The 57,671-nt window shown below is 38.3% G+C and carries 65 protein-coding genes and 2 pseudogenes (1 of these 67 running past the window's edge); 56 read left to right on the top strand and 11 right to left on the bottom strand.

Annotated features, from left to right (window positions below; all coding sequences use genetic code 11):
* The 11 genes and pseudogenes from QYB95_RS12655 to QYB95_RS12605 form a co-directional block, all read left to right on the top strand.
* Positions 1–1,337, top strand: partial view of a hypothetical protein gene (locus tag QYB95_RS12655; RefSeq protein WP_301138692.1) — the 3' portion only. 127 nt of this gene lie to the left of the window's left edge; the window shows 1,337 of its 1,464 coding nt (coding positions 128–1,464); the start codon falls outside the window, past its left edge; the stop codon is at positions 1,335–1,337.
* Between the two features lie 212 nt (positions 1,338–1,549).
* Positions 1,550–1,642, top strand: a pseudogene (locus QYB95_RS12650) (hypothetical protein); the annotation flags it as partial.
* Between the two features lie 81 nt (positions 1,643–1,723).
* The gene (locus tag QYB95_RS12645; RefSeq protein WP_301138691.1) at positions 1,724–2,539 is read left to right on the top strand and encodes an undecaprenyl-diphosphate phosphatase; all 816 of its coding nucleotides are present in this window, start codon (positions 1,724–1,726) and stop codon (positions 2,537–2,539) included.
* A 120-nt stretch (positions 2,540–2,659) separates the two neighbouring features.
* Entirely contained in the window at positions 2,660–3,193 is a 534-nt protein-coding gene (locus QYB95_RS12640) for an RNA polymerase sigma factor (protein ID WP_301138690.1), read from the top strand.
* The gene (locus QYB95_RS12635) at positions 3,180–4,823 is read left to right on the top strand and encodes a DUF4179 domain-containing protein (protein ID WP_301138689.1); all 1,644 of its coding nucleotides are present in this window, start codon (positions 3,180–3,182) and stop codon (positions 4,821–4,823) included. The genes QYB95_RS12640 and QYB95_RS12635 overlap by 14 nt, the downstream gene beginning before the upstream one ends.
* A gap of 172 nt (positions 4,824–4,995) precedes the next feature.
* Positions 4,996–6,084, top strand: coding sequence for an NAD(P)-dependent alcohol dehydrogenase (locus QYB95_RS12630; RefSeq protein ID WP_301138688.1), 1,089 nt, complete (start codon positions 4,996–4,998; stop codon positions 6,082–6,084).
* A gap of 103 nt (positions 6,085–6,187) precedes the next feature.
* Positions 6,188–7,210 (top strand): DUF3231 family protein, encoded by a 1,023-nt coding sequence (locus tag QYB95_RS12625; RefSeq protein ID WP_301138687.1) that lies wholly within the window; start codon positions 6,188–6,190, stop codon positions 7,208–7,210.
* A 6-nt stretch (positions 7,211–7,216) separates the two neighbouring features.
* On the top strand, positions 7,217–7,696 hold the full coding sequence (locus QYB95_RS12620) for a hypothetical protein (protein WP_301138686.1): 480 nt from the start codon (positions 7,217–7,219) through the stop codon (positions 7,694–7,696).
* Positions 7,697–7,862: 166 nt separating this feature from the next.
* Positions 7,863–8,324: a GNAT family N-acetyltransferase gene (locus QYB95_RS12615; RefSeq protein WP_301138685.1), complete on the top strand. Its 462-nt coding sequence runs from the start codon at positions 7,863–7,865 to the stop codon at positions 8,322–8,324.
* A 725-nt stretch (positions 8,325–9,049) separates the two neighbouring features.
* Entirely contained in the window at positions 9,050–9,223 is a 174-nt protein-coding gene (locus tag QYB95_RS12610) for a hypothetical protein (protein ID WP_301138684.1), read from the top strand.
* Positions 9,224–9,229: 6 nt separating this feature from the next.
* A complete protein-coding gene (locus QYB95_RS12605) occupies positions 9,230–9,499 on the top strand; it encodes a DMP19 family protein (RefSeq protein WP_301138790.1) in 270 nt (89 codons plus the stop codon).
* A 91-nt stretch (positions 9,500–9,590) separates the two neighbouring features.
* Here the strand turns inward: QYB95_RS12605 and QYB95_RS12600 are convergent, their stop codons facing one another.
* Entirely contained in the window at positions 9,591–10,517 is a 927-nt protein-coding gene (locus QYB95_RS12600) for a DMT family transporter (protein ID WP_301138683.1), read from the bottom strand.
* A gap of 121 nt (positions 10,518–10,638) precedes the next feature.
* Here QYB95_RS12600 and QYB95_RS12595 point away from each other — a divergent pair, with 121 nt between their 5' ends.
* Positions 10,639–11,514: an AraC family transcriptional regulator gene (locus QYB95_RS12595; protein ID WP_301138789.1), complete on the top strand. Its 876-nt coding sequence runs from the start codon at positions 10,639–10,641 to the stop codon at positions 11,512–11,514.
* 388 nt (positions 11,515–11,902) lie between these two features.
* Complete coding sequence (locus QYB95_RS12590) at positions 11,903–13,210, top strand: Nramp family divalent metal transporter (protein ID WP_301138682.1); 1,308 nt, start codon at positions 11,903–11,905, stop codon at positions 13,208–13,210.
* A gap of 167 nt (positions 13,211–13,377) precedes the next feature.
* Here QYB95_RS12590 and QYB95_RS12585 read toward each other — a convergent pair whose 3' ends face one another.
* A complete protein-coding gene (locus QYB95_RS12585) occupies positions 13,378–14,625 on the bottom strand; it encodes an erythromycin esterase family protein (RefSeq protein ID WP_301138681.1) in 1,248 nt (415 codons plus the stop codon).
* 139 nt (positions 14,626–14,764) lie between these two features.
* Between QYB95_RS12585 and QYB95_RS12580 the strand changes: the two genes are divergently transcribed.
* The 3 genes from QYB95_RS12580 (at position 14,765) to uvsE (ending at position 16,707) form a co-directional block, all read left to right on the top strand.
* Positions 14,765–15,085: a hypothetical protein gene (locus QYB95_RS12580; RefSeq protein ID WP_301138680.1), complete on the top strand. Its 321-nt coding sequence runs from the start codon at positions 14,765–14,767 to the stop codon at positions 15,083–15,085.
* 77 nt (positions 15,086–15,162) lie between these two features.
* On the top strand, positions 15,163–15,606 hold the full coding sequence (locus QYB95_RS12575; RefSeq protein ID WP_301138679.1) for an SRPBCC family protein: 444 nt from the start codon (positions 15,163–15,165) through the stop codon (positions 15,604–15,606).
* A 135-nt stretch (positions 15,607–15,741) separates the two neighbouring features.
* On the top strand, positions 15,742–16,707 hold the full coding sequence (gene uvsE / locus QYB95_RS12570) for a UV DNA damage repair endonuclease UvsE (protein ID WP_301138678.1): 966 nt from the start codon (positions 15,742–15,744) through the stop codon (positions 16,705–16,707).
* Positions 16,708–16,754: 47 nt separating this feature from the next.
* Here the strand turns inward: uvsE and QYB95_RS12565 are convergent, their stop codons facing one another.
* Positions 16,755–17,420 (bottom strand): phospholipid phosphatase, encoded by a 666-nt coding sequence (locus QYB95_RS12565; protein WP_301138677.1) that lies wholly within the window; start codon positions 17,418–17,420, stop codon positions 16,755–16,757.
* 218 nt (positions 17,421–17,638) lie between these two features.
* On the opposite strand from QYB95_RS12565, the gene QYB95_RS12560 reads away from it, so the two are divergent.
* The 6 genes from QYB95_RS12560 to QYB95_RS12535 all read left to right on the top strand — a co-directional run bounded on the left by QYB95_RS12560 (position 17,639) and on the right by QYB95_RS12535 (position 23,046).
* The gene (locus QYB95_RS12560) at positions 17,639–18,538 is read left to right on the top strand and encodes a PhzF family phenazine biosynthesis isomerase (protein ID WP_301138676.1); all 900 of its coding nucleotides are present in this window, start codon (positions 17,639–17,641) and stop codon (positions 18,536–18,538) included.
* A gap of 25 nt (positions 18,539–18,563) precedes the next feature.
* Positions 18,564–19,043 (top strand): NUDIX hydrolase, encoded by a 480-nt coding sequence (locus QYB95_RS12555; protein WP_301138675.1) that lies wholly within the window; start codon positions 18,564–18,566, stop codon positions 19,041–19,043.
* Between the two features lie 129 nt (positions 19,044–19,172).
* Positions 19,173–19,523 carry a YdcF family protein gene (locus QYB95_RS12550; protein WP_301138674.1) on the top strand — a complete coding sequence of 117 codons (351 nt, stop codon included), beginning with the start codon at positions 19,173–19,175 and terminating at the stop codon, positions 19,521–19,523.
* Positions 19,524–19,528: 5 nt separating this feature from the next.
* Positions 19,529–20,017 carry a DinB family protein gene (locus QYB95_RS12545; protein ID WP_301138673.1) on the top strand — a complete coding sequence of 163 codons (489 nt, stop codon included), beginning with the start codon at positions 19,529–19,531 and terminating at the stop codon, positions 20,015–20,017.
* A gap of 159 nt (positions 20,018–20,176) precedes the next feature.
* The gene (locus tag QYB95_RS12540) at positions 20,177–21,037 is read left to right on the top strand and encodes an aminoglycoside phosphotransferase family protein (RefSeq protein ID WP_301138672.1); all 861 of its coding nucleotides are present in this window, start codon (positions 20,177–20,179) and stop codon (positions 21,035–21,037) included.
* 245 nt (positions 21,038–21,282) lie between these two features.
* Positions 21,283–23,046 (top strand): methyl-accepting chemotaxis protein, encoded by a 1,764-nt coding sequence (locus QYB95_RS12535; protein ID WP_301138671.1) that lies wholly within the window; start codon positions 21,283–21,285, stop codon positions 23,044–23,046.
* A gap of 196 nt (positions 23,047–23,242) precedes the next feature.
* Here QYB95_RS12535 and madM read toward each other — a convergent pair whose 3' ends face one another.
* On the bottom strand, positions 23,243–24,004 hold the full coding sequence (madM, locus tag QYB95_RS12530) for a malonate transporter subunit MadM (RefSeq protein WP_301138670.1): 762 nt from the start codon (positions 24,002–24,004) through the stop codon (positions 23,243–23,245).
* On the bottom strand, positions 23,997–24,401 hold the full coding sequence (madL, locus tag QYB95_RS12525; protein ID WP_301138669.1) for a malonate transporter subunit MadL: 405 nt from the start codon (positions 24,399–24,401) through the stop codon (positions 23,997–23,999). Before madL ends, madM begins: the two co-directional genes overlap by 8 nt.
* Before the next feature lie 234 nt (positions 24,402–24,635).
* On the opposite strand from madL, the gene QYB95_RS12520 reads away from it, so the two are divergent.
* From QYB95_RS12520 to QYB95_RS12480, 9 genes are all read left to right on the top strand, one after another.
* A complete protein-coding gene (locus QYB95_RS12520) occupies positions 24,636–25,289 on the top strand; it encodes a GntR family transcriptional regulator (protein WP_301138668.1) in 654 nt (217 codons plus the stop codon).
* Between the two features lie 15 nt (positions 25,290–25,304).
* On the top strand, positions 25,305–26,225 hold the full coding sequence (mdcH, locus tag QYB95_RS12515) for a malonate decarboxylase subunit epsilon (protein WP_301138667.1): 921 nt from the start codon (positions 25,305–25,307) through the stop codon (positions 26,223–26,225).
* A gap of 15 nt (positions 26,226–26,240) precedes the next feature.
* Positions 26,241–27,899 carry a malonate decarboxylase subunit alpha gene (mdcA, locus tag QYB95_RS12510; RefSeq protein WP_301138666.1) on the top strand — a complete coding sequence of 553 codons (1,659 nt, stop codon included), beginning with the start codon at positions 26,241–26,243 and terminating at the stop codon, positions 27,897–27,899.
* A gap of 19 nt (positions 27,900–27,918) precedes the next feature.
* Entirely contained in the window at positions 27,919–28,764 is an 846-nt protein-coding gene (locus tag QYB95_RS12505; RefSeq protein WP_301138665.1) for a triphosphoribosyl-dephospho-CoA synthase, read from the top strand.
* 18 nt (positions 28,765–28,782) lie between these two features.
* On the top strand, positions 28,783–29,091 hold the full coding sequence (locus QYB95_RS12500; protein ID WP_301138664.1) for a malonate decarboxylase subunit delta: 309 nt from the start codon (positions 28,783–28,785) through the stop codon (positions 29,089–29,091).
* Positions 29,072–30,757 carry a biotin-independent malonate decarboxylase subunit beta gene (gene mdcD / locus QYB95_RS12495; RefSeq protein WP_301138663.1) on the top strand — a complete coding sequence of 562 codons (1,686 nt, stop codon included), beginning with the start codon at positions 29,072–29,074 and terminating at the stop codon, positions 30,755–30,757. The genes QYB95_RS12500 and mdcD overlap by 20 nt, the downstream gene beginning before the upstream one ends.
* Positions 30,748–31,380, top strand: a complete 633-nt coding sequence (locus tag QYB95_RS12490) for a malonate decarboxylase holo-ACP synthase (protein WP_301138662.1) — start codon at positions 30,748–30,750, stop codon at positions 31,378–31,380. Before mdcD ends, QYB95_RS12490 begins: the two co-directional genes overlap by 10 nt.
* Positions 31,381–31,515: 135 nt before the next feature.
* A complete protein-coding gene (locus tag QYB95_RS12485; RefSeq protein WP_301138661.1) occupies positions 31,516–31,968 on the top strand; it encodes a GNAT family N-acetyltransferase in 453 nt (150 codons plus the stop codon).
* A 106-nt stretch (positions 31,969–32,074) separates the two neighbouring features.
* Positions 32,075–32,407, top strand: coding sequence for a zinc ribbon domain-containing protein (locus QYB95_RS12480; protein WP_301138660.1), 333 nt, complete (start codon positions 32,075–32,077; stop codon positions 32,405–32,407).
* 68 nt (positions 32,408–32,475) lie between these two features.
* On the opposite strand, the gene QYB95_RS12475 is transcribed toward QYB95_RS12480, so the two are convergent.
* Positions 32,476–33,021, bottom strand: a complete 546-nt coding sequence (locus QYB95_RS12475; protein ID WP_301138659.1) for a helix-turn-helix domain-containing protein — start codon at positions 33,019–33,021, stop codon at positions 32,476–32,478.
* Positions 33,022–33,192: 171 nt separating this feature from the next.
* On the opposite strand from QYB95_RS12475, the gene QYB95_RS12470 reads away from it, so the two are divergent.
* The gene (locus QYB95_RS12470; protein ID WP_345783719.1) at positions 33,193–33,738 is read left to right on the top strand and encodes a LysE family translocator; all 546 of its coding nucleotides are present in this window, start codon (positions 33,193–33,195) and stop codon (positions 33,736–33,738) included.
* 96 nt (positions 33,739–33,834) lie between these two features.
* Here the strand turns inward: QYB95_RS12470 and QYB95_RS12465 are convergent, their stop codons facing one another.
* Complete coding sequence (locus QYB95_RS12465) at positions 33,835–34,638, bottom strand: murein transglycosylase (protein ID WP_301138658.1); 804 nt, start codon at positions 34,636–34,638, stop codon at positions 33,835–33,837.
* 484 nt (positions 34,639–35,122) lie between these two features.
* On the opposite strand from QYB95_RS12465, the gene QYB95_RS12460 reads away from it, so the two are divergent.
* The 8 genes from QYB95_RS12460 to QYB95_RS12425 all read left to right on the top strand — a co-directional run bounded on the left by QYB95_RS12460 (position 35,123) and on the right by QYB95_RS12425 (position 38,744).
* Positions 35,123–35,533 carry a DUF6188 family protein gene (locus QYB95_RS12460; protein ID WP_301138657.1) on the top strand — a complete coding sequence of 137 codons (411 nt, stop codon included), beginning with the start codon at positions 35,123–35,125 and terminating at the stop codon, positions 35,531–35,533.
* Positions 35,534–35,726: 193 nt separating this feature from the next.
* Positions 35,727–36,140, top strand: a complete 414-nt coding sequence (locus QYB95_RS12455; RefSeq protein WP_301138656.1) for an NUDIX hydrolase — start codon at positions 35,727–35,729, stop codon at positions 36,138–36,140.
* Between the two features lie 82 nt (positions 36,141–36,222).
* Positions 36,223–36,444, top strand: a complete 222-nt coding sequence (locus QYB95_RS12450; protein ID WP_301138655.1) for a hypothetical protein — start codon at positions 36,223–36,225, stop codon at positions 36,442–36,444.
* Positions 36,445–36,548: 104 nt separating this feature from the next.
* Complete coding sequence (locus tag QYB95_RS12445; protein WP_301138654.1) at positions 36,549–36,857, top strand: putative quinol monooxygenase; 309 nt, start codon at positions 36,549–36,551, stop codon at positions 36,855–36,857.
* A gap of 160 nt (positions 36,858–37,017) precedes the next feature.
* Entirely contained in the window at positions 37,018–37,473 is a 456-nt protein-coding gene (locus tag QYB95_RS12440) for a helix-turn-helix domain-containing protein (RefSeq protein WP_301138653.1), read from the top strand.
* 52 nt (positions 37,474–37,525) lie between these two features.
* Entirely contained in the window at positions 37,526–37,876 is a 351-nt protein-coding gene (locus QYB95_RS12435) for a hypothetical protein (RefSeq protein ID WP_301138652.1), read from the top strand.
* A gap of 77 nt (positions 37,877–37,953) precedes the next feature.
* Positions 37,954–38,331: a hypothetical protein gene (locus tag QYB95_RS12430; protein WP_301138651.1), complete on the top strand. Its 378-nt coding sequence runs from the start codon at positions 37,954–37,956 to the stop codon at positions 38,329–38,331.
* Between the two features lie 38 nt (positions 38,332–38,369).
* Positions 38,370–38,744 carry a YunG family protein gene (locus tag QYB95_RS12425; RefSeq protein ID WP_301138650.1) on the top strand — a complete coding sequence of 125 codons (375 nt, stop codon included), beginning with the start codon at positions 38,370–38,372 and terminating at the stop codon, positions 38,742–38,744.
* 7 nt (positions 38,745–38,751) lie between these two features.
* Here the strand turns inward: QYB95_RS12425 and QYB95_RS12420 are convergent, their stop codons facing one another.
* Entirely contained in the window at positions 38,752–39,063 is a 312-nt protein-coding gene (locus tag QYB95_RS12420) for a hypothetical protein (RefSeq protein ID WP_301138649.1), read from the bottom strand.
* Positions 39,064–39,183: 120 nt separating this feature from the next.
* Between QYB95_RS12420 and QYB95_RS12415 the strand changes: the two genes are divergently transcribed.
* From QYB95_RS12415 to QYB95_RS12405, 3 genes and pseudogenes are all read left to right on the top strand, one after another.
* The gene (locus QYB95_RS12415) at positions 39,184–39,417 is read left to right on the top strand and encodes a hypothetical protein (RefSeq protein WP_301138648.1); all 234 of its coding nucleotides are present in this window, start codon (positions 39,184–39,186) and stop codon (positions 39,415–39,417) included.
* A gap of 155 nt (positions 39,418–39,572) precedes the next feature.
* Entirely contained in the window at positions 39,573–40,064 is a 492-nt protein-coding gene (locus QYB95_RS12410) for a hypothetical protein (RefSeq protein WP_301138647.1), read from the top strand.
* Between the two features lie 172 nt (positions 40,065–40,236).
* Positions 40,237–40,745 (top strand): annotated as a pseudogene (locus tag QYB95_RS12405) (P-loop nucleotide/nucleoside kinase family protein).
* A 31-nt stretch (positions 40,746–40,776) separates the two neighbouring features.
* Here the strand turns inward: QYB95_RS12405 and QYB95_RS12400 are convergent.
* Together QYB95_RS12400 and QYB95_RS12395 are read right to left on the bottom strand one after the other, a co-directional pair.
* Positions 40,777–41,145, bottom strand: coding sequence for a hypothetical protein (locus tag QYB95_RS12400; RefSeq protein WP_301138646.1), 369 nt, complete (start codon positions 41,143–41,145; stop codon positions 40,777–40,779).
* A 143-nt stretch (positions 41,146–41,288) separates the two neighbouring features.
* Complete coding sequence (locus QYB95_RS12395) at positions 41,289–43,400, bottom strand: carbohydrate-binding domain-containing protein (protein WP_301138645.1); 2,112 nt, start codon at positions 43,398–43,400, stop codon at positions 41,289–41,291.
* A 166-nt stretch (positions 43,401–43,566) separates the two neighbouring features.
* Here QYB95_RS12395 and QYB95_RS12390 point away from each other — a divergent pair, with 166 nt between their 5' ends.
* The 8 genes from QYB95_RS12390 to QYB95_RS12355 all read left to right on the top strand — a co-directional run bounded on the left by QYB95_RS12390 (position 43,567) and on the right by QYB95_RS12355 (position 51,814).
* Positions 43,567–44,244, top strand: coding sequence for a response regulator transcription factor (locus QYB95_RS12390; RefSeq protein WP_301138644.1), 678 nt, complete (start codon positions 43,567–43,569; stop codon positions 44,242–44,244).
* A 1-nt stretch (position 44,245) separates the two neighbouring features.
* Positions 44,246–45,550, top strand: coding sequence for a sensor histidine kinase (locus QYB95_RS12385; protein WP_301138643.1), 1,305 nt, complete (start codon positions 44,246–44,248; stop codon positions 45,548–45,550).
* 683 nt (positions 45,551–46,233) lie between these two features.
* Positions 46,234–46,932 (top strand): polyphosphate polymerase domain-containing protein, encoded by a 699-nt coding sequence (locus QYB95_RS12380; RefSeq protein WP_301138642.1) that lies wholly within the window; start codon positions 46,234–46,236, stop codon positions 46,930–46,932.
* 27 nt (positions 46,933–46,959) lie between these two features.
* Positions 46,960–47,643 carry a DUF4956 domain-containing protein gene (locus QYB95_RS12375; protein WP_301138641.1) on the top strand — a complete coding sequence of 228 codons (684 nt, stop codon included), beginning with the start codon at positions 46,960–46,962 and terminating at the stop codon, positions 47,641–47,643.
* A 127-nt stretch (positions 47,644–47,770) separates the two neighbouring features.
* Complete coding sequence (locus QYB95_RS12370) at positions 47,771–48,241, top strand: NUDIX domain-containing protein (protein ID WP_301138640.1); 471 nt, start codon at positions 47,771–47,773, stop codon at positions 48,239–48,241.
* A 426-nt stretch (positions 48,242–48,667) separates the two neighbouring features.
* Positions 48,668–49,045, top strand: a complete 378-nt coding sequence (locus QYB95_RS12365) for an SLAP domain-containing protein (RefSeq protein WP_301138639.1) — start codon at positions 48,668–48,670, stop codon at positions 49,043–49,045.
* 112 nt (positions 49,046–49,157) lie between these two features.
* Positions 49,158–51,233, top strand: a complete 2,076-nt coding sequence (locus QYB95_RS12360; protein ID WP_301138638.1) for a sensor domain-containing protein — start codon at positions 49,158–49,160, stop codon at positions 51,231–51,233.
* A gap of 143 nt (positions 51,234–51,376) precedes the next feature.
* Positions 51,377–51,814, top strand: a complete 438-nt coding sequence (locus QYB95_RS12355; RefSeq protein WP_301138637.1) for an AraC family transcriptional regulator — start codon at positions 51,377–51,379, stop codon at positions 51,812–51,814.
* Between the two features lie 245 nt (positions 51,815–52,059).
* Here QYB95_RS12355 and QYB95_RS12350 read toward each other — a convergent pair whose 3' ends face one another.
* Positions 52,060–52,923 carry a gluzincin family metallopeptidase gene (locus QYB95_RS12350; RefSeq protein WP_301138636.1) on the bottom strand — a complete coding sequence of 288 codons (864 nt, stop codon included), beginning with the start codon at positions 52,921–52,923 and terminating at the stop codon, positions 52,060–52,062.
* A gap of 369 nt (positions 52,924–53,292) precedes the next feature.
* Here QYB95_RS12350 and QYB95_RS12345 point away from each other — a divergent pair, with 369 nt between their 5' ends.
* The 5 genes from QYB95_RS12345 to QYB95_RS12325 all read left to right on the top strand — a co-directional run bounded on the left by QYB95_RS12345 (position 53,293) and on the right by QYB95_RS12325 (position 57,484).
* A complete protein-coding gene (locus tag QYB95_RS12345; RefSeq protein ID WP_301138635.1) occupies positions 53,293–53,691 on the top strand; it encodes a hypothetical protein in 399 nt (132 codons plus the stop codon).
* Position 53,692: 1 nt separating this feature from the next.
* Entirely contained in the window at positions 53,693–54,373 is a 681-nt protein-coding gene (locus QYB95_RS12340) for a PspA/IM30 family protein (protein ID WP_301138634.1), read from the top strand.
* A gap of 216 nt (positions 54,374–54,589) precedes the next feature.
* Positions 54,590–55,264, top strand: coding sequence for a response regulator transcription factor (locus QYB95_RS12335; RefSeq protein WP_301138633.1), 675 nt, complete (start codon positions 54,590–54,592; stop codon positions 55,262–55,264).
* Positions 55,254–56,657, top strand: coding sequence for a sensor histidine kinase (locus QYB95_RS12330; RefSeq protein WP_301138632.1), 1,404 nt, complete (start codon positions 55,254–55,256; stop codon positions 56,655–56,657). The genes QYB95_RS12335 and QYB95_RS12330 overlap by 11 nt, the downstream gene beginning before the upstream one ends.
* Before the next feature lie 542 nt (positions 56,658–57,199).
* A complete protein-coding gene (locus QYB95_RS12325; RefSeq protein ID WP_301138631.1) occupies positions 57,200–57,484 on the top strand; it encodes a hypothetical protein in 285 nt (94 codons plus the stop codon).
* The last annotated feature ends 187 nt before the right edge of the window (positions 57,485–57,671 follow it).

The raw sequence follows: 57,671 nt of genomic DNA, 5'->3' as shown, positions 1-57,671 counted from the left end.
AAGAAAGTTTGCTAGTGGATGGTCGTATGATTGCAAGCAATAAACGGAAGTCCATTTGGTCCCATATATTCCCGTATTCAACTTTGTCGGGTAAATTTCAAACAAATGATGGTAAGCTCCATAAAGTGCATGTAAAAATAGGTGGATTTGTCCATTTGAATATTTCGGTGAAAGTCGATGGAAAGATTCTATTAAAGGAAGTAATAACACTTGAGTTTCTACCATGGGCAAACAAAGAAATGATCGTCCCATATCTTGAACAACAGATAAAAGATCATAACAAAATTATTAATACAGATTTACCTGATGATGCTTATCTAGTAGATGAAAATCATCCAAAGCTGGCTCCTGGCTTATCGGACCAGTTAGTTTCCGAAGGAGTGACACCCTTCTATACAAAAAAACTCCTCAAATTATTTATGGAGCAAGTCGAAAATCCAACAAACCAAACACGAAAAGCAACCTATGAGAAAATTAAAGATGAGAAAGCAATCAGTTATTTCCATGAACTGATAGAGCTATTCACACAGGAAGATAAGGATGAGCAGCAGGTAAAGCAAGAAGCGATTTGGTTACTTGAAAATGCAGCCCACCGGGAAGTCGTGAAATTCGCAGTCATTATTCTGGGATGCATGAACTGCGAAAGCATAAAGGATCGACTACAGGTGATAGCTTTACATGAAGAATTTACAGGAGTTGCTTTGTTTGCACTCAAAAACGGGACAAGCAATGCGAACGAGACAATTTGGCAAATTGCCAAGTCCGTAAACGGTTGGGGAAAGATTGAAGCAATTAACTTTTTAGAGCCAAATACGGAAGAGATTCAATTCTGGCTTTTAACTGAAGGTACAAAAAATAATGTGATGAATAGCAATTCTTCTCTTATTTGTGCTGAAAAGGGAAAGCTCGATATTATGCTGCATGAATCAGATATTTCAAAAGAGTTATTTATCGGCGCTGGGGAAATCATCTTAGGGCTACTAGGTAATGAGGCATATCAAGCAATTGATGACTATGAATATGCCGGCCAGGTGCTTATGCGTTATACCCATCATGCGAAAACACATTGTCGTGATCTGGAGCAATTTTATATATTGACACGTATAGCTGAGTACATGAACGAAAGTGAGGAGATATGGGAGGAACGATACGCTGCCAATTGGAAAAGTCATGAACGGCAATCAGTAAATGACACAATTGAAGTAATAGCGGGAAATCCAATTTGGGTACAACAAACATTGACATTACTCCAATCTGAAAGTACAAATTATACACAAGCATTAGCGGTTGCGCAGTATCTTGAATTGGACGTTGCAGAGTTGGTGAAGAAAAGCTAAATAACGAGGCAATCATTTAATCATCCCATAAATTGAAAAAGACGAAATTAGCATGAACGCAAAAAGTGAAAAAGAAATTCTACTGGAAAGTAGCGAGGAAGTTAAGTCATAAACGAGTGATGAATCTAATAAACTTACATACCAATGAAGAAATAATCGCAAAAAAGTAGTATAAGTGGACGAAATGGAGTAATCTATACAGCTATTTTGCAGCTAATACTTCCCATCATTACACATGGGCTATAAAAAATATGAAGCAATTGCAAAATCTTTATAAAAGAAGACGGGGTAAGGAGGATAATTAACCTAATCAAATCATTATATGGAAACATTTTCTATATGGTTTGCGTTTTGTGTAATAAAGGTGTACCTATAGGAGGAGTTGCATGGGAGAATTAGATTTTGTACTCATTATTAAAATGATACTTATTGGGTTAGTTCAAGGTTTTACAGAACCGATACCGGTATCGTCCAGTGGACACGTAATGATTGTCAGTGAAATTTTGGGACTCGGTGAACAAGGATTTATGTTCGCTATACTAACCAATACGGCGTCGCTGCTTGCGATTCTTTACATTTACAGAAAAGATATTATAAGGCTTGCCAGCAATTCCATTCAATATTTGAAAACAAAAAATCGCCGTTATCGGAGCGACTACCGTTTTGTTTGCTTTATCATCATTGGTACGATTCCTGCAGGGGTTCTTGGTGTTCTATTGAATGACTATATTGCAGAAAATGTCAGTATGACAATCATTGCCCTCATGTTATTTGTCACGGGGCTGGCCTTGTGGATAATTCGTAATATAAAAGGGGTGAAGGATGAACGTGATATCACGAGTAGGGATGCGTTCATTGTTGGGTTAGGACAGGCTGTTGCTTTAACGCCAGGAATTAGCCGTTCCGGTGCAACGATTATTTCGGCAATTGCCGTTGGAATGAAACAAGATACGGCACTTCGTTTTTCCTTTATGTTGTATATCCCGGTGAGTCTTGGGGGAGTTATATTAGGTTTTTCTGACTTTTTAAATGAACCTAATAAAGCAGATCTGGCAATCCCCTACTTAGCTGCATTTATCGCTACACTTTTTATGACCTATTTCGCAATGAAGTGGTTTATGGGCATTATGAAAACGGGCAAGCTCGTTTATTTTACATATTATTGTTTCATAGTAGGGACATTACTATTGATTTTCTTCTAACAGGGGCTCCTCTTCATAAGGGGAAGCCTTCTTTTTGTGTGGTTTCCGAAGTAAAAAGATGAACCTTTTCCAAAAGTCATTTGTTTATACAGTATAACGGAAAGAAAGGAGTGCGTTGGATTGACAGAAAGAGAGCTATTCAATTCTTATAACAAGGATGTATACCGAACTTGTTATTACATGCTGCGTAACGAACAAGATGCAGAAGATCTCTGTCATGACGTATTTGTCACCGTTTTCCGCCAGGATTGGAGAAGCGTTGAACATATACGGGCTTGGATACTGCGCATAACCATGAATCACTGCTTAAACCTACTTAAAAAGAATCAATCGAAGCAGAAAAAGCAAAACCAAGTCCAATTGTTCCATGAGCAGACGACAGGAACGGTTAAAACCGTAGATACTATTGTAATGGAAAGGGCGGTTGCCGAGGAGTGGGGAGAATTGCTGAAGCAGCTCCCAGATAAATTGATGGCCGTTATTACTCTTCGCTATATTGGTGAGCTAACTATTAAGGAAATTGCCGAAATCCTCAAGATTCCTGTAGGGACCGTGAAATCAAGAAATAACAAAGCCTTGAAAATCCTGCGAAAAAAACTCGAGCACAATCACAACATTTGGTTGAAGGGAGAGAATCAATATGGAACGCATTGAGGGAAAACTTAAAAAAGAGCTAAAGACATCAAATAAAGTACCTTATCCAGACTTTGATCGGATGTGGAGCAGTATCCAGCAAGATGAGCTGAAGGATACCAGCATGGAACCGATTGCGGTACGCTCACGGAATAGAAAGCGATTTGCTATGGTTGCAGGATTATCAGTAGCGTTGTTGGCTACACCGGTTTATGCAGCCCTGACTTACGATTGGTCAGATATTCTATCTCATAGACAGGGTATTGAGTCCGCATTAGAAAAAGGACTTGGACAAACGATTGAACAATCCATTACTAAGGACGGCATTACGTTAACCGTACATACGGCGTTTATCGATGATAATAGAACCTTCCTGCTCTACAGTTTGAAACCTGACTCATCATGGGATGGAAAGAATATAAGCTTTGATCGAATCGGACTGAAAGATGACGGGGGTAACTTCATCGAAGGTCATTATGTACAGCGCTGGAATGAAGACAGTGGTCTATTTCAAGGTTACTTTGAGACCGACTGGATTGCTGAAGGAACTACGGCCAATATTGAATTTTCAATGGAGGATATCCAGTTCATTGATGATGGGAAACAGTCCATCAACTATGACCCCAACAATTCTAAAAAGCAAGAATTCCAAATTCAAAAGGATGGGATTGGCAGCGTGACCTTGCAATCTTTTGAACAAGCCGAGGATCGTGTGTTGCTTCAATCGTCCGTTACATTTACGAATCCCGAAATGCAGAACAAAAGCTGGGTGCGCATCCACGCCATCAATGAAAGGAATGAACCGATTCGGGAAGCTGAAACTTCAAAATTCGGAGCTCCGGGAGCATCCGGAGAATACGTGAGCGAGCAAATATTCCAATCTGACACTTTACGTGCTGAAGGAACTCAATTCCAGCTTTTCTATGATCGTACACTAAAAACCGTTGAGGGAACTTGGGGCTTGGATTTAGCTCTATCTAAAAAGAAGTTGGAAAATGGTTCATTTAGGGAGGTTTTAAATATCCCATTTGAAGGTGGGGTTGAAGGAACAGAATTCCATGAAATGATCGTAACACCTACCCAGATTCGCCTAATCCTTACTAATGAAAAGTACATTCTTCTTCCATACATGGACTATCAACTAGACGTAGGTGGAACTATGTTAGACGGGGCCATATGGCATACCAAGCATCCCGATAAGATGGAGTTGCGCTTCGAAATGTCCGGACTGGACTGGGCTTCTCTTGCAGAACAACCCGTGAGCCTAATAGCTAAACACCGTGTTGATATATTTGAAGGCAACGACAATTCGATTCGTTTGACCGACATATCAAGTGAGCAACAAAGCATAACTACCAAAATAGCTGGGTATCCGGTCACATGGACTTATTATTTGAAGGATAATAATTTATATGTAGAATCCTTGAGCTCAGACCCGACGTTCGGAGGAGTCACTCAAACCTATTATCTGAATGGTAATGACAGGAATTATGGGAAGCCTGCGATGCTGGGATTAAGGGGCGATGGGAATAATAAAAATATGGACATATATGAAAACTTCGACAAGACAGAGCTCGATATTTACATTTATCAGTATACAACCAATCACCCTAATGATGAGATGCGCATTCCACTTAAGGCTGGGAAATAACCTTTTAAAAGTGATAAATGGAAGAGCATTTTAGCAATGTAGCAATAATTGCATATTCTTGCCTCCAATGAATCAAAATAATATTGATATTCACTTGATTGGGTCATAGCGATCCTCTGACGCTCAGAATGATAGTGGAATTCAATTAGCTACCACATTGGAGGATAGAAATTTGAAAATTAAAGCTGCAGTTACAAATGCACAAGGTGAGGATTTTATTGTTGAAGAAGTGGAATTGGCAGCACCTAAAGCAAATGAGGTGTTGGTGAAAATTGTGGCGACAGGTGTTTGCCACACGGATGCAGTTGCACGCGATGCAGCAATTGCACCACTGCCGGCGGTATTAGGGCATGAAGGGGCAGGGATTATAGAAGAAGTGGGTGGAGGTGTTACTCGTTTTGAAAAAGGCGACCACGTAGTATTATCATTTGCACATTGTGGTCATTGCGATCATTGTTTAACAGGTCACCCAACAGTTTGCGAAACATTTAATGACTTAAACTTTGGGGGTACACATAATGATTCCACCCACCGGTTGTCAAAAGATGGACAGCCACTTTCAACGTTCTTCGGTCAATCTTCCTTTGGCACATTTGCTGTTGCTCACGAACGCAATGTTGTAAAAGTTGATAAAGAAGTAGATTTAGCATTACTCGGTCCTTTAGGTTGTGGTATTCAAACAGGGGCGGGTACGGTTCTTAATAAACTCAAGCCAGAATTCGGATCAACGATTGCCATTTATGGTGCGGGTGCTGTTGGCTTAAGTGCTGTTATGGCGGCAAAAATTGTAGGCAGTAAAACAATTATTGCTGTTGATGTCCACGACTCACGCTTAGAGCTAGCGAAAGAACTAGGTGCAACACATACATTTAATGGAACAAAAGTAGATGTAGTAAAAGAAATTAAAGAATTAACAAGTGGCGGTACCAATTACGCAGTAGATACAACAGGGGTACCGCCTGTAGTTCGTCAATGTTTACAAGCTTTGCGACCACTGGGCGTCGCAGCAATCGTTGGTGTGACACCTGAAATGAATATAGATGTTCATAACGATATAATGGCTGAAGGCAAAACAATGGTAGGTGTCATCGAGGGAGATTCAGTACCTAATGTCTTTATTCCGCAATTAGTTGACTACTACAAAGCTGGTCAATTCCCATTTGATAAATTAGTAAAATTCTACGATTTCGACCAAATTAATGAAGCATTCTTGGCATCCAAAAATGGCGAGGCAATTAAACCGATTTTGCGTATTCAATAAAATCTCCACAATGTTCCAATATGTATAAGATTCAGTAATAAAAAACCGTTGTTTGCAAAGAATAGATTTATGCAGTAAAAATATTCTTTGGAGGGCAACCGTTATGTCTGAGCAACAAACAATGCTTACATCTAGTGAAATTGCGTCGATATGGACGAACTATATGAATGATAGTATGTCTAAGTGTGTGTTGAGCTATTTCTTAAATCATGTAGAAGATGAGGAAATTAAATCCATTATCCAATTTTCCTACAATCTATCCGCAACCCATATTGAAAAGTTAACAAGTATTTACAATGAGGAACAAATGCCGATGCCTTCGGGATTTACTGAGAATGATGTGAATATAAACGCCCCACGAATGTATACTGATACCTATATGTTAACCTATATAAACCATATGGCAAAAGTTGGAATGCTTGCATTTAGCGGATTTACTTCATTGAGCGCCAGGGATGATATAAGGAATTACTTCATTGAAGGTCTTAATGAATCCTCGAAGTTATTCGAGAGGAGTTCGAAAGTGCTTCTTGCAAAAGGCTTATTTGTAAGAGCGCCATATGTAGCCTATCCAACCAAAACAGATTATGTAGACAGTAAAAAATATCTAAGCGGGCTAAATCCCTTCAGTAATAAACGTCCTTTAAATATGGTTGAAATATCTTATCTATACATGAATATTCAAACAAATGCACTAGGAAGCAAAATTGCTCAAAGCTTTGCACAAGCATCACCTGTTGAGAAAATTCAAAAATGGTTTTTAAAGGGAAAAGAAATTTCACAGAAACATATTCAGATATTTACCAAAGCCCTGCTTGATAATGATATACAACCACCTGTTTCACCTGATGTTTGTATAACAGATTCTACGATTTCGCCCTTTTCGGATAAATTAATAATGTTCCATATGGCCTTGCTTGTTACAGCTGGAATAGGAAATTATGCAACGGCAGCAGCCGCAAGCCAAAGAAGTGACTTGATTCTTAACTACGAACGTTTATCCCTAGAAATTGCCCAATATGCAAAAGACGGTTCCGACATCCTGATTGAAAATGGATGGCTGGAACAACCGCCAGGAACAAAGGACAAGGATCTACTAACGAAGAAAAAAAATACTGTGGATTGATTCGAGATGGCAAAGGAAGGTCAAATTGAGAAAATCCTTTGGAGTATTGCTCTACCTGGCTTCGGGCAAATTCTGAATGGTCAATTTCTTAAGGGTGTATTGTTTGTTGGATTAGAAGTTTTAATCAATGTTCAAGCAAATCTAAACAAAGTGATTGTTTACAGCTTTCAGGGCAACATGAAGGGAGCTATTGAAAGTACCAATTATGATTGGCTCATGTTTTATCCATGTCTTTATATGTTCGCTATATGGGATGCCTATCGGGAAGTAAAGGGAGAGACAGGAACGGTTTCTTTTATGCCCTTTGTCTTTAGCGCCTATTTCGGAACAATCGGGGTAATCTATTCTTCAAATCTGGAGTTGTTCGGGGTTTTGTTTGGTCCTGTCTTTTTGCCGATATTATTTTTGATTTTAGGAATAGGCATCGGCTTACTTATAAAAATGATAGTTAGGAATATAAAAAAGAGGACTGACTGGCTTCGATAAGGATTTTGATGCTAAATATTATGCTTATAAAAGAAGCATTTTGGCAGAGTAAATGCTTTTGTAAATTTATTGTATAAAGAGGCATTTCCAACAAGGATTTGCTTTTTTTTTGTGGAAATTATTATAAATGAGCTCATTTTATAATTTGAACACAGGGAGGAATTCGATGAACATAAGGCTTGCCGAAGCAAAAGACGTTGAGCAATTAATCAAGATGCGCTGGGATTTTACCATTGAGCACGATGAGAGTAAAATCAACTGTTCCTATACTAAGTTTGCGTCGGAATTTCACTCATTTTTTGAAAAGGCTTTATCCAGTGGTCAATGGTTTGTTTGGGTAGTAGAAGAAGCTGGAAAGATTGTTTCCCATATATACATAGAATTAATACACAAAGTACCGCGGCCGGGTAGAGTTACACATCCATTTGTTTATATGACAAATGTCTATACAGTGCCGGAATATCGAAATATGGGCGTTGGAAGTAAACTGCTTAGCTTTATTAATAATTGGATTGAGGAAAACGAATATGAGTTTGTGATTGTATGGCCAAGTGATGAAGCGATTCCCTATTATCTTAAAAATGGCTATGTACATTGTAAGGAGCCGATGGAGTATTTCCCGAGTTAGATGAGGGGATTGGTTGGTCGTCGGGGGACAATTAGGAAGGCAAAGAAAAAACCCGGAAATTAATCCGGGTCTGATTACACATGATCCACGATTCAGTTAGATTTCCTTAGAGAAAACGTCCATCCGCACTCATCGGGTTAACCCTCCCAATTCATTGGATTTAAAGTGAAATCTCTAATAGTATGGGACAATTACTATGTTTTATACTTAGAAAAATTAAAAACCCGGAATTAATCCGGGTCTGATTACACTACATTTTGTTATCCATGACACGCTGCCTCGCTTTCGCATTGTACCTTAAGATGAACTCAAGATATTGCACAAGCTTATTCAGTTAGACGGTCCTTCAGAGAAAACGACCATTCGCACTCATCGGGTTAACCCTCCCAAGTCATTGGATTTGAAGTGAAATCTCTTATAGTATAGACGAATTTGCATATTTCATGCGCCAAAAAGAAAAAACCCGGAATAAATTCCGGGCCTGATTACACATGTATCCACGATTTAAGTCAGATTTCCTTAGAGAAAACGATCATCCGCACTCATCGGGTTAACCCTCCCAATTCATTGGAATCGAAGTGAAATCTCTTATAGTATAGACTGAATAAAATTTATCATACGTCATGTTAGAAATAATTTTTATGGGAAATTTAAAACTAAATCAACTATAAAATCGAAATCAAAACAGTGTTTTTCATGCGGACCGGAATTAGGAGGGCTTTACTATGATAAAACGTATGGTAACAAAGGAAATGTTAAATGAAAACCCGTATGAAAAGTGGAATCAATTTATTGATCTGCTTGCTATGGAGGAATACGGGGATTTAACTCAAATACAAAAGGTTGCACAACTTTGTTTTTGGTATGATTCCGAAGTCCAAAATGGAGGGCATTTATAATATTTTATTAACCGGGGGGCAAAATTGGTAAAGGAAAGTGTTAATGCTCTAAATAAAATAGGTGCAAATCAACAAGCCATTATTCTCACTAGGGCAGTCAACATCTTTAACACCATGCAGCTATCAAGTATTGACGATGTAGAGGATTATATTGAGGCGACGGAAGAGGGGAAATTCCTAAAACTGGATTTAGAATATTATGCACTGGAGCCAACAGTCAATGATTTCTTAGAGAAGTATCTGGAGCAACATGAAGCAGAATTTATTATTGAATAGAACTGACAATATTCTTAGTACATAATAAAAAACTCAAAAATTGGCGGTGACCCTAAAAGTTGATTATCGCCAATTTTTGAGGAACAGCGGCTCAACCTGTATTTGCAGAAGATTGTGGGGCACTATCTTTCTTCTTATACATAGCCAAGAATACAATCATAATAAGGATACAGAGTGCACCGATCCATTGGAATATCCCAAAAGGCTCTCTTAACCAAAAGACGGTTGTTAAGACCGCTGCCAATGGTTCTATGCTTCCCAAAAGACTTGATTCTTTAGGAGCCAGGCTTTGCAGACTTTCAATATAAAACCAAAAGGCAATCATCGTACCGAAAATAATAACAAACACTAAGTAAAAATAAGCTTCCCCTGTAAAACTATTCATGTCGATCTGCCATGGAGGGTGGATAAAGCTTAAAGCGAAGCCTCCGATAATCATAGCCCAACCAACGATGACGAGGGAATCAAATTGCTTTAATAAAGGGATTGCATATAACGTATAAAAAGCAAGGGCTACGCCTGATAAAACACCCCAAATAATAGCAAGCGGGGGTACTGAAAATTTGGAGATGGAGCCATTTGTCAATAAGAAAAAGCAACCAATCAAGGCCAATGAAACTGTCCATACATCTCCTCGAGTCAAAGAGCTTTGTTTACGGAGAATGGCGTAAATGATAATCATGACGGGAGCAAGATACTGCAAGAGTGTTGCAACGGCCGCATTTCCGTGTTTAATCGATGCCATATATGTATACTGGACTGCCAACATACCAAGTAAACCGAAAATGATTAAATGAATAGCTACTTTTCCTTCTTTCCATACTCCTAAAATTTGCGAACGATCCTTAAAGGCAAACTGAACTGCCAATAGTAAAACGCCCGCTATAAGTAATCGAGTTGTGACAAGCCAATCAACATCAACCCCGTATTGTTGAAAAAGTTTTTGTGCAACTGTGCCGCCGATCCCCCAAAACATGGCTCCTGTGATAACTAGAAGCATACCTTTGTTTCGATTCATCCTAAAACCGCCTTTAAATATGAAAATAGTATTATAATATCTTTAAGATAAATGAAGTGAATTAGAAATAATACGTAAATTGAATTGAAAAGTATAAGAATATTGAGGTGATACCGTGCAAATAAGGGATTTTATTGTTGACCGGAATTTAAAGGAACTAACGGAGCACCGTACAATTGTGCTGCCGGTTGCCTGTTATGTAACGACCATAAGCGAGAATATAAATGGCCATATCCCACTTCATTGGCATGATGAATTTCAATTTGTAGTCGTTTTAAAAGGGATCGCTAATTTTCAAATAAATGAAGAAACCATTTTAGTTCAAGAAGGAGAAGGCTTATTCATCAATAGTGGGCGCTTGCATAGGGCAAAAGACCAGAAAAGTACGGGGTGTGTCTACATTTGTCTAAATGTTTCTCCTCATTTCGTGGTATCACATGAACTTTATACGACTTTTGTGTCTCCCTATATTCAAGCAACGAATCTTCAATATTTGCATTTAGATTCCAGAAATTCCTGGGCGAATCGCATTTTGGCTGCCATTGCAAAGGTTGAACAGTTAATTAGCCAACGCCTTCCATACTATGAGCTTGACATCAGTATGGAAATTACATGTATATGGATGAATCTAATAAAAAATGGGCTTCAATTGGAGTTCAAAGAGAAGGAAACGATAAAAGATCTAAGGATGAAGCAAATGCTAAATTGGATTCATCAAAACTATACCGAAAAAATCCTTCTTGAAGATATTGCACAAGCTGGGCAATTAAGCCGTTCAGAATGCTGCCGTTACTTCAAACGATTCTTAAAAAAATCGCCATTAAACTACGTGACGGAATATCGGATTCAAAAAAGCCTAATATTACTGCAACAATCGCATCTTACTGTAACGGATGTCGCCTATCAAGTAGGTTTTAATAGTACGAGTTACTTCATCGATAAATTTCGTAAGTCGATGAATATGACACCATTGGCATATAAAAAAGTAAGAAATTGACCTGATCATCTAAGGAGTTTTAGTCCGGGAAGGAGTAAAGCTCTTTTTTGTTGAAATTATTTAAGTGGACCATTTAATACCAACCATTTTCCATTTTGATGGAAATATAGAGAAGGAATAATTTGGTTAATGAAATGAAAAGGTTTTACCAAAGCGGATACTTTTTAAAAAATTAAATCGGGGAGGTTACGAATTCTTAATCAGGGAGGAGAATTCCATGGATATGGAAAATGTTAGAGCAATTGCAAAAGATACCTGGATCCAATTTTAAATATTATAAAAATTCCGATAAAGGTATTGTCTCTATGCCACATACTTGTTATCCTTATATTACGTTTAATTTAATAGCGTACTTTAGTACGAAATGCGTACATTAAGGAGGGGTTAAATGGAAACGCATACAAATGAAAGGGTGGCGGCTACAACAGCAGATGCTGTGCCGGATTATTTACTATCACCGCCAGAAACAATGGGACAGAAACTTAAGCAGGTTGGTCCAGGTATTGTAGTAGCGGCAACTGGGGTGGGGACAGCTGACTTAATCACATCAATTGTAATTGGAACACAATTTGGAATGACCTTTATATGGGCAATCTTAGTCGGATCCATACTGAAATACTTCTTAAATGAAGGTGTAGGCAGATGGCATTTGGCTTCAGAACGTACGATGGTACAAGGGTGGCAGCAACTTGGTAAATGGGCAACTGGATATTTTGGTGTATATTCAATTCTTTGGGGATTTGTATACGGAGCAACGGCCGCATCGACATGTGCAATGGCCTTGTATGCAGTATTCCCGATTATCCCATTATGGGCATGGGCAGCAATTCATGCAGTTGCCGGATTTTTACTAGTGTGGTTTGGTAAGTACCATGTAGTTGAAAAAGTAATGACAGTGTTAATCGGTATTATGTTTATTACTATTATTGGGACGGCTTTATTGTTCTTGCCAAGCTTTGGAGAATTCATGAGTGGTTTTGTGCCCCGTGTGCCAGACGGTTCATTCATGCTGATGATGGGTTTAATCGGCGGAGTAGGAGGTACAATTACAATGGCCTCGTACGGTTATTGGCTGGCCGAGAAGAAATGGTCGGGTCCTAAATGGGTGTCGACTATGCGTCTGGATTCCAAAGTCGCTTATACTTTAACGGCTATTTTTACAATTGCCGGGCTAGTTATTGGCGCTCAATTCCTCTTCGGCACAGACGTTAATCTAAGAGGTGATCAGGGGCTTATAGATTTAGCCGGACTACTGGGCCAAGAGTTTGGGGAGCCGATGAAATGGGTATTTTTAGTTGCCTTTTGGTCAGCAGCCTTTTCATCATTACTAGGGGTGTGGAATGGTGTTCCTTATTTATTTGCGGACTTTGTGCAAACAATCCGCCAAAAGAAGGATGCCCCACGCAGGCAAGTGCAAGAGACAGATAAAGCATATCGTTTCTTTTTATTCTGGTTAACATTCCCGCCAATGATCCTTTACTTCTTCGGGAAACCAGTAGAACTCGTTATTATTTATGGTGCTCTTGGATCTCTATTTATGCCTTTCCTGGCAATTTCACTTTTAATATTGCTGAATTCCAAGAAAATTGAGCAGCCTTTACGGAATAAGACATTACCGAATGTTATCCTGGTCGCGTGTGTTGCAATGTTTGTATACCTGGGCGGTTCGGAACTTATTGATATTTTGTTCAAGTAAAAACAACTTTAGCTCATAAAATTACTATTAAATTAAAAGTAAGTGCCAATCCATCAAGGGTTGATACTTACTTTTATTTATTCTATTTGCATTATCGGAATGAGGATTCAAGTAAGTAGCTAATGCTCCTTTTCATTGCAGTAAGACAGGATGAATAAAGGCTTGATCTACTCCTTTAATGGCTTCAAAGCATTCGTATGATCAATGTAAATGAAGGCATCATATCTACTGCCAACCCTTGAAGGGACATAATTCCCGTAAGCCTCGAATGCGGGATTATATACAACACCTATAGCTCGGTGACCAATCCAGTCATTGAATATCTCACGGTTTTCTTCATTGAAAAGAAGGATTTTGTCTTCAGCACCGGCCGCATGAAGCTGTCCTTCCCATGTGCTGAGTTTGGAAGGCGGTACTTCAATCACTTCCATTGGATCTCCCCAGCTGTCTGCCGCAATTACTGTGCCTTCATACGTACCGAATCCTATTGCATAAGTATTATCCATGCCGTATTGCTCTCTCATTAGTTGTCCGACATTGAATAGCCCATCTTCCTTCATATCGGTTTGGGAAGCATCGCCAATATGTGTGTTATGTTCCCAGATGATGATTTTCGTATCCTCTCCATGGTACTTCATTATTTCATTAATCGCTTCGACCATGTGCGAGTCACGGGTATTCCATGATTTTGCATCCTGCATCATCGCCCGGTAATAGGCTTCTGCATTTTTGGCTACAAGAGCATTCATGATGACATTTAAGTCCTCTTCATGTTCATCTGAGTACTGTTCTTCATGGCTTCGCAAGGATGTCAACAAGCTGGATACTTCACTGATACATTCACCTGTAAAGTGAGCGGTGGATAGGGCATAATGTTCCGGCATCCTGTTGTATGGTTCGAAACAGGAAAAGGCCTTTTTTGCATGTTCCAAGTCAACTTTGTACTGAGGATTTTCTGACAAAAATTTAAGTACCTCATCAATGGATTCATAGAGACTGTAAAGGTCGATTCCATAAAACCCAACCTTTTCAGCCATTGAAGTATTTTTCTCCTTTAGCCACTCCGTAAACGCTTCGACTTCTTCATTTGCCCACATCCAGGTCGGCCAGCGATTAAACGATTTTACGAGAATCTCCTTTGCAGTGGTATCATCACTTTCGTAGCCTTTTACATACCGATTGATAGCCTGAACAGAAGGCCAATCTCCCTCAACGGCTATGACATTAAAGCCTTTTTGTTCTATGAGCCTTTTGGAGAACTCGGCACGGATTGTATAAAACTCGGATGTACCATGGGATGCTTCACCAATCATAACAATTCTGGCATTGCCAATAGCCTTGAGCATCTTGTCCAAACTTTGGTCGTTGAGTGGAAGGGCTTGCTCTTTAATAGCATTAATCAGTTTTCTTGTCATCTTTATGTCACTCCTTTCTAGCTTTAGCTTACCCAAGCCAGGCTTTTGGAAACACGGCCAAGGGCATTTTTACATGTAGGAAAAAAGTTATTTGAGCAAGGAAATGCTATAATTTGGATAGGGGTAAGGAGGTTTTTCGTTGAAACAAGCTATTGTTCCAGGTGCCTATTTTCTAATTGCCAGTATAATTACTTATTTTGTTGAGCTATTTTTATCCCTGTTAATTGGCGGCATTTTATTTACTGCAGCTGATACACCACCGGGAGATATTTCGGATTCAAGCAAATTATTTTACAGCGTAGGGTTACCTGTCGTTTATGGCTTTATCTTTTTTGGGCTATATTACTTAATAAATCGCATAGTTGAAAGCTTCAGTATCCGTACTCTGTGTACGGGGGTTTTATTCCATATAGCCATTGTCATTTATCTTATTTGGAATATCGTCCCGGATGCCTTTTAAACTGAAGGATCAATCCTTTTTGAAAAAACGAAAAATACTATAGAACCACTTATTTATTAAACGGGAGATGATTTGTCATGAATACAAAAATAACAACGAAACTTCAAATAAGTAAGTCAGCCAATGAAGTGTTTGAAGCCATAGTGAACCCAGAAAAAATCGGAAATTACTGGTTCTCATCGAGTTCCGACAGATGGGAACAAGGGAAGACGATTACTTTACGATATGATGAATACAATGCAGAAGGCACCATTCATGTATTGGAAATCCAACAGGCCAAGAAAATCGTCTTTTCATGGGGCGATGAATCGGGTGAAGGAACAATCGTGACCATTTCACTAAATGAGTTGGATTCTGAAAATACCGTTATAGAAGTAAATGAATCGGGACTGAATGAAACTGACCCAGAAGTAATGAACAAAATGCTCGGGCAAAAAGAAGGCTGGGTTTATACATTAACTTGTTTGAAGGCATATTTGGAAAATGGCATAAATAATTTAAGGGCTTCTTTGATCCATTAGTTAGCTAAATAGTACGAACAGCTTAGCGAATTTGCTAGGCTTTTTCCTTTTATTGCGTTCTGATTTCTGGACATATCCCGCGATATACATGGTTACTAACATCATTTCTCCACATACTAAATTTGAGGTGGAAAGATGACAATTATAAGACTAGGCTATGTTGCGATGAGCATGGAACTCAAGAATGCTTCGCCATCCCAAACCATGACTTTTGCCCAATTTCAAAAAATCGAAGATCGTGAAGCGGCAATCCGCAAATTGGAGCAGATTGCACTTAAAAATTTAGAAAATACGCACAGACTGCTGAAAAATAACTTTTTTAATGAAGTTCATTTCTATCGCCTGACTTCCAGACTAATACCACTGGCCAACCATGAAGCACTTCTTGATTGGAATTATATGAGGCCGCTTAAAGAAAAGCTGCAAGAAGTAGGGGAATATGCAACAAAAAATAACATGAGAATCGACTTCCATCCAGATCATTTTGTCGTTCTGAATTCTGACAAAAGGGAAGTATTCACTAGCTCGATAAAAAACTTGAAAATGCACTATTTGTTGCTCAAAGGTATGAATATTAATCCTGCACATCGTTGTGTGCTCCATGTAGGAGGAAAATACATGGAACCCGAGAAATCGTTGGAGAGTTTTATAGATAATTGGGGGGATGTTCCAGCAGGCATCCAAAAAATGATACTGCTTGAAAATGATGATAAATCCTTTACACTGGACGATACGCTCTATTTATGTGAAAAATTGGGGATTCCGCTTGTGTTTGACTATCATCACCATCTTGCCCACCATCAAAATGAACACTGGGAAGAGAATTGGGACCGTGTCCTAGGAACGTGGAGTGATTCCCCGCTGCCAATCAAAATGCATATTTCAAGTCCAAAAAGTGAAGCCGAATTCCGTCATCACGCCGATTATGTGGATGTGAATATGTTCTTTAAGTTTTTGAAGGAAATCAAAGGGACAATCCCGCAAATCGATTGTATGATTGAGGCCAAAAAGAAGGACGAAGCACTCTTTACTTTAATGAGTGAAATTAAAAAAAGAGAAGATGTTGAAGTGATTGATGGATCCTCATTCTATTTAAAATAGAACAAGGATAGAAAAGAGTCGTCCCAAATAGTAGAGACGACTCTTTTTTAATCAGTGGTCGATATTTCCGACAGTCTAACTTGGAACTGCTTCGTCAAAAGTAATGAAAGGATTAATAGAAATTCCAGTATATTCGTAAGTGGAAAGTTCTTAATCCAGATGCCTAATATACTGCCGCCTATCATTACAAGTGTCCCAATCAATAGCCAAGGGAAATGGAAATTTTTAAGTAAAATGATTCCCACAATGACAAGTACTACTGTAACCAAAATCACCATGATTGGACCAGCCGACTCAACACTTTCATAGCTTAGGAGGCCATTTTCCTTCCTGGTCCTCAAATTTAGTCCAATGGCCGAAGTAAAGAGTTCATAAAGAATTAACGCCAACGTTATCAAACCGAAGATGACTTTCCAGAATGTCTTCTTGGCCCAAGGTAAACCAAGTTTTGAACAAATACCAAAAGCAAACAGAACTAGTGTAGGCGTGAAAAGGGCATGTAACCAAAATCGCGCATAATTTAACCCTTCCAGTAGTTGTCCTTCACCGATAAATCTCCCTGCTGCAATGATGAAATTATCATAAATAAGTCCAATAATAACGAGCAAAAGCACATTGGTCAGATTCCACATATTCTTTTTTGACAGAATCAGCCCCCATACTAAAAGAACGACATATCCAAAAGCAAGAAGGAAGTAAATAAATGTATTCACGGAATCACTCCTTTCTCTATTGTTACCCGTTTTGATTCAAATACAACTGATGGTGGGAGAAATATCTATTTTTTGTCCGATTTAGATTGACAACTAGGTCTGTGAGGAGATATAAATTATTGAATATTCAATCAATATTCAATCAACAAGGTGTTTTTGTTTATCAACAATTAGAAATTAATGGTAAAATAATGAGAGATACCTAGGAGGATTAGGATATGAAATCGATAACAGTTTATCATTATGACGCTTTTAGCGGGGAACCGAATAAGGGGAATCCTGCAGGAGTAGTGTTGCCTGGAGAGGAATTGACGGATGTGGAAATGCAGGAAATTGCTTTCAAAGTTGGCTTTAATGAGACTGCTTTTGCAATTAATTCGGATGTTGCGGATATCAGAATACGGTATTTTACTCCGGGTCATGAAATGAATTTATGTGGTCATGGAACCATGGCTACTATCTATGCTCTGAAAAGTAAAGGCTTATTGGGAAACAAAACAGATATAACAATTGAAACAAAGGCGGGTATTCTTCCGGTTAAAATTAATACATCTGTTGATGATAAAATACTTATCACAATGAAACAGGCTTCTCCCGAGTTTAAGGAGTTTACAGGTTCGAGAGAGGCGTTGGCGAATTCAATCGGATTAAAAGAATCCGATCTTCATGCTCATTATCCGATACTTTATGGAAGTACAGGTACTTGGACCCTGCTGGTACCCATCAAACAACTTGATTCTTTTGAAAAAATGAAGCCTAATAATAAGATGTTTCCAGAAATCTTGAAGGAAATGCCCAAAGCTTCTGTTCATCCTTTTTGTATGGAAACGTATGACCCCAATGCGGATATGCATGCCCGACACTTCTCTTCACCATATTCAGGAACGATTGAGGATGCTGTAACGGGTACAGCCTCTGGCGTAATGGGCGCATTTTATGCAAAATACATAAAAAAAAATTTGATGGAACCGCTGGATCTTATAGTTGAGCAAGGTCATGAAATTAAGAAGGATGGTCGCGTTGTCGTACATGTCCAAAGAAGTGAAGCATCATTTGATATCCAGATAACAGGGAATGCAGTTTATGTTAAAGAGATGAATGTTCTATTGGAAGGGTAAAAAAACTTAATTGGTTGGGTGATTTATGGGCTATATCAGGGACTTAAGAAAGATGGTAGGAAGCCGTCCTCTTATTATGGCTGGAGCATGTGTCATTTTAATAGATGAGGAGTATAGGCTGCTATTACAGCTTCGTGAGGATAATAATTGCTGGGGATTAGCTGGTGGCTCAATGGATCTGGGGGAGTCTTTAGAGCAAGCAGCTCATAGGGAACTGTTTGAAGAAACCGGGCTAATTGCCAACAGCTTAACATTATTCAATATCTATTCTGGTGAGAAATTCTATTATAAATATCCTCACGGGGATGAGGTATATAATGTTGTAGCAGCTTACATATGCAAGGATTATCAAGGGCTACTAAGAAAAGAAGACGGGGAAGTTCAAGGATTGAAATTCTTCCATGTGAACGAACTTCCTTCCAATATAAGTCCACCAGACTTTCCGATTATAAAAGAATATATTGAGTTTGCTAACAAGGAACACTTAGGCAAGAAGAATTGGTGAATTGGATACTTTACTACTTTGGAAGTATGAAGAGTAGTTTTCGATGTAGATGAATAGTTAAAGAGGTTTGGTCCTGAAAAAGACGACACACTATACTTAAAGCAACTTCTAAAGCAAGGTGGGGATGAGTTGAAAAAAACTTGGTTCAGGTTTAGCTCCATCGTTATCGGCATTATACTTCTTTTTATGATTTATTCAGCAGTTAATATTTGGTCTTTTAGTAAGAGGATCGAATTAGTAAAGGCGGATGTAGCTGTGGTGCTTGGCGCTGCGGCTTGGGAAGATGAACCATCGCCTGTTTTGCGGGAAAGAGTCAATCATTCTATTTGGCTATATGAGAATGGATATGTAGATAAAATCTTCTTTACTGGTGGCAAGGGAAAGGGAGACAGGTTTGCCGAGTCAGAGGTAGCAAGGGATTATGCAATTAAAAAAAATGTGAACCCGGAGGATATCGTCAAGTCTGAACTTAGAGGATGACGAAGATGCAAATAAATGAAAAAGCACGACAAGAATTATTTAATGAGATTGACGGAATTTCAGCTGACAACTTGAATAAAAAACCCTCCGATGATCAGTGGTCAATAAAGCAGATCGTAGAACACTTATATTTAATGGAAGGTGCCATAGCGAAAACAATCCAAGGTAAATTAGAAAACGGCGAAGTGGTGAATGCTGAAATCAAGCCGATTGAAGCTGCTATAAACCGTGAAGTAAAGATAGATGCTCCGAAATATACGAAACCAAGCAATGATTTTGCCACATTGGAAGAGTTGAAAAAGAAGTTGAATATGACACATCAAAAACTGCTGAACATTGAGGAAGAAGCAGATAAGGAAGTATTGAAAGTAAAGGGATTCCCTCATCCGGTTTTTGGACAGATGAGCTTGAAACAATGGATTCCGTTTGTTGGCTACCATGAAATGCGTCATATATTGCAAATTAAAGAAGTTAAAGAAAAGCTGGGGTTATAATTTCTGCTAAAAGTAAAAATGGATTTGTTGCATGCGCTGCGACAAATTCTTTTTTATGTTTTAAATAGGTGGAATGTTGATTTTATACGAAATATTATGGGTTAGTTGGGATTAACTTTTCTTGTTGAATCACTAATAAGAGTCTTAGGGGGATGCTTGTTGTTAAATCGTGTCATCGAACAACTTGGGTTGCGGGTAGCATCTATGAATGAGGTAGAAGATTCACATAGTTCAACCGTTTATAAATGTACCTTACATAACGGTGAGAATATATTTTTAAAAATTCCTTATACAAAATTGAAGTATCAGCGAGAATTGGAAGCTTATGAAATTTTAAAAGGGCGTGTAGCCATTCCCGAAATGCTGGATTGTTGCTCTGGTGATGAAGAATGTCCGGGTGCTTTTGTATTGTCTGAGCTGAAAGGGAAACCGTTAACAACTGACGTTTCACCAACAGCCGCATTTCAAGTCGGGGTTCTTCAAGCAACAATGCATAGCATACAGCCGCCAAAGGGGAAAATATTATCCGGTATAGAAGATGAATTTCCATACTGGTCCCAATTTATAGAAAAACAATTTTATAGCTTTGCCGAGGATGTTAAAGAGGTAGTAGATGAACGTTTATATAATCAAGCTATTGAGAAATATGAAGCCATGAAACAACGCATACCTTCTCCAGATGGCCCAAGCTTTGTACATATGGATTTTCGACCGGCAAATATTATTATTAATGGGGATCGGGTTTCTGGCATGATTGATTTTGAAAGCGTCCGATTTGGTTCAACAGACATTGATTTTACTAAACTATACCGTGATTTTTTATGCCACAGCCCGACTTTATATGCAGCCTTTAAAAAAGGCTATCAAAGCATCAGGCCTTTAATCGATTTGGAAGTTGTCTTGCCTTTTTATCTTTTTACAGATGCCTTTAACAGTGTAGGTTGGTGCAAACGCCGTGGAATCGAGAAGAATGCTCTTTTTCTTGAAGAAAATCTTGCCAGATTAAAAGGTTTCCTATAGTTGAAAAGTCTTAGTAGATAAACTATAAAGCAAAGCGTTTCTACCTTCTGTAGAGGCGCTATTTTTATTTATTCTATTAAAATAGTAGGAGGTCTTTCGTCTCAAAAATACTATCAATTATTAATATAATCTATTGAATTTTTAGTCTAGTAGGAATATAATCGGGAAAAGAATAAGTTGGATTATTTTAGCATAAAAGGTTGGAAATAGAGAAAAATTATATTGAAATAGTGGGGATGTTATAGATGAAATCCAAGGGAAAAGGTTTTTTTGCTAGATCAATCAAACTAAAGCTATTAACTGTTTCTATATTGCTACTGACGATTCCATTAGTTATTCTGGGTATTTTCAGCTATCAGAAGAGTAGTGATAGCCTAAATGAACTTGGTCAGACGAATTTGAAAAATAGTGTTCAACACACAATCGAATTAATGACTGTGTTAAATGAACAAGTTGAAAATGGAGACATTTCATTAGATGAGGCAAAGGAAAAAGTAAAAATCTCCATCCTGGGGGAAATGCAGGAAGATAAAACAAGACCAATCAACAAAAATTTTGACCTGGGCGAAAACGGATATGTTTTTGTTTCTGATAGTGAAGGAAATATGGTTGCTCACCCCAATAGCGAGGGAACTAACCTTTGGGATAAAGAAGATATAAACGGTAAAACTTATGCACAGGAATTTATAGAAAAAGGATTAAGTGGCGGGGGATTTACATATTATTATTTTCCACTTCCCGGTGACCAAGAAATAATTGAGGAAAAAGTAACTTACTCAAAAGCTTTCCCCGAGTGGGGCTGGGTAGTAGTTGCAGGTTCTTATCTGGTCGATTATAACCAACCAGCCAATGAAATACTCCAATTAAACCTAATCATCATGGGGATTACACTTGTGATTGGGGTTTTGATCATATGGCTGTTTGCAAATCACGTTTCAAACCCTATCAAAAAAGTAACGGAACAGATGGAATATATTGCAGAAGGGGATTTAACACGCAATCCACTTGAAATCACATCCAAGGATGAGACAGGGCAGCTGGCTAGTGGCTTAAATAGCTTGCAAAGTAAGTTAAGTTCCATGATTCAAAACATTTCGCAAGCTTCTCAAATGATTACAGGTCATAGTGAGGAACTGACGCAATCGGCAAATGAGGTGAAAATAGGCGCGGAACAAGTGGCTAAAACGATGGAGGAAATTGCTTTTGGCACAGAGTCACAGGCAAGTCATGCATCCGATCTTTCTTCTGCTATGGGGACTTATGTAGAGAAGGTTGAGGAAGCCAATGAGAATGGCGAAAGAATCCATCAATCATCCTATGAAGTATTGCGATTGACAGAAGGCGGTTCTCAGCTAATGCTTCAATCGATTGAACAGATGGGGAATATAGACAGAATTGTCCATGACTCTGTTCTAAAGGTTCAACAATTGGATGTCCAATCAAATGAAATTTCTAAATTAGTAACGGTAATTAAAGAGGTAGCAGAACAAACGAACTTGCTTGCCTTGAATGCTGCGATTGAAGCAGCCCGTGCTGGAGAACAGGGGAGAGGCTTTGCGGTAGTTGCGGAAGAAGTGAGAAAACTTGCGGAACAGGTAGCGAATTCTGTTTCGGATATTACGCATATCGTTGGAAAAATTCAAACGGATTCTTCGGAGGTAGCGAATGCATTACAAAGCGGCTATACAGAGGTAGAAAAGGGGACCCATCAACTTAAAACAACGGGCGAGACATTCGAAAAAATCTCCGATTCTGTTAAAGTGATGGTTGATAATATCCAAACGGTTAGCGATAGTTTAACGATGATTAAATCGACAAGCCAGCAGATGAATTCCTCTATAGAGGAAATTGCATCCATTTCAGAAGAATCAGCAGCGGGCGTGGAACAAACCTCGGCCTCTACTCAACAAACAAGCAGCTCCATGGAAGAAGTAGCGGCAAGTTCAGAGGAGCTGGCAATCCTGGCCAAGGAACTAAATGATTTAATTCAACAATTCAAGCTTGCCTAGATAGGAATTAAGATTCCAAATTATGATAGGAGGGTACTATGGCTTAGCTATGGTATCCTTTTTATTACCTATAAAAACTATTTTCCCTCTATTGGAAAGGCATTGATAAAGGGGAGACAAGGCTGATTGAAAAGCATGTAATAAAATAAAAGTCGATTTGTTTTACAAACCGACTTTAAAGACAAATAGAGTTCTATTAAAAAATTAAATCTGTTACTAAGAACAAAACCGTCGGAGCCAGCAAACAGCCTAATCCTGTATAGAACGTTGCAGTAACGGCACCATAAGGAACTAATTTTGCATCGGTAGCAGCAAGACCTCCAGCTACACCGGATGTTGTTCCCATTAAACCGCCATAAACCATGGCAGTCATTGGATTATTTAAGCCAATATATTTTGCGATAAATGGTGTTCCAACCATCACTAATACAGACTTAACTAATCCTGCAGCAATACTTATTGCTATTACCTCTGAACTTGCCCCTAGCGCAGCACCCGTTACAGGTCCTACAATATATGTTGCAGTTCCAGCACCAATTGTGGCAATATCTACTGAATTTCTGTATCCAAACATGAAAGCGAATATAGCACCGATAGCAAATGACAGGACTACACCCAGGAATAGGGAAATTACTCCTCGGAAGCCGGCCTTTTTAATTTCATCGAAGTTTGCTCCGAAAGAAGTTGCTACAATGGCAAAATCACGCAGCATACTTCCGCCCAGAAAACCCATTCCTGCCATGAAACTAATGTCGGAAATTCCTTTTGTACCTTCTGTTACCACTCCACCGATATATGCTAAAACCAGCCCCAGTACAATCGCAATAGCAGAACCATGAATTCTGCCTTTTGTTAATTTGCCTGAAATAAAGTAAGCGATCCACATCGTTAGTCCGACAACCAAGAATGCTGTAACTAGTCCATTATCTACAAAAACGTTTTTAATCATATCAAGCATCCGCTTCACCCCTTATAGCTGCATTGGAATACGAAGATTCTTTTTCTTTTTGTTTCCCGCTTAGAAGAGGCACACATGCCCAGCTAATCACTACAACTGCGATTCCGGCAATTATTGCCAATGGACCGCCAGTTAAAGCACCCAATACGTTTTGGCTTGCTGCCATTGCGATAACAACCGGTATATACATCTGATTCCAAAAACTTAAACCGTCCAGAGAGGCTTTTGCTATTTTCCCAGACTTTACAAGCTTATCAACCACAATGATTAAAAGTAGCATAGCGACCCCTACGCCACCAACATTTGAATCTACTCCCATTACTGCCCCTATCAATTCCCCGACAACTGTGCCTACTAAAAAACACCCCGCTAGAATAGCAACCCCATAAATCACCATAAAACTCGACACCCCTTTATCAAGTATTAGTATAGTAGTGAACTGAAAGAATTTTCAGTCGACTGTATTCTGTGAACATCATAAAATATAAAAATATATAAATCAACTAAAAATTTTCCGTAAAGCAGAAAAAACGGTAAAAATCGATTGAAATTTAGAATTATCTGTTTTATTATTTATGTATACAGTCGACCGTTTTATTTGGTTGAATCAGTACTTAAGGATGTGGTTTGAATGGAATTTTTTTTAAACTATCCGTTAGATAATGCATTATCGAGAATTGTGGCAGAAAAAATTCTGGAGCAAATCTTAAATGGAGAGTTGAAGCCTGGAGATAAAATAGTTGAAGGCGCATATGCAGAAATGTTTAGCACTAGTCGTTCTCCGATTAGAGAAGCGATCTATATGCTTGCCACAGAAGGATTGATTGAAAGAATACCTAGAAAAGGCGCTTTTGTTAAAGGATATACTTTATCAGAAATTCAAGATTTATTGGATGTCAGAAATAATATCGAACTTCTTTCAGCAAAAAGAATAGATCAGCCACATAAAAAGAAAGATTTACTGGATGAACTGAAAAGTTTGTTAAAAGAGATGGAGAAATGTACAAATCAATCTCAATATGTGCAATTGAACTATGCTTTCCACTACACAATTATAAAATTCAGTGAAAGTTCTGTGTTGGAAGGGGTTTATAGCAAAATTAGTTTTCCGTTATTAAGAATTCAAGGCATCCACTTCTCGCAAACAGAAACGATTGAAAAATCGAAAGAGGAACACCGGAAAATCTATGAATATCTAAAACGAAACGAAATAGATGAATTTATTGAACTGCTGCGTCACCATACAGAAAACGTAATTTTCAATGTCAGTAAAACAGTTTTCTAGAAAGGAGAGATAACATTGAGAAGTGCTTTTCTCTTCCCAGGTCAAGGTTCTCAGTACGAAGGGATGCTACATAATCTACCTGATGAACCCGTTGTTAAAGAAGTTTTAGAAGAAAGCAGCGAAATTTTGAACACACAGATCGATTCACTGCATAGTAAAAAAGCGCTTTCAACAACAAAGGCGGTACAGCAATGTTTACTAATTGCTTCTGTAGCTACGTATAGAATATTTGAAAAGAATGGACTAATCCCGAATTACGTGGCTGGTCATTCTGTTGGCGCATTTGGGGCTGCAACTGCCTCTGGAGTGATTACATTTGAAGAGGCTTTGAAGTTAGTAACTTTACGTGGGGAACTAATGGAAAAGACATGTGGCGAAGGGTATGGAATGGCTGTTGTACTAGGTTTGGATGAATATCAGCTATCCGAAATAGTTAACAAGCATTTCCTTGACAGTGAACCAGTATATGTTTCGAATCGAAATGCTCCAACACAAGTCACACTATCGGGTTCCCTAACAGGTCTACAAAAAATAGTAGACTATGTGAAGGATCATGGAGCAACGTCCGCTCAGTTATTAAATGTATCCACACCTTCTCACTGTCCTTTATTCGATCATGTGAGCGAAGAGCTGTTGAAAGAGTTAAATAGACTTGATTTAAAGAGACCGAAAATTCCGATATCCAGTAATATTACTTCAAGGTTATTAATGCAAGCGGATGCAGTAAAGGAAGATTTGGCAAAAAGCATTTGTAATCCGGTACGCTGGCATGATGCAGTGAATTTGCTTTATGAATCCGGTACACAAATTTTTATCGAAATGCCGCCGGGTGATGTATTAAGTAAGTTGGCACAACAGGCATTCTCGGAAGTTCGAACAATGCCTATTTCTAAATATAGCATTGAGGATTGTTTCTATGTAATGTCAAATTCATAAATAGGGGTGTGTAAAATGGTTGTGAAAAAAGTGGAAGAAACAACTAAATCATGGACAACTAGAGTTGAAGCAAAAAAAGAAAGAGTGGACAGTGTAAAGGGATTGGTTGATGGTGTAATAATTCCGACCGACCGAATTGTAGAGGTACTTGAGCGATTGATCAAAACAGGAGATCGTGTTGTACTCGAAGGGAATAATCAAAAGCAAGCTTCTTTCCTATCCCAATCTTTGGTGCAAATCGACCCGAAAAAGGTTCATGATCTGCATATGATTATGTCCAGTATTTCAAGGCCGGAACACTTGGATGTTTTTGAATATGGCATCGCTAGAAAAATCGATTTTTCCTATGCTGGTCCACAAAGTCTTCGAATCTCACAGATGATTGAAGACGGGAAAATAGAACTCGGAGACTTGCATACGTATATAGAGCTTTATGGGCGATTATTTATAGATTTAATTCCTAATGTAGCATTAGTTGCTGCAGATAAAGCGGATAGCAGTGGGAATCTATATACTGGTCCGAACACTGAAGAAACACCGACATTAGTGGAAGCTGCAGCTTTCCGTGATGGCATCGTCATTGCTCAGGTAAATGAAATTGTCGATGAATTGCCTCGCGTAGACATTCCAAGTTCATGGGTAGATTTTATTGTTGTAGCAGATCAGCCGTATGAGCTTGAACCGTTGTTTACAAGAGATCCACGACATATTACAGATATTCAAATTCTGCAGGCAATGATGATCATTCGGGGCATCTACGAAAAACACGGTGTAAAATCACTGAACCATGGTATCGGCTTTAATACCGCTGCTGTTGAATTACTATTGCCTACGTATGGTGAATCTTTGGGACTTAAGGGGAAAATTTGTACAAACTGGGTACTGAATCCTCATCCAACACTAATCCCGGCTATCGAAGCGGGATGGGTAGAAAGTGTCTATGCCTTTGGTGGAGAGCTTGGAATGGAGAAGTATGTGGAAGCAAGAAGGGATATTTTCTTTACAGGAAAAGATGGCAGCATGCGTTCAAATCGTACATTGGCACAACTTGCTGGTCAGTATGCTGTTGACTTATTTATCGGATCAACTCTGCAAATGGATGGATTAGGAAACTCCTCTACGGTAACAAGAGGACGTGTAGCAGGGTATGGTGGAGCACCGAATATGGGACATAATCCAGGTGGACGCCGACATTCAACTGATGCATGGTTCGACTTGAAGACTTCGGATGATCCGTTGGCGCGTGGTCAGAAGCTGGTTGTACAAGTGGCAGAAACATTCCAGGAAGCAAATAAGCCGGTATTTGTAGAATCACTTGATGCAATCAGTGTGAAAGACCAGGCAAAATTAGCGGTCGCACCAGTTATGATTTACGGAGAAGATGTAACGCACATCGTAACAGAGGAAGGAATCGCTTATCTATATAAATCGGATAGTATGGCGGAAAGACGGGAAATGATTGCCTCTGTAGCAGGGATTACACCAATTGGCATGGAGCATAATCCAAAAACGACTGAACGTTTACGCGAAAAAGGAATGATTGCACTGCCGGAGGATTTGGGCATACGCCGTTCGGATGCGAAACGCTCTCTACTAGCTGCCAAAAATATAGATGAACTTGTTCAATGGTCGGGTGGTTTGTATACGCCGCCAGCAAAATTCCGTAGCTGGTAAGGAAAAGGAGGAAAGGGGATTGCAAGAAGCACACATTTTTTCATCTACTTTGGCAGATTTAGCAGTAGCCTCACTTATTGAAGAAGTATCCCTTACGCCTAAACCGGGATTGGTTGACCAGAAGGACCAAGGCTCCCATGAGGATTTGAACTATTCCATGATGGTGAAATCAGCAAACTGCCTCCATAACACCTTTTACGAAATGGCGAGGGTCGCCTACAGAGAAAAGCCATCCCAGTATCTTCGTGAAAAAATCGGTGAGATTGGACGTAGGGGAGAAAAGGCAATGTACCAAGTGACAAATGGTGTCAATACACATAAAGGAGCTATTTGGTCGCTTGGGTTATTAACAGCTGCAGCAGCAAGTCACAAAGAAGCGTGTGGTGAACTAGTACTCTGCTTTACTGCAGGGGAGATTGCAAAATTTGAAGATCGATTTATCCCTTCCCAAATAACAAATGGGATAAAAGCGATTAACAGATACGGCGTTAACGGTGCCAAAGTAGAAGCGCAATTGGCATTTCCGCATATTCGTGAGATTAGCTTGCCAATCTTCAAATCTTCCTTAAACAACTTTGGCTATGAAGTTGCGAAGCTTCGCTCATTCCTGGCACTGATGGCCAATTTGGATGACACCTGTTTACTGCATCGTGGTGGGATAGAAGGTCTGGATTATGCGAAACAGTATGCAGGCATAGTCCTGGAAAGCGGAGACTTAAATGAACTTCAAACAATGAATGAAGAATTTAAAAAACGGCGCTTATCACCTGGAGGAAGCGCGGATTTACTTGCAGCAACCATTTACTTATATAAAGTTTGCCAGATGACATTATCAGAAAAAATGCAATTTGCTACAATTCATTAATCAAGGGGGAGCGCTATTGTGGAAAAATTAATTTATTCATTTCCAGCATCAAAAACAGTAGAACAACCAGCTCATGTTGGTGTTGTAGGATCTGGAGATTTGGAAATTTTGGTTGAACCGACAGATGAGAACAAAACAGTAGTTGAAATTCGAACAGGTATAACTGGCTTCCAAGACACATGGAAAAAAGTAATCGAACGGTTTGTTAGTCAAAATGATGTTTCGGCACGAATCAGAATCAATGATTTTGGAGCAACACCCGGGGTTGTATCAATTCGATTAGCACAAGCAGTGGAGGTGAGCACAAATGGCACAAATCATAACTGAGAGTCTGGTAGAAAGCTTGGCACGCGAACGAGCATTTCAATTATTGGATAAGGGGAGCGCTTATGAAATTTTAAGTCCTTTTGATGGGTTGGAGTCCCCTCATCTAGTTGCACAAAACATTGTGCCGCAATTTGATGATGGCATGATTATTGTAAATGGTACCTTGAATGGACAACAAACTGTCATTATTTCCATCGAAGGGAACTTCCAAGGCGGCGGAATCGGTGAAGTTTCGGGCGCAAAATTAGCCGGTACACTCGAAAAACTGATTAGAGAATGTGAAAAAGGCAATAAAATCAACCCAATCATTATCTATGATACGGGCGGTGTACGTCTCCAGGAAGCGAACTATGGCTTGTTGTCAATTGCTGAGATTAGTGCAGCTATCGTAGCGTTACGCGAATTTGTTCCGGTAGTCGGGATTATTCCTGGTAAAGTAGGGTCATTTGGCGGAATGTCCTTAACTGCAGGATTATGCAGTGCGTTAATCATGACACGTGAGGGACGTTTAGGAATGAATGGACCGGAAGTTGTCCAGCAAGAAGCAGGCTTGCGTGAGCTTGATCCGCGAAATAAACAATTGATTTGGCAAATGATCGGCGGGGCAATGCGGTATGAATCAGGACTTGCAGATATCCTCGTTGAGGATGATATTCCGAATTATAAAGAAGCAATACTAAGCATTTGGAATGGAGAAATTCAACTAAAGCACCGTACAAAACAGGTTGATTATTACCTATCATTGTTCAAGTCATTAGATGTGCAAGAAAAAGTGACGCCACAACAAGCAAAAGAATATTTAAATACAAATCAAGTGAATGTGAATATAGATTTATCTGCTCCAACCGAAGCTGTAAATACTACAGGAAGTAAATGGTTTGAATTGCTAGCTAATGGCCAGCCTTCTATCAGTGAAGTTCCATCTGTATTGGTAGCAGATACAGTAATCTCGGGGGTAAAAGCCCGATTGATTGCTGTAGTTCCAAACCCTGAGAACATCTATTACCGTGCGCGTAACGGAGAAGTGGGCTTATTGGAAGGATGGACAATTGCAAAATATGTGCGCCAGGCAATTGAAGAGGATAAAAACTCAACTGAAAAACGTTTAATTATCCCAATCGTTGATGTACCTAGCCAAGCATTCGGTTATCACGAAGAGTTATTTGGCATCTACTTAGCTTGTTCAGCTGCTGTTGATGCCTATGCAACAGCAAGATTAAGCGGTCATCCGATTGTAGCTGCACTGGTGGGAAATGCCATTTCGGGTGCATTCCTGTCACATGGCATGCAGGCAAATCGATTAATCGCACTAAATGATGACGGAGTAAATGTCCATGTAATGTCGAAGAAATCAGCTGCACTTATTACGCAACGAACAATTGAAGAGCTTGATGAAGCTGCTAAAGAAGTACCTTCAATGGCCTATGATATTGGTTCATTTAAAAAACTTGGAGCACTTTTCAAATTACTTGAGGGTGTAAATGCGAAAGAACCAAATTCTGATGATAAGGATCAATTGGTTAATGCCATTTCCGAAGCTTATAACGACATTAAAAATGATAACAATCGAGACTTATCGTGCCGATTAAAATCAGATATCGCTCAATCTTCGGGTAGAAAGGCATCCATACAAGTTCGTGAAATGATTGAGCAACAATGGAGATAAAAGTTCATGATATCGTTCAATTTGCATCAATCAATGACATTGAAAACTCAATAGCCCCTCCGAACTGGGTGAAAGATGCACCAGCGGCTAAAAATTTTGGTGTCGTTAGAAGAATGCCAATCACGAACAAAACCGTCCCAATTGGGTTGCGGGGTCAAATGAGAGAACAGCGATACGGGGCATTTATTCACGAAAGTAATATTGTACGGGTGATATCACCAGTTTCTTTAGTGAATCGTATTGATGAGTTTAATGATCGTATTTATTACTCCGCATTAAGCAGTATGAAAAATGAATTTGAAAAGTACAATCTGGTATGGGGTCCAACTGGAAGTGTAGGTTTTGAAATTACTACTTCAATTCAGGTTACAACCCCCAATAGCGACATTGATATTTGCCTCTATCTAAATCAAGTAGACAATGGAGTATTAATGAATATAGGCAATTTCCTAGAGGGCTTGGATCGACGTATTGATGTACAAGTTGAAATTCCTGAGTTGGGTGCGTTTTTACTTAATGATTATCTGAAGCACTCGGAAACTGGCTTTATTGTAAAAACAAAGTTCGGTCCACATTTATGTACAATGGTTGACAACCAAATTAAGCTCGGAGTTAATAGTTGAATAGGGAATAGGATAGGAAAAGAAGTGCTCTTAGGGGCACCTCTTTTCTTTTTTATTTTAATGAAGGAGGTGGGATGCTAAATCAAAAAAACTGATAAAATGAACGAAATAGCAAATTATAAAGGGGGAACAATAATGAAAATAAGAAAACTGGATCAAAATGAAAAAGTCCCAATGGAGTTGCTGTTGTTAGCTGATCCTTTAAAAGAGATAGTTGAGGGATATATTGATAGGGGCGATTGTTTTGTAGCCGAAAGGGATCAACAAGTTGTTGGAGTTTATGTATTGCTGCCAACAAGGCCCAAAACAGTTGAGATAGTGAATATAGCAGTACATGAAGGGCTGCAAGGTAGAGGTGTAGGAAAATTGTTAATAAAGGATGCAATCCAAGTTGCCATGTCAAGAGGCTATAAAACCATTGAAATTGGTACCGGCAATTCAAGTATTGGTCAATTAGCTTTATATCAGAAATGTGGCTTTCGAATTGTTGGTATTGAATTTGATTTTTTTATCAAGCATTATAGCGAAGAAATTTTTGAGAATGGTCTACAGTGCAGAGACATGATTCGCTTAGCCAAGGACTTATAAGTCAACGTATAACGATTATGATACATACACAAATTAGAAACGAATAATTACAACGCAAAAACAGCATCCTAAGAAATAAATGCCAACGAGGATGACGAATTGAGTTATGGGAACACTTGAAATAATAATATTGCTTTTTTTTGCAGTTAGTATTATTTGGACCATAAAAACCAACAAATCTGCCAAAAATGAAACAAGTGCTGCAAGTGCAAAGGGCACAAGTGATTCAAGTGCACCAAGCAAAGAAAATGCAAAAAAGAAACAAAGTCAAAAACCCACTCAAGTTGCTGCAACAATGAGTGAGGATGGCGAAGAAAACATCGACTACATTAAATTAAGCAGTGATGACTATAAACGATGTAATCAGTGTGAAAAAGTAATAGGCGTTAAAGATAACTTTTGCAGTTATTGTGGGCTTCCTAATCCACAAACAAACTAGTATTTGCTTGATATGAATCCAGCTTGAAAATCTTTCGAGTTGGATTATTTTATTCGAAACTTTTAAACCTAAAAAGAAGGTGGTGTAACTGAAAAGAGAATACTGACTTGCTCATCGGTTGGGTTGTGCCACATATGTAAGGCTTGTGCGGGAATTTTTACACTATCACCAGTTTTTAAAGTATACTCGTCTCCTAAAAGCGATAATTGTATCGGTCCCTTTAGTATAAATGCTACTTCTTCTCCTTTATGTGACATTGGTGAGTCGGAAGAGGATGTCCCCGGTTTTAAATGCATGATGGCAGTTGCTAATTGGCTCGTAAAGTCAGGGGAAATCAGCTCATATTCCAAACCATCAATCGCGATCTGCTTACGTTGTTCACTTCTCACTACAAGCTCTCTTGTATCCACTTCGTCCATCAAAAATGTAAATACCGGAACATCCAACACCTTTGCGAGCGATTTTAAGGTCTGGATAGAAGGATTGGTATGGCCTTTTTCGATTTGACTTAGCATGGATGGGGTGATGTCCGCCTTCATCGCTAATTCTCTAAGCGAAAAACCAGAGTTTTTACGGTATTGTTCAATTTTTACTCCAACAAAGGATAGACTCATAATTAGCCCCCAATAAATTTGAAATTACAAAAATGAATTGTCTAAATATCTATTAAGTGTTAAATTTAATTTAACATATTAAGTGTAATTAAACAATTAATTGGGGTGGAAAAATGATTTCGTTTATTCTAATGACCTTATTTGTTGTGATGAGTCCAGGGGGACACAGCGTTGATTACAAAACAAACAATTTCTGGCGGCAAGAAAGATGGTTTGCAAATGGCCTTAGGGATTACGGCAGGATCACTTGGCCATACTCTAGCCGCCACGCTGGGTTTATCAGCTTTGGTTCTGCAATCGGCAGTCGCCTTTTCTATTTTGAAGTGGGTCGGGGCTATCTATTTAATCTATTTAGGCGTTCAATCACTGATATCTCGTAAAAGCCCTGACGATTTAACTGAAAATGATCGCAATACGAAAGGGTCGCCATTCAAAGAGGGCTTTCTATCAAACCTGCTTAACCCAAAGGTTGCAGTCTTTTTCATCACGTTCCTACCTCAATTTGTTAGTTCACAAGATAATGCAATGACTGAACTTCTGGTTATGGGAAGCATTTATTCGTTACTATCCGTTCTATGGTTTGTCTTCTATGTCTTCTGTTTGAACTATATTCGCGAGTGGCTAATGTCAGCAAATGTTCAAAACTATCTGGAAAAACTAACAGGTATTGTACTTATTGGTTTTGGGGTTAAACTACTCTTTACGCAAAAAAACTAAATAGAGAGTAGAGTTAAATTGTATCCTGTAAAAGGCAATTCAATGATTGCCTTTTACAGGTCTTTTTTCTGGAAATCGTGACAGCTAGTAAGCTGATTATAAGCTTCGCAAGTATTGTTCCAAGTCCTTGGCGGATTTTATATCTTCGAGCTTCTGTTTATCTCCTTCATATCTAGAATCATAAGAAAAGTTAAAAACATAGTCCCTGTTTTGGAGATGTTTATTTAAAAAGCTTGAGTAATCAAGGCTTTTGTCGTTTTCCGAGATTTCATTTTCAAGTTTTTCATTGAAGTAATCAATATTAATGGTGAAATACTCTAATTCTTGTTTCTTCAGGTACTGTATCAAATTGTAAGCTTTCTCTAATTGAAGTTTCATATTCTTGGAGGGTGTAAGAAGTACATTGGCAAATATGATATTGCCAATTCCTTCATGGTCTTCCTTAAGTATTTCCTTATAATTGTTCGAGATATTGTATTTCACATATGCCTTAGGTGGAAAAGAGACATTGACCATAAATGAATACTTTTCTGCAGACCCATACAATTCTTTGTAAACTGGACCAAAGAGTTTGTTGAGCTCCTCCCGCCATTTCATGTCTAGGTAGTTGTCGGAAACCGGCTCCATATCTTCATCAACTGTTATCCGAACAGTAAGTTTTGGGTTTTTTGAAGGATGAGAATCGATTCTGTAAGTACCCATATCATCACCCAGCGGTTTAGAGAAGCTAGATTCATCAATAATAAACTCCTCTTCATATTTCTTTTCTAGATATCTTTCAGCAGCTGCTTCGGCTTTGGAGCTGATTAATGGAAAATAGATATAGTCAAACAAAACTAGACCTATGATAAGTAAAAAGAAAACCGGGACAGCGAGTAAAACAATGAGTAATTTTCGCATTTTTCCTTCTCCTCAATGATATGATTTGTATAATAATTCAAAGAAAATCAATACTTACTAAGGGTGCAGGGAACTTCAATCGAAAGTCGCTCCACATTAATGAATGGATCTAACCGGGCCTTGCTTCAGTAATAAGATAGGCAGCACTTATTTGGTATATTGTTGGAGAACATGTTCATCATGCAACGCAAGAGTATTGAACTAATTTACATATAGCATTTCCAGAAGGGGCAGTAAAGATTAAAACGTTGGGAGAGGGAAGATGAAAATGAAAAAAAGAAAGAAGAGGGGTTGGCAGGTTTTTAAAGATTTTCTATATGAGATTGGGAGTACAATTTTAATAGAAGTACTTTGGAACATCCTGATGTTAATACCAAGATTGTTGATTCGACTGATTAAGTATATCTGGTAGAGTAAATAGTTGTAACTAAAACTAACGCGGTCCCTGGTATTAGACGTGGGTGGGACACAAGCAGGAATAGGGATGAGTATGGACAAAAAACTAAGTAAACTAGATTTTAGTTATTTTATTGACCAAAAGCTTACGGAGGTAAACGCAGAAAAAAATTATCCTTTTGGCATTTCTTTTGAATGGGGAGATTTAAACGTAGAATGCCCATGGAGATTGAGAGTTTCCAGTGAAGTGGCAATTGGGCAGTCGGATTATCTGCAGGCACCAGGGGAGTACTCGCATAAAAATGTTGAAAAAATTCTAATGGGGAAAAGAATCACGAAGATATACCATTATGAAGAGATTTCAGATTTAGTGGTTGAATTTGAAGACAGTATATATCTTGAACTATTTCATGACAGCAATTATTTTGAAGGATGGCAGTTGCGAGGAGATAATGGGTTCTATGTGTTTACTTTACCGGGTGGCTCTTATTCGGATTAGATGGAACTTCGCCTTTTAGAATTAAAGAAGCAATTACTACCTAGAATATATAAAAAAAGGGTGTGTGCATAATTCTCCCTTATGTTTTTAAGAGCGTTAATTCAAAAAGGATTAACGCTCTTTTTTGTGGAATTAAGTTAATTATCAATTTAGAAATGTACCGGGAGATAAGTGGAAAAGGAGTGAATTTGATATGTTGGAATGGCATGGCTCCTCAGGTGTTTGTATCAATGAAAAAGGGCAACTTCTAATGGTTTTGCAGGGGAAGCCCGATGAAAAGAAAACTTGGTCAATCCCTTCTGGTGGAAGGAAAAACAATGAAACCTTCGAGGAATGCTGTATTAGGGAAATAGAGGAGGAAACCGGGTATAAGGTTGAGATTCTGAGTGAACTTCAAGTGAAAAAGGCGCGATATGATAAAGCGAATATCTCCATTGAAGTCCATTATTTTTTGGTCAAACAAGTGGGTGGAGCTATGGCTATTCAGGATCCTGATAATTTGATTTATGAGATTGCATGGAAAACTATAGATGAAATACAAGATTTAGAACTTACTTTCACTGAGGATCGGGACATTTTAAAGGAATCCCTTTTGAATATTATGTGAGGGTAAAGCAATCAACTTTATCCTTATTGAGTAACCTTCTTTGCTGTTCCTTATTAAAATAGCATAAGGAGGTGTTTTCACATTGACTAAAAACTCGAGATTACTTTATTGTTTAATCGGAAGTGCCGTACTGGCATTGCTAAATAGTCCGATTCTGGGCTCCGCTATAACGGGAGTATTCAGTGGAGGCGGAGCCAATACACTAGAGCAATTTATTGTGCTAATGGCAGATATCCTGTCATTTGTGGGATTTTTATTTTTAATTATCTTCTCGCTTCTGTTGATATACCATAATAGGAAATAGAAATTCTAAGAATAACAACAATTATCGTATATATTTGCGATACAAAGGTTAATGCAGCCTGTATGTAGAAACAATACTCATAAGTCAAAATGTTGGAGGACGAAATGAGCAAATTTAGTTTGTTTGGGAAGTTTACGGTGCTAGCTGGTGAACAAAACATAATGGTGAATATTTTGCTCGAAGCTGCAGAATCAATGGCTGACCTTGAGGAATGTGAGATCTATCTCGTAAATATTGCCGATAATGAACCGGATTCAGTTTATGTCTATGAAGTCTGGAGCAATGAAGAGGCACACCAAGCATCCCTAACGCTAGAGGCTACACAAAAGTTAATACAGCGAGCAAAACCCATCATAACAGGAATGGAAAGAATCAGTACCTTAAAAGCAGTGGGCGGGAAGGGCGTTTCTTAGCCTTTTTAATAGACTTGGAATGTGTTGGCTCTCGTAGAAAGGACATAACAGTTAGTGGTTATGTTCTTTTTTAATTGTCCCCACCTCTTAAATTGGATGAATTAAGTTGTTGAAACAAATATAAATAGTGTAAAATTACACTATAAGGAAGTGTTGCTACTTGGAAAAAGAAAAATTTATCAGATTAATATCCGATAGAATGAAACTTGTTAGAACGGAGCAAGGCTTTTCACAAGATAAAATGGCTGAAATGCTGGGAATCTCCAAAAAGACGCTTGTACAAATCGAAAAAGGCAGAACACCGGCGAATTGGACGACTGTTATAGCATTTTGTGCCCTGTTTAATGATAGTGAATTGTTGTTATCGGTCATTGGCGATAAACCAATCTATCTTATCCGGTTAATTGCGAATAATAGCGAAGACACGCCGAAGGAAAAAACGATGGGTGGGATGTTTTGGTGGAAAGAAATTGTTGAGAAAGGCAATTTCCGATTACAGCAAAATGTGATTAGCAATCACTATCGTATTTTGGATGAAAATAACTATCGCTGGTTTAGCTCGTTTGAAAAAGAAGAAGCTTTGAAGCGTTTAGATGAATTAAATCCACCTAAATAAGAAAAGTTTCGGTAATTTGGACAGAATGATTCGTAGAGAAGGGGGAGTAACTATGAAAGCTTTTCAACTTGTTTTATCACTGCTTCCTATTCCTTTTTTATTTCATTTATATGAATATAATAGCCATCTCGCTAGACAAGATCCTGTTTTTTTAGCTCCGGCTTTTATCTTCATGATACTTCTAGGCGGAATAGTAATGAGGAAGGTTAAAATATCATTGTTTTTTGGAGTAAGTATCTTAATGACGTTTATCTCGCTGGGGTTAGGCCATTTATTTATTGAAGATGATGGGTCTTGGTTTAAGCCCTTTGGAAGAGATGCAGCTGTAATATGGGTTGCTGCAATCTATATAGTGGGGCAGTTAGCCATAAGAGGGGTATCCAAAATGAGTTCCCCCTTATAAAAAGAAGCCCATCGTATATCGAATAATTTTAATTAGCTTTCTATTAAAATCGGATTTTTTGAGAGGAGTTAATTTACTTGAAGAAACTCGAAATAATTATTTGTGTCTTAATACTGGTTGTTGCAGCATTTGTAGGTGTAAATAAATTATATTATCCTCTACTACCGATTGAGGGATTAACAGCAAAGGAAGCAATTGGTAGCTTAAATGCGTCCGACAGCAAGATTGTTCAAATTGCAGAAGAAGAAGACTCATTATGGTATATAGCAAGAAGTGAAAATAAAGGCATAGAGAGTACTCATGAAAATATCAAAGAGTTGGTGGCATCTGAAGGTTGGGTGTATAAAGAGCAAAACGGCAGTGGTTTATTCTTTGAAAAAAGCGGTGAAAGCTTAATTGCTACTACCCAAATGTGGACGAAAAAATATGTCCTGATTAAAATTCCGAAGTTTTGATGTTCCTATAATAATATTCAGTGAAAGAGTGAAGGTTTATGGTGACTGATTACAAAATACAAATAGAAAGAATAGTTAAAGCCCTGTCTACCTCATGGTCAATACAGTCCAGTTCGAAATGGAGTATGGAAAACCCTGCAAAAGGCCAGTGTGGTGTAACAGCATTGGTAGTAAATGATCTATTGGGTGGAGAAATCTTAAAAACCATATTACCTGACGGATGGCACTTTTACAATTGTATTGATGGGAGACGGTATGATTTTACATCTTCCCAATTTAAAGAACTGATTGCATACAGTGATATTCCTTCACATAGAGAAGAGGCGTATGCGGATACTAATGAAAAACAGTATAACCATCTTAAAGAAAGTGTTTTTAAGAATCTGGGGGACCTAAAATCCAATAACATTTAGAAAACTTCTATTTTTCCTTGATCTGTTCCCGGATTTTTTGAAGATCTTCGAAAGATAAATCACCAAGAGATTTTTTGATTTCTTCCTCAATCAGCTTCCTGTTTTTTTCCTGATGCTGCTTGCGCCATTCCCGCAGGCCTTCCGTTTTATCGAAAAGATATTCGATATCGATTTCTTCATTCTCTTCATCAGCCAAATAGTCCAGTACTGCTGCTAACATTCGTGAAAGATTATCGATTTCACTTTGTAGATTATTTGGCGTATTCTCCATTTTTTCATTTTCTGGATCTTCATTTGTTTGTGTTGGCTTTCGTGGCATTGTGTCTCTCCTCCTATTTAGCTTCTAGTATGTCCCAATCAAATAAAGTACATAAGGCCAAATATTTTGTGTTAGAATAAAATTGGTATGGGAAAATATGGATGTTAGTAGGTGCATTTTATGAAGAAATTTCTAATAGGCATAAATTTCGTATTAGCATTATTCCTATTTATAGGTTGTAGCAATCAGGAGAAAACGATTGAAGGTGAATTTCTATTAGGGAAATTTGGTGCAGATCCAATAAAATCACCGGGCATCTATGCGGAACCAAACTTAGGAATCGTAACAAGTATCAATAATTTAGAAATTAAAGCTGAAGGCAAAATAGTGGTACTCCTATACTTCATGATGTAGAGAAAAATAGTGAAAGACGAGTAAAAATCAACTTCGACAGTAATGGGGAGGAAAATGAGAAAATTGTAAGCTGGCATACACTTGAACAGCTAACTACTCATCATAACTAGTTTACTAACCTTACAGAGTATAGGACAAAATCAAGGAGAGATTTGGTGATTAAACGCTTTTTAACTATTTGCATGGTTATTTTGTTGCCGCAAATTGCCGTATTCCTGTTGAAGGTTTTTTTGTTCAAAGAAGCAATCGATTGGGAATATATTTACTTAATGTCGGTACTTGTTGGAGTATCAGCAATGATTATAATAAGTGTGCACGATAAAAGGAATAGAGTTAAGGAATCTAAATTTAATTACACAGCTAAAGTACGAAGTGGACCGATTATTTTTCTATTGGGTATCTTTGTAGTTAATACAACAGTCACTGTCAATGGTCTAGAAGCAGAGGGATGGGTAATACGAATCGCCGTGCTAGCAGCAATCACTGTACTCACTTCTCTAAGATATAAATTCTACATTGAAGACAGTACGCTTACCTATGAAATCCTGCTCTTTACAATCATGGTTTATAAAAGAGGACTTTATCCAGATGAAGTGAAACAGGTAAGATTCATACGATTTGGTTGGAGCAAGAAAGTGCCATTATAAAGGTCGAAAAAGGGTTCAACATACGCATTATAAATTTTGAACCTGCAAATGTGTGTGTAGGATTAAATGATTTTACTGATAAACATTCGATTCCAGTATAAAAAACATATGATTATATGCTATTGGAGAAGTCGTCTCGCCGACAATCCATAAAGTGAAAAGAGGGAATCTAATGTTTTTTGTACAAATGTCTGGTTATCCCGGTTCGGGAAAATCGACACTTGCTCATGAAATAGCCAGAAGAACGGGCGCAATCATTGTGGATCATGATACTTTGAAAGCGGTATTGTTGGAATCTACACAGGAAATTGAGATAGCGGAAAAGCTATTAGGCAGGATTTCATATGATATGGATTGGGCGCTGATTGAGTTTTATTTATCACAGGGACAAAGCGTGATATTTGATAGCCCCTGTTTATCAAAGGAACAAGTTTGGCAAAAGAATATAAAGTACCTTACAAATATGTTGAGTGCTATCTAAATGATTTTAATGAAGTGAATTTCCGTTTGAAAAATCGAATAAGTAAGATGAGCCAAATAAAAGAAGTGAAATCCATTGAGAACTTTCAATACACAATTAATAATAGTAAAAGACCTGACAATCATCCATTTCTAGTGGTTGACAGCAGTAACCGTATAGATACATATATTGAAAAGGTTTTGGATTATTTAACGAAATGAATAAAAAAAGTTAGGGGAAAATTTAAATCCCCTAAGCTTCTGAGCGTTTAACTTTTTTCCATTGAGAATAAATATCGAACAATGCTATTAGGATAATTATCCATAGAAATTCACTATCGAAGGAAATGCCTGAAGATGACTTGCCGCCTAATAGAGGGAAAATCACCATTAACATCATTATGTATAGTGTCAAAAATATTTGCCATTTTAGTGTAGTTTTATTGTCTGGATTTCTATGTTTTTTGGACAAAAGACTAAACACGAGACATACTAAAATAAGAATAATCAAAACGCCTTTTGGAATGGCATCAGCAAATGGAATATCAGGGAAAAAGTCATAAACAAATAAAAGTGTGATAGCCAATATAAAAATAGAATCTAAAGATTTGAGGAACTTCATAAAATACCCCCTTTGTAAAATTATAGCATAAATCTTATTGGGTTTTTATGCTTGGTTACAATGGCAAAGGATGCGCGCAAAAAAAACAAGCCCAAGCCACTCATCTTGAATTCCTTGAGTAACTTGGGCCATGTTCACTTATTCTATTCCGGTTGAACAGGTTCTTTCATTTGTCCTCCGCTTGGAAGCTCAACTCCAAGTTCAGCGAGTTGTGCTTGTGCTTCTTCTTGGGTAATCGTGCCGTTTCGTTGTTGTTCCATGATGCTTTGTGCTTTTTCTCTCGTTGCCTCATCCAAATCGGCAAACATATCGCCACGGCCTCCGGCTGTACCACCAGGACCTCCCATTCCGCCATGACCTGTCGCAGCTTGCTCTGTAACACCAGACTCATTTAACCATGTCACCGTATCGGAAATCGTAAAGTCGACTTCATTCGTTCCGCCTTCATAGTTTGCTTCTGTGAATAAACCATCACTTTCGGTTCCTGTTGCTTTTCCTCCAGAAGAGAGTGTGTAAGAAGCATCCTTCTTCAGTTGCGGTGAACTGATTACCACGGATTGATAATCTTTGTCTGGTGCAAAAGTCAATACAGATTCCCCATTGCTATCCTCTAGCTGAAGCACCGTTCCTGCTGCTTGTGTTTCAGTAAACGTCATCATAATAGATTGTTGAGCAGACTCCTCAGAAGTAGCCATTGCCATACCTGCACTACCTGAAGCGATAAGTAAGCCACCATCTATATTAAAGCTTTGATCATAGTCCAGAGAGGCATTGTTATTATTGGTAGGACCGCTAACGATTACCGTCCCATCTGTCATGGCAATCGAACCATTGGAATCAAGGCCGTCACCCATGGAATTTACATAAACGTAGCCCCCATTAATGGAAAGGACATTCTCTTCTGTATTTTCTGTTGCTGCAAAGTCACGACCGGAAGCGTCATTGCCGCCACCAATGTTAATACCGTCATCTGAAGCATTCACATGAATTTCTCCATCAGCGATTGTAATGCTTTTACTTTCCACGCCTTCATAACTCTTTGTCACATTGATAGTTCCGCCTTTTGTCAAAATGGAGGTATCTGCATGGATTCCATCATCTCCAGTTGCAACTTCCAAAACTCCGCCAGTGATGGTAATTGAATTATTACTGTGTACAGCATCATCCAATGTATCAATCGTAAAGCTTCCTCCACCTATCGCTACTTCAACAGCGGCTTTTAGACCTTTCGTACTTTCGGTTTCTGTCTCCGTACTTGCACTAGTTGTAGCGGCGGTATCTTTCATTTCCCCAGGCATGCCTGGCATCTGATTATTTTCATTTGTTTCAATTGTTTCCGGACTGCCGCCACCGGATGTAATTGTGAAATTTCCATCAGCAATTAGAAGGGAAGTCTCTGCCTGTATGCCGTCATTTGCCGACTCAATGTCAAAGGTACCGCCTTCAATCGCAATGATTGCTTTTGAAGCATCCTTGTCGTTTGTCGACTTGATTCCGTCTCCACCAGCTGTAATCGTAATTTTCCCATCTTTTACAGCAACGAGGTCACGTCCCATCAATCCATCATCAGCTGCTTTAATCTGGATTGTCCCACCAGTAACTTTCAACTCATCTTTAGAGGCAATGCCGTTATTATAGTTGCCATTAACGATTAAAGTACCATCCCCATTAATCGTCAAATCGTCTTTACTGAAAAGTGCAGCATTTGGCTCATCATCGTCTGAGTTTTCATATACATAATCTTCGCCATCACTTAGCGTGTTTGTTGTCCCATCCTCCAATGAAACAACCGTTTTCTCTGCCTTTTCTACAAAGATGGGTGCACTCGTTGATGAATTGATTTCCACTCCATTAAGAATTAGTCGAACCGTTCCTTCATCCTCTGCATTCACAATAATTTGTCCATCATTTAACTTCCCGCTAATTTCATACACACCCGAAGTTCGAATTGTGATGTTGCTTCCATCAATGACAACTCCGCCGTTTCCATCAAAGCTTGCACTGTCACCTTCAAGCTTGATAGAGGTTGCGTTGTCCCAATCAGTATAATTATCATCGTCTGAATACGAGACTTTGTCTTGGATCACACTGGCTATCTCCTGATTGCCAATCGTACTCAGGCTCTCCGCTTCGGCAACTGCTGGAATACTAGTCGATGAGTTTTCTTCTGTAGTATCACTGCAAGCAATTAGTAACGCACTACACATCACAAGAGGTGTTGCGATTTTGCTAAGGTTGGATTTTCTATTTTTCATTAAAATTGACTCCTTTTCATTTCTCGATTTAAAAGCTTTTTTCACTTATGAGGCAATTATTAAGGGTCAACCTTAAATCAACCTTAAAAAAATTAAATTTGCAATTCTGGAAATTGGACATATAATCAAACGTAGAAAATGAACAGAGAAAAGAGGAAGCAGGTAAATGAGGCTATTAATTATTGAAGATGACAAATATCTCTCTGATTCTATATGCGAAACGGTCAAGGAATTGTTTGAGCCGGAGCAGGCTTTCGACGGTGAAGAGGGGTTATTTCTAGCTGAGCAAAATATATTTGACGTCATTATTCTAGATATAATGCTGCCCTCCATGAACGGCTATGAGGTATTGCAAAACCTGAGAAAGCAAAACATAACGACGCCTGTCATTATGTTGACGGCAAAAGATGGCATTGATGACAAGATTCAAGGATTTAAAGTAGGTGCAGATGACTATTTGGTTAAGCCGTTCCATAGGGAAGAGCTGTTGCTTAGACTGGAGGCAATGGTCAGAAGATCGGGTGGATTATTAAAGGAAAACGTGATTACCTTTAAGGAACTAAAGTTGAATATTAAAAATAAAACCGCGGAGATTCAGGGAGAGATTTTGAAACTGAATGGGAAGCAATTTGATCTCCTCGAGTACCTGATCAATAATAAAAATGCGATTTTAACGAAGGAACAAATCTTTGATCGAATCTGGGGATTTGAATCCGATACCTCGATGACAGTAGTAGAAGTGTATGCAAGTAATTTGCGGAAAAACTTAAAAAAATACGGCTATGACCACTATATCAAAACGTTCCGTGGACTAGGTTATATGCTCACGGATAATGGTGAATAAAATGTTTAATAAAACCATCTTCAGAAAGCAGCAGCTTAAATTCATGCTCCTTAATCTGCTTGCGTTTACTGTCATTTTTGCGATTTTTGGCTTCATCATCTTTGGACAAGTCCAAAGAACATTGTACTCCCATGCAGATGAGGAGCTGCAATTATTTAAAGAGAGACTAACGGACGCTGTGAATGGTTTGGAGGGAGATGAAGTGAGGCCCATGCCTGGAAAAGGCAATCAGGATCTTTCTCCAATCGATAAAAAACGGGAGAACCCGAATCCGAGGATTGTTGTGATTCAATGGGATAGCACCGGCAAGATTTTGAACGAAGGAGAAATTGGCTCTTTATTTTATGAAAATTATCTCACGGATTACCAGCTCGATAAGACTCAGCTAGATGAAATCACGATGACATCGATTGATGATTTGTACCATTTCAGATACCTTCTTTTTGAGGATGTCAATGAGCAAGATGACATTGCTTATATACAGCTTTTAATCAATGTGGATGCGGAACAAACCATAATCTCCAACTTTATGAGACTAGTAACGATTTGTTCGGTGATTTTCATTATTCTTTCAATTTCAGCAAGTTATATATTATCAAAAAAGATGATGAAACCAATTATGCTGTCTTGGAATAAGCAGGCGGAGTTTGTGGAAAATGCTTCCCATGAACTGAGAACGCCGTTAACCATCATCCAAAACAAATTAGAGTTGCTGCTAAGGGCACCGCACGAAAGAATAGCCGATAAATTTGAAAACATCGCCTTAAGCCTTTCAGAAACGCGTCGTTTATCAAAACTCACTTCAGACTTATTAACATTAGCCAGAGCAGATTCAGCAGAAACAGAGCTTACTTTACAGAATGTGGAAATAGATAAATTGGTGCGTGAGGTTTGTGCGCCATATCAGGAAATTGCCGAGTCACAGGATAAGCATTTCTGGCTTAATTTGAAATGCCCGATTGCGATTAACGCCGATGAAACCCGTTTATACCAGCTATTCGTCATCTTGTTGGATAATGCTTTAAAGTACACTGTAGAAAATGACAGTATTGGTGTCAAAACTTATCTTGAGGATCAGCGGGTAGTCATAGAGATGAGTGATACCGGAATCGGGATAAAAGAGGAAAATATGCAGTATATTTTTGAACGTTTCTATCGTGAGGACAGAGCAAGGTCCCGAGAAACGGGCGGAGTGGGCTTAGGGTTATCCATTGCCCAATGGATCGTCGAAAAACACAGAGGCTCCATAAAAGTGATGAAAAATCAAAATAAGGGAACCACTTTTATTATTAAACTACCAAAGTAGGGGATTGCAGAAATGCAATCTCTTTTTTTGTGGGCTGAAATTTGGAGTTATCTTTTGGGTATCAAGATGGGAGAATGAAACGCATCTTGAGGTCAATATCAGTTCGAAACGCGTTTGATCAGGGGTATCAAATGTATCTTGAGGTTAATATCAGTTCGAAACGCGTTTGATCAGGGGTATCAAACGTATCTTGAGGTTAATATCCGTTCGAAACGCGTTTGATTAGGGGTATCAAACGCATCTTGGAGTCAACTTCAGTTTGAAACGCGTTTGATCAGGGGTATCAAACGCATCCTGGAGTCAACTTCAGTTCGAAACGCGTTTGATCAGGGGTATCAAACGCATCCTGGAGTCAACTTCAGTTTGAAACGCGTTTGATCAGGGGTATCAAACGCATCTTGAAGTTAATTTCGGTCGGAAACGCGTTTCATCAGAGGAATCAAACGCATCTTGAAGTTAATTTCGGTCGAAAACGCGTTTCATCAAGGGTTTCAAACGCATCTTGTCGGTCGGAAACGCGTTTCACCAAGGAAATGAAACGCATCGTAACTTACAGTAAAACATTAAACAAATATACAAACTTCTAAATTTTATTTTTCTTCCAGATTTTCTTTAAGGTTTGTTTAAGGTTCGTCCTCAATAATGTGATTCATAAGAGAACACACAGCAAAGGAGAAAGGCATATGGAAGGAAGACGCTTGAATGGTGTGATGGGGCGAACGGAACTTAAGCATGAGATTACCAAAATGGATTGCTATCTTCTCAGAAATAAATTAAAGCATTTCATGAGGGTGGATCCCTACGCAAAGAAGGACGGCAAATATTTAATTCGCAGTGTGTATTTTGATAACTTCGATAATAAGGTCTTAACCGAGAAAAAAGAAGGTTTTTATAACCGCGATAAATTTCGGGTAAGGCTCTACGATTACAATATGAATTTCTTGAATTTGGAGAAAAAAAGTAAGCGAAATAATCTTACGTATAAGCAAAAGTGCCCGATTTCAGCAGAGGAATATGAAAAAATAAGAAACGGGGACATCGCCTGGATGGAGAATGATTCAAGACCGCTTATCCAGGATTTGTATATCCAGATGAACCTATTTCAAATAAAGCCCGTAACGGTAGTTGATTATGAAAGGGAAGTATTTATCTATGATCAAGGCAATGTCCGTGTAACATTTGACAGTGATATCAAAACGAGCTTCAGGAATAACGATTTGTTGAATCCCGATTTAGCTATGGTTGAAACGAATCCGGAGGTTGTCATTCTTGAAGTAAAATATGACGAGTTTATCCCGGATGTCATAAAGTATTTGCTGCAGCTTGGAAATCGGAAAAAAGGGACCTATTCCAAATATCAAGTAAGCCGAATGTTCGGTTAAGATGGAAAGAAAGTTGGAGGGATTTTTATGGAAACTGTAAATTTTGATGATATTTTTAAATCGAGTATTTTGGAAAAAACAAGTAGCTTTTCAATTGTGGATTCGGCTATAGGATTATTGGCAGCCTTTTTCATAGGGTTATTCATTTATTATGTATATAAGAAAACGTTCACGGGTGTTATTTACTCCCATACATTCAATATATCTTTAATCATCATGTCAATGACAACTGCTTTAATCATTATTGGGATTTCGTCCAATGTCATGTTGTCCCTTGGGATGGTAGGGGCCTTATCGATTGTGCGTTTCCGAACACCGATTAAAGACCCGATGGATATCGTGTATCTTTTTTGGGCAATTGTTTCAGGTATTTTATGCGGAGCAGGATTCATCCCGTTAGTAATTATTGGTTCGATTTTAATCGGCCTTGTATTAATCCTTTTCGGTAACCGTATTAAAGTAGAAAATCCATATCTATTAGTTGTTCGCTATGATGAAACTTCCATTGAAAAATCTATGGAGCACGTCATTTCCGAACATGTTAAAAAACATTCGGTTAAGTCAAAATCCATTATGCCGGGAAATGACTTTGAAGTAACCTACGAAATTCGTGTTAAAGAAAATGATATGAGCTTTATCAACAATATATCCGGCATTGAAGGCGTCAAATCAGCTATTATGTTAAGTTATGACGGCAACTTCACAGCGTAGAATAGTCATGAATCACTCTCCCTTATAATGAGGTGGGAGTGATTTTTTGTTTAATTCTTATTGTTTAACGCCGACCTTTTGTAATAAAATGGTATTTAATCAACTAAAAGAGAGTGAGGGATTATTAATGACTTTTCCAATAAGAGTTAGAGCATGTGCACTTGTCATAGAAAACGATAGGATTCTATTGGTAGAATTCGAAGACGAACGCGGGGTGCATTATAACTTGCCGGCAGGTGGGGTTGAACAGAACGAATCTGTGATAGAAGCTGTTAAACGGGAAGCTAGAGAGGAAGCATCAATTGAAGTAGAGGTTGGACCGTTAGCCTTGGTCTTTGAATATGCCCCACATTTGAATGCTAATCGATTTGGAGAAACACCTTCTTTACAATTGATTTTCGATTGTAAAATTATAGATGACTCAATTCCCGAACTTCCTAACAACCCGGATCCAAATCAAATCGGTGTTAAATGGATTCCCCTCAACAAATTGAAAAATATTGTTCTATATCCAAATATTAAAGAGCAAATTCTAGCCTATGCAAAAAGCCCTCAAAGTATTGAGTTTATTGAAGAACATCTTCTTTTAATGAAATAGGGCTCCAACTCCAAGGTAACTTATTCTACTCCAAATAGCAGCATCAAATAAGTGATTGCGTAAACTGGAATGACACAGGAAGTAATCAGGTACATAATCAGCTCGCCTTTAGTGAGTTTTCTTTTCCACTTTGTTAGCTTCAGTTGCCTTCTATAAATAACGCAAGATACGGGGAGTAACAATGTAGATAACTCTTTTATATTTTCTAAAAAAGTTACCGTCATTCAATCATCATCTCCAATCCTTTCTCCTTATAAAAACGCTACCTATCAAAATCTATGTAAAAAGCTTTTTTCCTATTACTAATAATAAATGAACTATTGAGTGAGTAGTTACGATAAAAAGTAACTGCTCGCTTCATTAGCTAGATTCCCGCTTTCTCACACTATTATGATAAACTTTATTCTACAAGAGGTGATTATAGCTATGCAGCACTTACAATTTGAAGCATCTTGGGACAAGGCATTGGCTGCCAAGGACCGACTAAAAATAAAAAATATCTTTGATGAAACGAAAGATTTAAATCATTCCGATTGCCTTTTCTCTCCGATAAGAGAAGCAATCAACCATGAAGAGGCATTGCTTGTGACTGTATTGATCCATAATTTTACCAGTCATGTGCTAAGTTTTCACAATACTAGATTACTTTATAGTATTCAGGGGGAGGCAATAGCGGACGAAATCTTCACTCTGCCTGCACTGATGATTCCATCAAAAGTAAGTATGCCCTGGACGTTTATTTTTCCGAAGGGCAGCTATAGCCCGCGAGCTACTTTTGAAAACGGTCGATTGGAAATACTTTAAACTCATGATTCCATCAAGCTTTAAGAGGGTAGAAAATTATAAAAAGAAATTGAATATTCATAAGAACTGATATATTCTTTTAATACTATAATTCTTGAAGCGAGGAGTACATATGCATCCCATCAACGATGATTCAAATACTTTATTTGCAATATACAAATCCCTTTTTGAATCGAATCCCGATCCATGCTACGCCCTGGATAAAAACGGGAAATTTATCATCATAAATAAAATGGCAATGGACTTGGCTGGATACACAAGCGAGGAGTTCTCCGAGTTTTCTTTTACGGAAATCGTGGCCGATGAACATAAAGAAATTACTTTAGAAATATTCAAAGATGTACTAACCAATGGGATAACAACAAGCTTCGATGTTTCGATTAAACATAAAACAGGCAAAATAATCGAATTGTATGGAACCTCGGTACCTATTATTGTGGAGAATAATATAGTTGGTATAGCTGGGATCGTAAAAGATATGACGCAAAAGAATCAGATGCAAAGAGAGTTAGAGAGAACCAAAATTGAATTGGAAAGTGTTTTCAATAACATCGATGTCTGTGTCTGGTCAAGTAATTTTGAGCATGAGGTAGTTTTCCAAATTTCTTACGCTTGCAAGAAAATATACGGATACCCTCAAGAAGAGTTTAGAAAGAACCCTAATCTTTGGATGGAAGTGATTCATCCGGATGATCTGGGTTATGTTAAAGCGATGCAGGCTAAATTAGAACAAGGGCAGACGCTTAACCTGGAATACCGCATTATTGACGCTAATCAAAAGGTAAAATGGGTCTCAAATTATACAACACCCATTTTTAACGAAGTGGGGGATATTATCAGGTTGAATGGGGTCGTCGCAGATATTCAGCAACGACGTCTTGCTGAAGAGCAGCTGGAATTTATGGCATTCAATGATGAATTAACACAATTACCGAACCGCAGAAGATTTGAACAGCTTTTAAATGAATCCATTTTGAATGCTCAAATAACAAACACGAAAATGGCAGTTCTTTACTTTGATTTAGATCAATTTAAATGGATTAATGATACGCTCGGACATATAATCGGGGACAAGGTTCTAAAAGTAATAGCAGAACGGTTGAAAACGATTGTTGGGGAAGAAGGAATTGTTTCAAGAGTTGGCGGGGATGAATTTATCATTCTCCTACAGGATATAGATGAGCTGCTACATATTGAAGAAAAAGCACAAAGTCTAATTGATGATATTGTTCAACCGATCTTTTTAGGCGATAGAAGTTATGTACTTACAGCCAGTATTGGAATATGTATTTTCCCGGATCATACTAGCGATGCCGAGAAGTTAATCACATTCGCCGACCAGGCTTTGAATGCAGCGAAAAGAGATGGTAAAAACAATTACAAATTATATCAAAAGGAATTTTCCGATGGGGTATTCAGAAAACTCGAAATACTCCAAACTTTACGGCAGGCAATAAATAACAATAACTCGTTAACTCTAAACTACCAACCGATTGTGGATGCGCGGACTAAAAAGATAGTTGGTTTCGAAGCTCTTTTACGCTGGAATGATCCGGTATTGGGAAGTATCTCCCCAGGAGAATTTATACCCATTGCAGAGGAATCCGGTCTTATCGTTCCACTTGGGGAGTGGGTTATCCGGACAGCATGCCTAAAGTTCAACGAATTATATAGGAATAGTGAGTTCTCCCCATATCTCTCTGTCAATGTATCAACAAAACAATTTGATAATAAACAATTTGTGGAGAAGCTTATCAAGATTCTGGAGGAAACGAATTTTAATCCGAGATACCTCAAAATAGAGTTAACGGAAAGCATCATGATGACAGATGTAGAGAATGTAATAGAGAAGCTAAATCAATTGCAGATAATCGGAGTTGGGGTGTTTTTGGATGATTTCGGGACAGGCTATTCTTCTCTTAGTTATTTGGGAGTACTTCCTATTAATACGCTTAAAATTGATCAATCTTTTATACAAAATATACATTCTATGTGTCAGGAAACGATTGTACGCACGATTATTTCAATGGCAGAAAGTTTAGAAAAAGGAATCATTGCTGAAGGTGTTGAAGAGGAACACCAATTATGCTATTTGCAGGAACTGGGATGCCACTATATCCAAGGCTATCTATTCGGTAAGCCGATACCTTTCGAGGAGATTCCGGAAATGCTAAAAAATGAATTATAAAATAATAGTCATCTTTTCGACTATAATCAAGTTTTATTTGAGAGAGGCGGTTGCATGGATTGTGCTGTCGCTTCTTTTTCGTTAAAAAAGGATTTCTACATTATGACGAGAAACTCTAAATATTGAGGAATAGGAGGGATACTGTGAATTTTGAGGTTTGTAGAAGGAATTTTAAGGCAGTAGGCTTTAAAGGTAGAGGAGCCTTTGAGCATTTTAGTGAGGAAGTACCAGCACTTGCAAAACAGTTATTGGCTCGGGCAGGTGAAATTGAAAGCCATTTACATATTGAAATCGCATTTTTTGAACCGAAAAGGGAGGGAGCTCACCATATAGGGCACTATATTGTAGGGTTGCTTGTAAGGAATTCCATAAGTCCCCCTATGGGAATGGAGTTTATTGAAATAGACCAAAAATATGTCACAGCGACTGGCAAAATATCCACGATTAGCAGCCTTCATTCAAATTTAATGCAATGGGCAAACGAGCAAGGGCATAAGAGGAACCTGGAGTCATATATTGTGGAGACTTACCACCCGATGGACGATGAAGAGGAAGTACAGATATATTTACCGATTTACTAGAGATTTTAGTGAAATTGCTAAATTACAAGAGCAATCGCTTTTTAAAAGTTTTGGTGCAGTATTTTGGATTGGGCTATTAATTGCTTAGCTGGTGACAAAGTTAAATGTACCACTGTCAGTGGATAGTTCTAACATTTTGAGCAAACCGGAAATAAAATGATTGAGGATGCATGAAATCCCCGTAAATGTTAGGGACGAATCTACATTTACGGGGTGTTTTTTATTTTCATGAAAGAATTGATCTTTTATTCTTCTGTCGTACTTCCAAGAGCTTTAAAAGGTAGGTGTTCGATTCCTAACTCTGCTAATGCTGCTTCAGCTTCATCAATTAGAGTTTCTGCTTTTTCTTTTGTTGCATCGTCAAGGTCAGCCAGGAAATCTTCGCGACTACCTTTGCTTTTTTTAGTTGGCAGGTCGACCCCAAGTTCGGCAAGTTGAGTTTGGGCATCTGCCTGTGTGATAGTACCTGCTTTTTGCTGGTCAAGAATAGACTGGGCTTTTTCCTGTGTTGCATCATCAAGGTCAGCTAGGAAATCTCCGTGGCCACCCTTATTTCCTTTAGATGGCAAGTCCACCCCAAGTGAAGCAAGCTGAGTTTGAGCCTCTTCCTGTGTGATAGTACCCGCTTTTTGTTCGTCTAGAATAGCTTGAGCTTTTTCTTTAGTTGCATCATCAAGATCAGCTAGGAAATCTCCACGGCCACCCTTATTTCCTCTAGATGGCAAGTCCACCCCAAGTGCAGCAAGCTGAGTTTGAGCCTCTTCCTGTGTGATAGTACCCGCTTTTTGTTGGTCTAGAATAGCTTGAGCTTTTTCCTTTGTTGCATCATCAAGGTTAGCTAAGAAATCGCCACGACCATCTTTGTTTCCTTTAGTAGGCAAGTCCACCCCAAGTTCCGCTAAATTCGTTTTTAGCTCGTCCATTATCGCTTGCATTTTTTGTTTTGTATCACTATCAAGAGAAGCTTTCACATTGCTTGCTTGTTCCACAGCTGCACTTGAGTTGGTTGTGCTTTCCATTGCTGCAAATGCCTGAGTACTATAACCTCCGATAACTCCTAGCGTTAGGGCACTTGACAATACATATCCAAATAATTTGTTTTTATTCATTTTACTTTTCCTCCTTGATTTCATAGCTAATCAAACATTGTGTTCTAATGAACAATTCATACTTTACTCCCCAATAGTGAAAAAATGGTGAAAAGAAAATAAAATATTACTTTTGTAGATTAGTAATTAATTGGAAGCGAAGGTTATTATAACGATTCAGGAGGAAAACTGCTTCAAAAGGAAAAAAGGTAATTATCAGTGATGTTAACGCAATCTCGGGGACTATAGAAGTTTGAAATAGTAGTTGCTAGTTTCTATAGGTTGTAATCTAGCATGAAAAAGATTTTTTATAGATGAATTCTAGTTTTTCACCAAGTTTTCACCGACGAAGAATAAATTATAGTCATTCAACAAGAAAGGAGAAATCGAATGAATACTAGATTAAGTCAATTAGTGCTTAGAGGAGGCATCATCACTTCATTGATTTTGGGAGTTTCCCTGATACTCGGGGGATATCGTGCTTCGGCAGCTGGTATGCATGGCCATGGCCCTGGAGGAATGCCGACAATGAGAGAATTTGGTGGACATCATGTAATGTTTGGCCCTCAACATGCAGGGTTTCCATGGTTAGGTCTACTTGTATTCTTCATTATTGGAATAGCTGTCGCTGTTTTGTTAGTGAAATGGCTGAAAAACAAATCAAAAACTCCTTCAATGGAGCATTTTATTCAAACAACTTTAGCAAGTCCATATAAATCGATGAATAGCCAAAATGAACATATTTTAGATCAATGGGAAAAAGAATTAAATAAAAAGGAGAATGTGTAAAATGGGGATTTTCAGAAGAGTAAAAATGATTACAAACGCGAATATACATGAATTGTTAGATGGGGTAGAAGATCCAATTGCCATGTTAAATGAATATTCCAGAGAAATGGAACAGGAAATGGCAAAAGCACAAAAAGCACTCTCCCGTCAGATTTTTATAGAGAATAAGCAAGCTAAACTTATTAATGAAACAAAAGAAATTATCGCAAAAAGAACTCGACAAGCAAACTTAGCCCTGGATTTCGGGGAAGAGGCAATTGCAAGAATGGCCATTGAAGAAAAGATAATGTATGAAAACTATCTCGGTATGTATGAACTGCAATATGCAGAAATCCAAGAACAATCAAATATGCTAAAGGAGCAATTGAAGGAACTGCAGAATACTTTTATGGCATTGCAAAATAGAAAGCTTTTACTAGCTTCCCGAGCAAACGTGGCGCGATCTATGAAACAAATCCAATCAACAACTGCCTCCTTCCAAACGGGCAATATTTTAAAGGGGATTTCACAAGCAGAAGATCAAATTCTGTTAATGGAATCGGAAGTGCAAGCCAACAGACATTTTACCAGCCCTATGCTTGTACAAGATGTCATCTATCAGAATCATGTCAATGATGAGGATATCAACCAAGAAATCGAAAAGCTAAAGAACGAAAAGGAAAAACAACTAAAGTTAAGTTAATGGTCAGATAGAAAAGAAGTACCGGTCAAATAGGCTAGGTACTTCTTTTCCTTTAAAGAGAAGAACATTATAATGAACGAAATAATTCATTTACATAACGCTTAATTTTTTTGTTTAATATAAATTAACAAGCTAGCTATAAGAGGATTAAATATGCATCTATAAAATAGATGTTTCGAGAGTCAATTAAATACATAATGCGAAAGGTGCATAACAATGAATATTTTACTGGCAGAGGATGACTCTACGCTTGGAGAGCTTATCGTTTTTATGCTTAAGAAAAAGGGCGGGTATAATGTTGAGTGGGTAATGGAAGGCGAAGATGCTTTTTATTACGCAACGAATGCCCACTACGATGTCTTGATCCTGGATTGGATGATGCCGAATGGAACGGGTGTGGAGGTTTGCGGGCGTTTACGAAAACAAGGTTATTCCGGTGCGATTTTAATGCTTACTGCAAAAGATAGCGTTCAAGACCGAATAGACGGGTTGGATTCTGGTGCGGATGATTACCTTGTCAAACCCTTTGAAATTGATGAGCTAATGGCAAGATTACGTGCTCTTGCACGTCGTAACTATGCTCCAATAGTAGAGGAAGAGATTCAAGTTAGAGATCTGGTGTTTAATCGAATGAGTCACGTCGTTCGTCTGGGAAATGAAGTTATTCAACTTAGTAAAAGAGAATTTCAACTGCTCGATCTATTGGTCCAAAATAGAGGGCAGGTAATTTCGCGTGAGGTGATACTTGACCGTATATGGGGAAATGATTCCGATGTTGCCCCCAAAACAATTGATGCTACAGTGAAATTAATTCGAAAGAAGTTGAAAAAAGTTAAGAAAGAGCAGCTACTTCAAAGTATAAGAGGGGTGGGGTATAAGTTTGAAGCATAATCTTTTACCATTCCTCAAGAGTTTCATAACGCCTAGTGGAAAAGATCTGTTCAGTCGTACACAAGGACAATTAACGCGGATTTATAGTGGGCTGCTCATTCTTTTCCTGATGCTTTTTATTGTCATTGTATATAGCATTCTGTATTACTCCATTTTAAAAAGCTCCGAACGAGAATTGGAGTCCCTTGCAGATCAAGAAGCACAATATATTGAACAATACTTACTAGAGAATAGAACGAGGGATTTCCGGGATATACAAAATCAGGAGATTGTGTTTTCAGGTGTCAATCAGGTCTTTTACTATGTAATGAATTCAGATGGTGAAATCATCATGGGAAATGATGAGGATAGCCGGTTGCAAGCCGTGCTGCCCCCTTTACTGAAGTCGAGAATAACAAAGGGAAATGGCGTTTTTTTGGAATCCCTCCATCTTGAAGGGAACCAAGATGAAAAAGGGAATAAGAGAGAATTTCATCGACCCGAAAGTGACCAGGATATTTCATTAATGATTGCTGGTCATCCGATTACATTTAAGGGACAAACGATCGGCCAGCTCTATATTGGGAGAGATTTCACTTTTGCCTCTCAGCTTTTTCAATGGGTATTGATTATTCTAATTGTATTAGGATTGATATTTATAGGGCTTGCGTTATTTATGAGTCAAAAGATGTCCAAAAAAGCCATGGTTCCAATTGCGAAGGCGTTTACGAGACAAAAAGAATTTGCCGCTGATGCTTCCCATGAATTGCGGACACCATTAGCCGTTTTGCAATCTTCACTGGATGCAATGGATATGACTTTGCGAGATGAGAAGGACCAATTTACTGAAAAGTTACTAAAAAATATGCGCCAGGAAGTCAAAAGAATGACTAGTTTGGTAGGTGATCTATTAACACTGGCACGTTCAGATTCAAATACAGTTGAACTTAGAAAGGACACGTTTAATTTACGACAGATGGCTGAGGATGTCTTGGAATCTGTTCGCCCGCTTGCAGATGAAAAAACAATATCCACTAGTCTCGATGCACCTGAAAATCTAATGGTTGTAGCGGATCCCGAAAGATTATCTCAATTAATATATATTCTTTTGGATAATGCAATTAAGTATACTCCAGCAGGTGGAGCGGTAAAGATTTCACTTTCACAAGAAGAGTGTTATGTTTACATTACGGTAAACGATACAGGAGTAGGAATCAAAGATAAGGATTTGAATCATATCTTCGAAAGGTTCTACAGAGCGGACAAATCACGCTCCCGTCAAATGGGGGGACATGGCTTGGGGCTTTCCATTGCGAAATGGATTGTAGAAACACATAAAGGGACAATTGAAGTGTCGAGTGAATTAGAAAAAGGAAGTACCTTTCTTGTCAAGATACCAAGAAAAATGGAATAGGGTAGATAGCGTTAATCCAATAAGAAGGGGTTGACGCTTTTTCCTTGAAGTCTTGAAATTAATATGTTGTAGGACTTTTATATACTGCGGGAAATTTTGGCGAAACAAATCATATATTAAACTAAATATAAGATAAGGGAGCTAATACATATGCAGATAAAAATAATGTTCAAACAGTTTTTGGGTGAGCCATTGTGGTTTAAAATACTTATCTCTACAACTTTACTAAGTTCCATTGTTTTTAGTAGCTCTTTTTTCTCGGGACATCCTTCTATTCAATGCTTTGCTAAACTAGCTGCGGCTGTTTTCTTTTTTGCTTATGCATATAAAATGAGAAGGAGTCGAAAGAATTTTATTATTTTTATATCGTTGGCAGCTTTCTGTGTTCTACTAGCTATCCTGGAATTCTATCAGTGATTTAGGTTAATATGGGACTACCTGGGTCAAAGAATGGAAGTCTTTAACTTCCTTTAATGGTTTTCACTCCAATAGAATTGATGTTGATTTTCTAAAGCTGCACAATTAGATAAGGAGTTGTTGATATGGCATTTGGAATAGTAATAATCATTTTAGTGCTAGCCCTTGGAACAGCTATTTATTTTTCGTTGGGCAAGTCAACCAAAAGAAAACTGATTGTTTGGGGGATAACAACAATGCTTGCCATCGCCCCTTTTTTCACATGGTTAGGTAGTATTGGTTTTGCTATATATGTTGGAGATGGCTTTGCTGGAATGGGACTAATGGTAATCATGTTCCCAATACTATTTTTAATCGGCATTACTTTGCTTTTAATTGGAATTTTTATTAAACCAAAACAGATAGATTAAAGGATATTTAAATGGGTTATAACTCGACAGTCCTTATATTATGCTCATTGGCTTATTAGTTGCAATTATTTACGGTAGAGAATTCCCGGCATTTCATATATTATTTAAATATACTTAAACAAGTTCTAGCTGTAGCGGCAAACGAGCCGCTTACGCTTTTAATATCTAGCTGCAGCGGCTAGCCTCT

It is taken from the genome of Ureibacillus aquaedulcis (assembly GCF_030418165.1).
In the GTDB taxonomy this organism is placed as follows: Bacteria; Bacillota; Bacilli; order Bacillales_A; family Planococcaceae; genus Ureibacillus; species Ureibacillus aquaedulcis.
Note: the sequence above shows the minus strand (reverse complement) of the source record. Positions and strands in the feature narration are given on the sequence as shown.

What these genes read in the sequence shown, in the direction of transcription:
- QYB95_RS12360 (WP_301138638.1), top strand. Translation starts at nt 49,158, where the DNA reads ATGCATCCCATCAACGATGATTCAAATACTTTATTTGCAATATACAAA.
- QYB95_RS12520 (WP_301138668.1), top strand. Translation starts at nt 24,636, where the DNA reads ATGGAATTTTTTTTAAACTATCCGTTAGATAATGCATTATCGAGAATT.
- QYB95_RS12615 (WP_301138685.1), top strand. Translation starts at nt 7,863, where the DNA reads ATGAACATAAGGCTTGCCGAAGCAAAAGACGTTGAGCAATTAATCAAG.
- QYB95_RS12420 (WP_301138649.1), bottom strand. Translation starts at nt 39,063, where the DNA reads ATGCCACGAAAGCCAACACAAACAAATGAAGATCCAGAAAATGAAAAA.
- QYB95_RS12480 (WP_301138660.1), top strand. Translation starts at nt 32,075, where the DNA reads ATGGGAACACTTGAAATAATAATATTGCTTTTTTTTGCAGTTAGTATT.
- QYB95_RS12645 (WP_301138691.1), top strand. Translation starts at nt 1,724, where the DNA reads ATGGGAGAATTAGATTTTGTACTCATTATTAAAATGATACTTATTGGG.
- QYB95_RS12555 (WP_301138675.1), top strand. Translation starts at nt 18,564, where the DNA reads ATGGGCTATATCAGGGACTTAAGAAAGATGGTAGGAAGCCGTCCTCTT.
- QYB95_RS12375 (WP_301138641.1), top strand. Translation starts at nt 46,960, where the DNA reads ATGGAAACTGTAAATTTTGATGATATTTTTAAATCGAGTATTTTGGAA.
- QYB95_RS12395 (WP_301138645.1), bottom strand. Translation starts at nt 43,400, where the DNA reads ATGAAAAATAGAAAATCCAACCTTAGCAAAATCGCAACACCTCTTGTG.
- QYB95_RS12340 (WP_301138634.1), top strand. Translation starts at nt 53,693, where the DNA reads ATGGGGATTTTCAGAAGAGTAAAAATGATTACAAACGCGAATATACAT.
- QYB95_RS12475 (WP_301138659.1), bottom strand. Translation starts at nt 33,021, where the DNA reads ATGAGTCTATCCTTTGTTGGAGTAAAAATTGAACAATACCGTAAAAAC.
- QYB95_RS12485 (WP_301138661.1), top strand. Translation starts at nt 31,516, where the DNA reads ATGAAAATAAGAAAACTGGATCAAAATGAAAAAGTCCCAATGGAGTTG.
- QYB95_RS12465 (WP_301138658.1), bottom strand. Translation starts at nt 34,638, where the DNA reads ATGCGAAAATTACTCATTGTTTTACTCGCTGTCCCGGTTTTCTTTTTA.
- QYB95_RS12490 (WP_301138662.1), top strand. Translation starts at nt 30,748, where the DNA reads ATGGAGATAAAAGTTCATGATATCGTTCAATTTGCATCAATCAATGAC.
- mdcA (WP_301138666.1), top strand. Translation starts at nt 26,241, where the DNA reads ATGGTTGTGAAAAAAGTGGAAGAAACAACTAAATCATGGACAACTAGA.
- QYB95_RS12365 (WP_301138639.1), top strand. Translation starts at nt 48,668, where the DNA reads ATGCAGCACTTACAATTTGAAGCATCTTGGGACAAGGCATTGGCTGCC.
- QYB95_RS12625 (WP_301138687.1), top strand. Translation starts at nt 6,188, where the DNA reads ATGTCTGAGCAACAAACAATGCTTACATCTAGTGAAATTGCGTCGATA.
- QYB95_RS12425 (WP_301138650.1), top strand. Translation starts at nt 38,370, where the DNA reads ATGGTGACTGATTACAAAATACAAATAGAAAGAATAGTTAAAGCCCTG.
- QYB95_RS12370 (WP_301138640.1), top strand. Translation starts at nt 47,771, where the DNA reads ATGACTTTTCCAATAAGAGTTAGAGCATGTGCACTTGTCATAGAAAAC.
- QYB95_RS12575 (WP_301138679.1), top strand. Translation starts at nt 15,163, where the DNA reads ATGAATACAAAAATAACAACGAAACTTCAAATAAGTAAGTCAGCCAAT.
- QYB95_RS12380 (WP_301138642.1), top strand. Translation starts at nt 46,234, where the DNA reads ATGGAAGGAAGACGCTTGAATGGTGTGATGGGGCGAACGGAACTTAAG.
- QYB95_RS12455 (WP_301138656.1), top strand. Translation starts at nt 35,727, where the DNA reads ATGTTGGAATGGCATGGCTCCTCAGGTGTTTGTATCAATGAAAAAGGG.
- QYB95_RS12610 (WP_301138684.1), top strand. Translation starts at nt 9,050, where the DNA reads ATGATAAAACGTATGGTAACAAAGGAAATGTTAAATGAAAACCCGTAT.
- QYB95_RS12385 (WP_301138643.1), top strand. Translation starts at nt 44,246, where the DNA reads ATGTTTAATAAAACCATCTTCAGAAAGCAGCAGCTTAAATTCATGCTC.
- QYB95_RS12600 (WP_301138683.1), bottom strand. Translation starts at nt 10,517, where the DNA reads ATGAATCGAAACAAAGGTATGCTTCTAGTTATCACAGGAGCCATGTTT.
- QYB95_RS12345 (WP_301138635.1), top strand. Translation starts at nt 53,293, where the DNA reads ATGAATACTAGATTAAGTCAATTAGTGCTTAGAGGAGGCATCATCACT.
- madL (WP_301138669.1), bottom strand. Translation starts at nt 24,401, where the DNA reads ATGGTGATTTATGGGGTTGCTATTCTAGCGGGGTGTTTTTTAGTAGGC.
- QYB95_RS12545 (WP_301138673.1), top strand. Translation starts at nt 19,529, where the DNA reads ATGCAAATAAATGAAAAAGCACGACAAGAATTATTTAATGAGATTGAC.
- QYB95_RS12560 (WP_301138676.1), top strand. Translation starts at nt 17,639, where the DNA reads ATGAAATCGATAACAGTTTATCATTATGACGCTTTTAGCGGGGAACCG.
- mdcD (WP_301138663.1), top strand. Translation starts at nt 29,072, where the DNA reads ATGGCACAAATCATAACTGAGAGTCTGGTAGAAAGCTTGGCACGCGAA.
- uvsE (WP_301138678.1), top strand. Translation starts at nt 15,742, where the DNA reads ATGACAATTATAAGACTAGGCTATGTTGCGATGAGCATGGAACTCAAG.
- QYB95_RS12435 (WP_301138652.1), top strand. Translation starts at nt 37,526, where the DNA reads ATGAAAGCTTTTCAACTTGTTTTATCACTGCTTCCTATTCCTTTTTTA.
- QYB95_RS12325 (WP_301138631.1), top strand. Translation starts at nt 57,200, where the DNA reads ATGGCATTTGGAATAGTAATAATCATTTTAGTGCTAGCCCTTGGAACA.
- QYB95_RS12535 (WP_301138671.1), top strand. Translation starts at nt 21,283, where the DNA reads ATGAAATCCAAGGGAAAAGGTTTTTTTGCTAGATCAATCAAACTAAAG.
- QYB95_RS12460 (WP_301138657.1), top strand. Translation starts at nt 35,123, where the DNA reads ATGAGTATGGACAAAAAACTAAGTAAACTAGATTTTAGTTATTTTATT.
- madM (WP_301138670.1), bottom strand. Translation starts at nt 24,004, where the DNA reads ATGCTTGATATGATTAAAAACGTTTTTGTAGATAATGGACTAGTTACA.
- QYB95_RS12335 (WP_301138633.1), top strand. Translation starts at nt 54,590, where the DNA reads ATGAATATTTTACTGGCAGAGGATGACTCTACGCTTGGAGAGCTTATC.
- QYB95_RS12585 (WP_301138681.1), bottom strand. Translation starts at nt 14,625, where the DNA reads ATGACAAGAAAACTGATTAATGCTATTAAAGAGCAAGCCCTTCCACTC.
- QYB95_RS12445 (WP_301138654.1), top strand. Translation starts at nt 36,549, where the DNA reads ATGAGCAAATTTAGTTTGTTTGGGAAGTTTACGGTGCTAGCTGGTGAA.
- QYB95_RS12635 (WP_301138689.1), top strand. Translation starts at nt 3,180, where the DNA reads ATGGAACGCATTGAGGGAAAACTTAAAAAAGAGCTAAAGACATCAAAT.
- QYB95_RS12350 (WP_301138636.1), bottom strand. Translation starts at nt 52,923, where the DNA reads ATGAATAAAAACAAATTATTTGGATATGTATTGTCAAGTGCCCTAACG.
- QYB95_RS12390 (WP_301138644.1), top strand. Translation starts at nt 43,567, where the DNA reads ATGAGGCTATTAATTATTGAAGATGACAAATATCTCTCTGATTCTATA.
- QYB95_RS12590 (WP_301138682.1), top strand. Translation starts at nt 11,903, where the DNA reads ATGGAAACGCATACAAATGAAAGGGTGGCGGCTACAACAGCAGATGCT.
- QYB95_RS12400 (WP_301138646.1), bottom strand. Translation starts at nt 41,145, where the DNA reads ATGAAGTTCCTCAAATCTTTAGATTCTATTTTTATATTGGCTATCACA.
- QYB95_RS12415 (WP_301138648.1), top strand. Translation starts at nt 39,184, where the DNA reads ATGAAGAAATTTCTAATAGGCATAAATTTCGTATTAGCATTATTCCTA.
- QYB95_RS12620 (WP_301138686.1), top strand. Translation starts at nt 7,217, where the DNA reads ATGGCAAAGGAAGGTCAAATTGAGAAAATCCTTTGGAGTATTGCTCTA.